The 57,398-nt window shown below is 73.0% G+C and carries 48 protein-coding genes and 1 pseudogene (1 of these 49 running past the window's edge); 30 read left to right on the plus strand and 19 right to left on the minus strand.

Translation table 11 applies throughout. From position 1 onward, the window contains the following. Positions 1–752 precede the first annotated feature (752 nt). The 3 genes from ACVUH9_RS20145 to ACVUH9_RS20155 are packed head-to-tail and all read left to right on the plus strand — an operon-like array spanning position 753 to position 3,348. Positions 753–1,805: a methionine ABC transporter ATP-binding protein gene (locus tag ACVUH9_RS20145; RefSeq protein ID WP_475760234.1), complete on the plus strand. Its 1,053-nt coding sequence runs from the start codon at positions 753–755 to the stop codon at positions 1,803–1,805. Further along, on the plus strand, positions 1,802–2,482 hold the full coding sequence (locus ACVUH9_RS20150; RefSeq protein WP_475760236.1) for a methionine ABC transporter permease: 681 nt from the start codon (positions 1,802–1,804) through the stop codon (positions 2,480–2,482). The genes ACVUH9_RS20145 and ACVUH9_RS20150 overlap by 4 nt, the downstream gene beginning before the upstream one ends. A 29-nt stretch (positions 2,483–2,511) precedes the next feature. Further along, entirely contained in the window at positions 2,512–3,348 is an 837-nt protein-coding gene (locus ACVUH9_RS20155) for a MetQ/NlpA family ABC transporter substrate-binding protein (protein ID WP_475760344.1), read from the plus strand. Positions 3,349–3,573: 225 nt separating this feature from the next. On the opposite strand, the gene ACVUH9_RS20160 is transcribed toward ACVUH9_RS20155, so the two are convergent. Beyond that, the gene (locus tag ACVUH9_RS20160) at positions 3,574–5,016 is read right to left on the minus strand and encodes a sugar porter family MFS transporter (RefSeq protein WP_475760238.1); all 1,443 of its coding nucleotides are present in this window, start codon (positions 5,014–5,016) and stop codon (positions 3,574–3,576) included. A gap of 226 nt (positions 5,017–5,242) precedes the next feature. Between ACVUH9_RS20160 and ACVUH9_RS20165 the strand changes: the two genes are divergently transcribed. The 3 genes from ACVUH9_RS20165 to ACVUH9_RS20175 all read left to right on the plus strand — a co-directional run bounded on the left by ACVUH9_RS20165 (position 5,243) and on the right by ACVUH9_RS20175 (position 8,029). Then, positions 5,243–6,361, plus strand: coding sequence for an SDR family oxidoreductase (locus ACVUH9_RS20165; protein ID WP_475760240.1), 1,119 nt, complete (start codon positions 5,243–5,245; stop codon positions 6,359–6,361). Between the two features lie 49 nt (positions 6,362–6,410). Then, complete coding sequence (locus ACVUH9_RS20170; protein WP_475760242.1) at positions 6,411–6,941, plus strand: hypothetical protein; 531 nt, start codon at positions 6,411–6,413, stop codon at positions 6,939–6,941. A gap of 311 nt (positions 6,942–7,252) precedes the next feature. After that, positions 7,253–8,029, plus strand: a complete 777-nt coding sequence (locus tag ACVUH9_RS20175; RefSeq protein WP_475760244.1) for a SigB/SigF/SigG family RNA polymerase sigma factor — start codon at positions 7,253–7,255, stop codon at positions 8,027–8,029. 87 nt (positions 8,030–8,116) lie between these two features. Here the strand turns inward: ACVUH9_RS20175 and ACVUH9_RS20180 are convergent, their stop codons facing one another. Then, positions 8,117–8,542, minus strand: coding sequence for a Na-translocating system protein MpsC family protein (locus tag ACVUH9_RS20180; protein WP_475760245.1), 426 nt, complete (start codon positions 8,540–8,542; stop codon positions 8,117–8,119). Between the two features lie 407 nt (positions 8,543–8,949). Here ACVUH9_RS20180 and ACVUH9_RS20185 point away from each other — a divergent pair, with 407 nt between their 5' ends. Next, on the plus strand, positions 8,950–9,948 hold the full coding sequence (locus ACVUH9_RS20185) for an MBL fold metallo-hydrolase (RefSeq protein ID WP_475760247.1): 999 nt from the start codon (positions 8,950–8,952) through the stop codon (positions 9,946–9,948). A 4-nt stretch (positions 9,949–9,952) separates the two neighbouring features. On the opposite strand, the gene cobN is transcribed toward ACVUH9_RS20185, so the two are convergent. Next, complete coding sequence (gene cobN / locus ACVUH9_RS20190) at positions 9,953–14,281, minus strand: cobaltochelatase subunit CobN (RefSeq protein ID WP_475760249.1); 4,329 nt, start codon at positions 14,279–14,281, stop codon at positions 9,953–9,955. A 302-nt stretch (positions 14,282–14,583) separates the two neighbouring features. Here cobN and ACVUH9_RS20195 point away from each other — a divergent pair, with 302 nt between their 5' ends. After that, the gene (locus ACVUH9_RS20195) at positions 14,584–16,068 is read left to right on the plus strand and encodes a lysylphosphatidylglycerol synthase transmembrane domain-containing protein (RefSeq protein WP_475760251.1); all 1,485 of its coding nucleotides are present in this window, start codon (positions 14,584–14,586) and stop codon (positions 16,066–16,068) included. Between the two features lie 42 nt (positions 16,069–16,110). Continuing rightward, positions 16,111–17,184 (plus strand): alpha/beta fold hydrolase, encoded by a 1,074-nt coding sequence (locus tag ACVUH9_RS20200; RefSeq protein ID WP_475760253.1) that lies wholly within the window; start codon positions 16,111–16,113, stop codon positions 17,182–17,184. An 87-nt stretch (positions 17,185–17,271) separates the two neighbouring features. Here ACVUH9_RS20200 and ACVUH9_RS20205 read toward each other — a convergent pair whose 3' ends face one another. Beyond that, positions 17,272–18,027, minus strand: coding sequence for a TetR/AcrR family transcriptional regulator (locus ACVUH9_RS20205; protein ID WP_475760255.1), 756 nt, complete (start codon positions 18,025–18,027; stop codon positions 17,272–17,274). A 147-nt stretch (positions 18,028–18,174) separates the two neighbouring features. Between ACVUH9_RS20205 and ACVUH9_RS20210 the strand changes: the two genes are divergently transcribed. Continuing rightward, entirely contained in the window at positions 18,175–20,082 is a 1,908-nt protein-coding gene (locus ACVUH9_RS20210; protein WP_475760257.1) for a hypothetical protein, read from the plus strand. Then, complete coding sequence (locus tag ACVUH9_RS20215) at positions 20,079–20,243, plus strand: hypothetical protein (RefSeq protein WP_475760259.1); 165 nt, start codon at positions 20,079–20,081, stop codon at positions 20,241–20,243. Before ACVUH9_RS20210 ends, ACVUH9_RS20215 begins: the two co-directional genes overlap by 4 nt. 6 nt (positions 20,244–20,249) lie before the next feature. Here the strand turns inward: ACVUH9_RS20215 and ACVUH9_RS20220 are convergent, their stop codons facing one another. Genes ACVUH9_RS20220 through ACVUH9_RS20230 form a run of 3 tightly spaced genes read right to left on the minus strand, consistent with a single transcriptional unit; the run spans position 20,250 to position 22,804 of the window. Then, positions 20,250–21,629, minus strand: a complete 1,380-nt coding sequence (locus ACVUH9_RS20220; protein ID WP_475760261.1) for a HAMP domain-containing sensor histidine kinase — start codon at positions 21,627–21,629, stop codon at positions 20,250–20,252. Between the two features lie 13 nt (positions 21,630–21,642). Continuing rightward, positions 21,643–22,341, minus strand: a complete 699-nt coding sequence (locus ACVUH9_RS20225; RefSeq protein WP_475760263.1) for a response regulator transcription factor — start codon at positions 22,339–22,341, stop codon at positions 21,643–21,645. Continuing rightward, a complete protein-coding gene (locus ACVUH9_RS20230) occupies positions 22,325–22,804 on the minus strand; it encodes a calcium-binding protein (protein ID WP_475760265.1) in 480 nt (159 codons plus the stop codon). The genes ACVUH9_RS20225 and ACVUH9_RS20230 overlap by 17 nt, the downstream gene beginning before the upstream one ends. A gap of 177 nt (positions 22,805–22,981) precedes the next feature. Between ACVUH9_RS20230 and ACVUH9_RS20235 the strand changes: the two genes are divergently transcribed. Continuing rightward, positions 22,982–23,893 carry a calcium-binding protein gene (locus ACVUH9_RS20235; protein WP_475760267.1) on the plus strand — a complete coding sequence of 304 codons (912 nt, stop codon included), beginning with the start codon at positions 22,982–22,984 and terminating at the stop codon, positions 23,891–23,893. Between the two features lie 168 nt (positions 23,894–24,061). Here ACVUH9_RS20235 and ACVUH9_RS20240 read toward each other — a convergent pair whose 3' ends face one another. Together ACVUH9_RS20240 and ACVUH9_RS20245 are read right to left on the minus strand one after the other, a co-directional pair. Continuing rightward, positions 24,062–24,415, minus strand: a complete 354-nt coding sequence (locus ACVUH9_RS20240) for an arsenate reductase family protein (RefSeq protein WP_475760269.1) — start codon at positions 24,413–24,415, stop codon at positions 24,062–24,064. Between the two features lie 65 nt (positions 24,416–24,480). Then, complete coding sequence (locus ACVUH9_RS20245; RefSeq protein ID WP_475760271.1) at positions 24,481–25,293, minus strand: crotonase/enoyl-CoA hydratase family protein; 813 nt, start codon at positions 25,291–25,293, stop codon at positions 24,481–24,483. Between the two features lie 243 nt (positions 25,294–25,536). Here ACVUH9_RS20245 and ACVUH9_RS20250 point away from each other — a divergent pair, with 243 nt between their 5' ends. Beyond that, complete coding sequence (locus ACVUH9_RS20250) at positions 25,537–25,788, plus strand: type II toxin-antitoxin system Phd/YefM family antitoxin (protein WP_475760273.1); 252 nt, start codon at positions 25,537–25,539, stop codon at positions 25,786–25,788. Next, on the plus strand, positions 25,785–26,174 hold the full coding sequence (locus tag ACVUH9_RS20255; RefSeq protein ID WP_475760275.1) for a type II toxin-antitoxin system VapC family toxin: 390 nt from the start codon (positions 25,785–25,787) through the stop codon (positions 26,172–26,174). Before ACVUH9_RS20250 ends, ACVUH9_RS20255 begins: the two co-directional genes overlap by 4 nt. Before the next feature lie 27 nt (positions 26,175–26,201). On the opposite strand, the gene ACVUH9_RS20260 is transcribed toward ACVUH9_RS20255, so the two are convergent. Continuing rightward, positions 26,202–26,867, minus strand: coding sequence for a SanA/YdcF family protein (locus ACVUH9_RS20260; RefSeq protein ID WP_475760278.1), 666 nt, complete (start codon positions 26,865–26,867; stop codon positions 26,202–26,204). 320 nt (positions 26,868–27,187) lie between these two features. Between ACVUH9_RS20260 and ACVUH9_RS20265 the strand changes: the two genes are divergently transcribed. From ACVUH9_RS20265 to ACVUH9_RS20280, 4 genes are all read left to right on the plus strand, one after another. Continuing rightward, positions 27,188–28,822 carry a VanW family protein gene (locus ACVUH9_RS20265; protein WP_475760345.1) on the plus strand — a complete coding sequence of 545 codons (1,635 nt, stop codon included), beginning with the start codon at positions 27,188–27,190 and terminating at the stop codon, positions 28,820–28,822. 120 nt (positions 28,823–28,942) lie between these two features. Beyond that, positions 28,943–29,374 carry a cupin domain-containing protein gene (locus tag ACVUH9_RS20270; RefSeq protein WP_475760280.1) on the plus strand — a complete coding sequence of 144 codons (432 nt, stop codon included), beginning with the start codon at positions 28,943–28,945 and terminating at the stop codon, positions 29,372–29,374. Positions 29,375–29,534: 160 nt separating this feature from the next. Continuing rightward, entirely contained in the window at positions 29,535–30,017 is a 483-nt protein-coding gene (locus ACVUH9_RS20275) for a hypothetical protein (protein ID WP_475760281.1), read from the plus strand. Positions 30,018–30,102: 85 nt separating this feature from the next. Next, complete coding sequence (locus ACVUH9_RS20280) at positions 30,103–30,309, plus strand: DUF6458 family protein (protein ID WP_475760283.1); 207 nt, start codon at positions 30,103–30,105, stop codon at positions 30,307–30,309. 310 nt (positions 30,310–30,619) lie between these two features. On the opposite strand, the pseudogene ACVUH9_RS20285 reads toward ACVUH9_RS20280, so the two are convergent. After that, positions 30,620–30,817: pseudogene (locus ACVUH9_RS20285) on the minus strand (translational GTPase TypA); the annotation flags it as partial. A gap of 29 nt (positions 30,818–30,846) precedes the next feature. On the opposite strand from ACVUH9_RS20285, the gene ACVUH9_RS20290 reads away from it, so the two are divergent. Continuing rightward, positions 30,847–34,788, plus strand: coding sequence for an NACHT domain-containing protein (locus ACVUH9_RS20290; RefSeq protein WP_475760285.1), 3,942 nt, complete (start codon positions 30,847–30,849; stop codon positions 34,786–34,788). A 119-nt stretch (positions 34,789–34,907) separates the two neighbouring features. Here the strand turns inward: ACVUH9_RS20290 and typA are convergent, their stop codons facing one another. Continuing rightward, positions 34,908–36,749: a translational GTPase TypA gene (gene typA, locus ACVUH9_RS20295; RefSeq protein WP_475760287.1), complete on the minus strand. Its 1,842-nt coding sequence runs from the start codon at positions 36,747–36,749 to the stop codon at positions 34,908–34,910. A gap of 209 nt (positions 36,750–36,958) precedes the next feature. Between typA and ACVUH9_RS20300 the strand changes: the two genes are divergently transcribed. The 8 genes from ACVUH9_RS20300 (at position 36,959) to ACVUH9_RS20335 (ending at position 45,788) form a co-directional block, all read left to right on the plus strand. Next, positions 36,959–37,825, plus strand: coding sequence for a S1 family peptidase (locus ACVUH9_RS20300; protein ID WP_475760289.1), 867 nt, complete (start codon positions 36,959–36,961; stop codon positions 37,823–37,825). A gap of 40 nt (positions 37,826–37,865) precedes the next feature. Further along, positions 37,866–39,512, plus strand: coding sequence for an FMN-binding glutamate synthase family protein (locus tag ACVUH9_RS20305; protein ID WP_475760291.1), 1,647 nt, complete (start codon positions 37,866–37,868; stop codon positions 39,510–39,512). A gap of 444 nt (positions 39,513–39,956) precedes the next feature. Beyond that, on the plus strand, positions 39,957–40,373 hold the full coding sequence (locus ACVUH9_RS20310) for a MarR family transcriptional regulator (protein ID WP_475760293.1): 417 nt from the start codon (positions 39,957–39,959) through the stop codon (positions 40,371–40,373). Continuing rightward, a complete protein-coding gene (locus ACVUH9_RS20315; RefSeq protein WP_475760295.1) occupies positions 40,370–41,677 on the plus strand; it encodes an MFS transporter in 1,308 nt (435 codons plus the stop codon). Before ACVUH9_RS20310 ends, ACVUH9_RS20315 begins: the two co-directional genes overlap by 4 nt. Before the next feature lie 118 nt (positions 41,678–41,795). Then, the gene (locus tag ACVUH9_RS20320) at positions 41,796–42,266 is read left to right on the plus strand and encodes a GNAT family N-acetyltransferase (protein ID WP_475760297.1); all 471 of its coding nucleotides are present in this window, start codon (positions 41,796–41,798) and stop codon (positions 42,264–42,266) included. 206 nt (positions 42,267–42,472) lie between these two features. Continuing rightward, positions 42,473–42,928: an RNA polymerase sigma factor gene (locus ACVUH9_RS20325; protein ID WP_475760299.1), complete on the plus strand. Its 456-nt coding sequence runs from the start codon at positions 42,473–42,475 to the stop codon at positions 42,926–42,928. Further along, positions 42,925–43,956 carry a hypothetical protein gene (locus tag ACVUH9_RS20330; protein WP_475760302.1) on the plus strand — a complete coding sequence of 344 codons (1,032 nt, stop codon included), beginning with the start codon at positions 42,925–42,927 and terminating at the stop codon, positions 43,954–43,956. Before ACVUH9_RS20325 ends, ACVUH9_RS20330 begins: the two co-directional genes overlap by 4 nt. A gap of 209 nt (positions 43,957–44,165) precedes the next feature. Beyond that, positions 44,166–45,788: a M1 family metallopeptidase gene (locus ACVUH9_RS20335; RefSeq protein WP_475760304.1), complete on the plus strand. Its 1,623-nt coding sequence runs from the start codon at positions 44,166–44,168 to the stop codon at positions 45,786–45,788. Between the two features lie 95 nt (positions 45,789–45,883). On the opposite strand, the gene ACVUH9_RS20340 is transcribed toward ACVUH9_RS20335, so the two are convergent. The 7 genes from ACVUH9_RS20340 to ACVUH9_RS20370 form a co-directional block, all read right to left on the minus strand. After that, the gene (locus tag ACVUH9_RS20340) at positions 45,884–47,374 is read right to left on the minus strand and encodes a TrkH family potassium uptake protein (protein ID WP_475760305.1); all 1,491 of its coding nucleotides are present in this window, start codon (positions 47,372–47,374) and stop codon (positions 45,884–45,886) included. Beyond that, entirely contained in the window at positions 47,371–48,711 is a 1,341-nt protein-coding gene (gene trkA, locus ACVUH9_RS20345; protein WP_475760307.1) for a Trk system potassium transporter TrkA, read from the minus strand. Before trkA ends, ACVUH9_RS20340 begins: the two co-directional genes overlap by 4 nt. 225 nt (positions 48,712–48,936) lie before the next feature. Beyond that, positions 48,937–50,730 (minus strand): nitrilase-related carbon-nitrogen hydrolase, encoded by a 1,794-nt coding sequence (locus tag ACVUH9_RS20350; protein ID WP_475760309.1) that lies wholly within the window; start codon positions 50,728–50,730, stop codon positions 48,937–48,939. Between the two features lie 171 nt (positions 50,731–50,901). Further along, positions 50,902–52,482, minus strand: coding sequence for a cobyric acid synthase (locus tag ACVUH9_RS20355; protein ID WP_475760347.1), 1,581 nt, complete (start codon positions 52,480–52,482; stop codon positions 50,902–50,904). A 407-nt stretch (positions 52,483–52,889) separates the two neighbouring features. Beyond that, on the minus strand, positions 52,890–53,873 hold the full coding sequence (locus tag ACVUH9_RS20360; RefSeq protein WP_475760311.1) for a cobalamin biosynthesis protein: 984 nt from the start codon (positions 53,871–53,873) through the stop codon (positions 52,890–52,892). After that, entirely contained in the window at positions 53,870–54,592 is a 723-nt protein-coding gene (locus ACVUH9_RS20365) for a histidine phosphatase family protein (protein WP_475760313.1), read from the minus strand. The genes ACVUH9_RS20360 and ACVUH9_RS20365 overlap by 4 nt, the downstream gene beginning before the upstream one ends. Next, positions 54,589–55,257: a TetR/AcrR family transcriptional regulator gene (locus ACVUH9_RS20370; RefSeq protein WP_475760315.1), complete on the minus strand. Its 669-nt coding sequence runs from the start codon at positions 55,255–55,257 to the stop codon at positions 54,589–54,591. Before ACVUH9_RS20370 ends, ACVUH9_RS20365 begins: the two co-directional genes overlap by 4 nt. A gap of 70 nt (positions 55,258–55,327) precedes the next feature. On the opposite strand from ACVUH9_RS20370, the gene ACVUH9_RS20375 reads away from it, so the two are divergent. The 3 genes in view from ACVUH9_RS20375 to ACVUH9_RS20385 are tightly spaced (at most 44 nt apart) and all read left to right on the plus strand, a layout consistent with a single transcriptional unit that may run on beyond the window. Then, complete coding sequence (locus ACVUH9_RS20375) at positions 55,328–56,845, plus strand: FAD-binding oxidoreductase (RefSeq protein ID WP_475760317.1); 1,518 nt, start codon at positions 55,328–55,330, stop codon at positions 56,843–56,845. 44 nt (positions 56,846–56,889) lie between these two features. Continuing rightward, positions 56,890–57,162: a type II toxin-antitoxin system Phd/YefM family antitoxin gene (locus ACVUH9_RS20380; protein ID WP_475760319.1), complete on the plus strand. Its 273-nt coding sequence runs from the start codon at positions 56,890–56,892 to the stop codon at positions 57,160–57,162. Further along, on the plus strand, positions 57,159–57,398 hold the 5' portion of the coding sequence (locus ACVUH9_RS20385; protein ID WP_475760321.1) for a type II toxin-antitoxin system VapC family toxin. It continues 192 nt past the right edge of the window; the window shows 240 of its 432 coding nt (coding positions 1–240); the start codon lies at positions 57,159–57,161; its stop codon lies off the right edge, out of view. Before ACVUH9_RS20380 ends, ACVUH9_RS20385 begins: the two co-directional genes overlap by 4 nt.

Consider the following 57,398-nt stretch of genomic DNA (forward strand, 5'->3'; position numbering starts at 1 on the left):
CAAACCGAACTACCGCCGGTCGGAACCGATGCGGCCCAGACGGGGCGGGGCGGGGGCGGCCCGGTCCGGGCCGGGGCGGGGCGGGGCGGGGCGGGGGTCGGGTGCGGGCCGGGTGCGGCGGCGGGTGCTGGGTGCCGGGTGCGGCAGCGGGCGGCTCGGGGCGGGGCGGGGCTCTGGGGTCATCTTGCGTCGCCCGGGACTTCTGGGGTCGTTTCGCGTCGCTATTCGACGCAAGATGACCCCAGGTGGGACGCCCGACGCAAGATGACCCCGGAAGACGGAACGGTCGCCCCGTGCCGCCTCCGACTCCCGCCGCCTCCGACTCCCGCCGCCTCCGACCCTCGTCCCGCCTCCGACCCTCGTCCCGCCTCCGACCCTCGTCCGCCTCCGGCCCCCGGCCCCGCCTCCGCCCCCCGCCTCGCCTCCGACCCTCGCCTCCGACCCTCGCCTCCGACCCCCGGCCCCGCCTCCGACCCCGACCCCCGCCTCCGACCCCGACCCCCGTCTCCGACCCGGCCCCGCCTCCGACCCCCGGCCCCGCCTCCGACCCGCCGCACCTCTCCGCGGTAGGTCGACCGCCCCGCGCCCCCTACGAGTCGCCCCGAGCCCCGCAATCCCCCTTGGAAGCGAGCGATAGCGCCCGTGTGCGCTTAATCACCATATTCCAGTCGGAATTAGGGCATTATGGTCTGTTCCGCGTCGTCCCGACCGCCTGCGACCGCAGGCCGGGGCGCCGAGGACGAGTCAGAACCGTGATCCAGATCGACGCGCTCACCAAGACGTTCCGCCGCAACGGCAACGACGCCGTCGTGCTCGACGACGTGTCGCTGCGCGTGGACGCCGGCCGGATCGCCGGGGTGATCGGGCCGTCCGGGGCGGGCAAGAGCACGCTCGCCCGCTGCATCAACCTGCTGGAGCGGCCGACCAGCGGGACGGTCACCGTCGCCGGGCAGGAGCTGACCGCGCTCGGCGAGCGCGAGCTCCAGTCCGCTCGTCGCCGGATCGGCACGATCTTTCAGTCGGCGAGCCTGCTCAGCGCCCGGACCGTCAGCGCCAACGTCGCGTTGCCGCTGGAGCTGGCCGGGGTCGGCCGGCAGCAGCGGCGGGCCCGGGTCGCCGAGCTGGTCGAGCGGGTCGGGCTCGGCGACCACGCCACCGCCTACCCGGCCCAGCTCTCCGGCGGCCAGCGTCAGCGGGTCGGGATCGCTCGCGCGCTGGCGCTGCGGCCCGACGTGCTGCTCTCCGACGAGGCGACCTCCGGCCTCGACCCGGACACGACCGGCTCGATCCTCGCGCTGCTGCGCGGGCTGCGCGACGACCTCGGCCTGACGATCCTGCTGATCACCCACGAGATGGACGTCGTCCGCGACATCTGCGACCAGGTGACGCTGCTGCGCGACGGGCGGGTGGCCGAGTCCGGGACGGTCGTCGACCTCGTGACCGACCCCGGATCGGCCCTCGGCCGCGGCCTGGTGCCGGTCCGCCCCGCGGCCGCCGCCGGCCCCGGGCGGCGGGTCTGGCGCGTGACCTACGCCGGCCGCGCGATCGACCCGGGCTGGATCGGGGCGCTGGAGCGCGAGCTCGGCGCGCCGGTCGAGCTGGTCGGGGCCGCGGTCGAGGCGATCGACGGTCGGCCCGCCGGGCACGTGACGATCGCCGTCGAGGCGGCGACCACCGACCTCGCGGTGCGGCTGGCGCCCCGCGGGCTGCACGCGCAGCCGATCGGCGGTCGGATCGACGACGCCACCCCGCCGCCGGAGCTCGCCGAGCTGCTGACCGCCCCGATCGTCACGGAGGACGCATGAGCCTGCCGCTCGCCGAGAGCACGCCCTGGGGCGAGCTCTGGCCGCTGATCCAGCCCGCCCTCGGCGAGACGCTCCAGATGGTGGTGCTCGCGACCGCGATCACCGGCGTGCTCGGCGTCGCCCTCGGCGTCCTGCTCCACGTCACCGGCCGCGACGGCCTGCGCCCGCAGCGGGCGGTCAGCGCCGTCCTCGGCCTGATCGTCGGCGTCGGCCGCTCGGTGCCGTTCATCGTCCTGCTGGCGGCGATCATCCCCTTCACCCGGCTGGTCAACGGCTCGTCGCTGGGGACCGGGGCGGTGGTCGTGCCGCTGGTGGTGGCGATGGTCCCGTTCTACGCCCGCGTCGTCGAGCAGACCCTGCGGGAGGTCCCGCGCGAGCTGGTCGAGATGGCCCGGGCCGTCGGCGCGTCGCGCTTCCAGACCGTCCGCAAGGTGCTCCTGCGCGAGGCCGCGCCCGGCCTCGTCGGCGGCCTCACGATCACGCTCGTCGCGATCGTCGGCTTCTCGGCGATGGGCGGCGCCGTCGGCGGTGGTGGCCTCGGCGCGCTCGCGATCGATTACGGCTACACCCGCTTCGACGGCAACGTGATGATCGCCACCGTCGTCCTGCTGGTGCTGATCGTCCAGCTCTTCCAACTGCTCGGCGACCTCGTGGTCCGCCGCATCTCGCACCGTTGATCCCCCAAGGAGCATTCCCCGTGCACGTACTGCGACCCCGCTCGATCGTGGCCCTCGGCGCCGCGCTGACCCTCTCGCTGGGGATCACGGCCTGCGGCAGCTCCGGCGACGACGCGAGCAACGCCTCGTCGGCCGACGCGCCGCTGAAGGTCGGCGCCAGCCCGGTCCCGCACGCCGAGATCCTCGACTTCGTCAAGAAGGACCTGGCCCCCAAGGCCGGCCTGCAGCTCGACGTCGTCAGCTACGACGACTACATCCAGCCGAACGTGGCGCTCGAGGAAGGCAAGCTCGACGCCAACTACTTCCAGACCGTCCCGTACCTCGAGGCGCAGAAGCAGGACAACCCGTCGTACGACGACCTCGTCTCGCTGCGGCCGGTCCATCTCGAGCCGCTCGGCATCTACTCGAAGAAGGTCTCGGACCTGAAGGCGACGCCGAAGGGCGCGACGGTCACGCTGTCGAACGATCCGGCCAACGAGGCCCGTGGCCTGCGGCTGCTGCAGCAGGCGGGCCTGGTCACGCTGAAGCCGGACGCGCCGGCCAACGCGACCCCGAAGGATCTCGCCGAGAACCCGAAGGACCTCCAGTTCAAGACGATCGCCCCGGCCAACCTGCCGCGGACGCTCGACGACACCGACCTCTCGGTGATCAACGGCAACTACGCGATCGAGGCCAAGCTGACCCCGGCCAAGGACGCGCTGCTGCTGGAGACGCCGAAGGGCAACCCGAACGCGAACCTGGTCGTGGTCCAGCAGGACCGGCGCAGCGACCCGCGGATCGTGAAGCTCGAGCAGCTCCTGCACTCGCCCGAGGTCAAGAGGTTCATCGAGCAGAAGTACCAGGGGTCCGTGATCCCGAGCTTCTAACGAGCATCTGGGCGCGCGGTTGCGTCTGAGGTGGTCGTAGGCCGGCCGACACCGTGCGGTTGCGTCTGAGGTGGTCGTAGGCCGGCCGACACCGTGCGGTTGCGTCTGAGGTGGTCGTAGGCCGAGCAGGTCGCTTCGCGTGGGTCCGAGAGCTGGCCGCTAGGCCTGCCGAGGTCCACGCGGGCCGAGATGCGACGGCATACGGCCGCCCCAGACCAACCGCAGCTACATGTCTTCGAGCTCGCGTCCCTTGGTCTCCTTGACCGCCTTCCAGACGAAGATGATCGAGAGGAACGCGAAGCCGGTGTAGAGGCCGTAGGCCAGCGCCAGCGAGACCGACGAGAGCGATGGGAACGTGGTCGTGATCGCGAAGTTGGCGATCCACTGGGCCGAGGCGGCCACGGCCAGCGCGGTCGCCCGGATCCGGTTGTTGAACATCTCGCCGAGCAGGACCCAGACCGCCGGCCCCCACGAGGTCGCGAACGAGACCACGAAGAGGTTGGCCGCGATCAGCGCCGCGACGCCGGCGGCCCCGTCCAGCGAGGGTTCGCCGTCGACGATCGGGGCGGTCCCGAACAGGATCGCCAGCGCGCCGAGGGTGATGAACATCCCGATCGAGCCGCCCAGCAGCAGCGGCTTGCGGCCGACCTTGTCGACCAGCGCGATCGCGACCAGCGTCGAGACGATGTTGACCACCGAGGTGATCACGCTCGTGACCATCGAGCTCGACTCGCTGAAGCCGACGCTCTGCCACAGCTGCGACGAGTAGTAGAAGATCACGTTGATCCCGACCGCCTGCTGGAAGACCGACAGCAGGATGCCGACCCAGACGATCGGCATCAGCCCGAACGTCGGGCCGCGCAGGTCGCGCACGCGGATCTGCCCCTCGCCCTTGAGCGTGCGCAGGATCTCGCGGATCCGGCTGTCGGGGTCGCCGCCGACGAACCGCTGGAGCACGGTCCGGGCCTCCTTCTCCCGGTGGTGGGCGACGAGGTAGCGCGGCGACTCGGGGATCTGCAGTGCGAGCACGCCGTAGAGCAGCGCCGGGACGGTCGCCGCGGCGAACATCCAGCGCCACGCCTCGAGCCCGAGCCAGAGGTCGTTGCTCGCCTCGCCGCCGGCCGCCTGGGCCAGGAAGTAGTCCGACAGCAGCGCGACGAAGATCCCGACGACGATCGCCAGCTGCTGGAGCGAGCCGAGCCTGCCGCGCAGGTTCGCGGGGGCGATCTCGGCGATGTAGGCCGGGGCGATCACCGACGCCGAGCCGATCGCGGCACCGCCGAGCAGGCGCCAGAACGCCAGGTCGATCCAGGAGAACGCGAGCATCGACCCGATCGAGCTGACGATGAAGACGCCCGAGGTCAGGACCATCACCCGGATCCGCCCGTAGCGGTCGGCGATCCGGCCGGCGTACCAGGCGCCGACCGCCGCGCCGAGCAGGGCGATCGCGACGACGAATCCCTGGACGAACGAGTTGAGCTCGAAGTGGTCCTTGATCGCCGACGTCGCGCCGTTGATCACCGAGCTGTCGAAGCCGAACAGGAAGCCGCCGAGCGCGGCCACCCCCGCGGTCAGGATCACCCGTGAGACGTGGAGCTCGTCGTCCTCCTCCGGCCCCGGGCCTGGTCTGGCGGGGTCGTCTCGGTCGCCGGGGGAGGGGCGAGGCATGCCGGCGATCGTACGCCCTACGCGGGGCGGCGCGGGAACGATTCGCCGCGCCGCTCCGGGGGTCCTCGGCCGCCCGCGGAGCGGCTTCCGTCCGGGTGCGCGCGGGACGGTCGCCGCGGTCTTCGGCGGGCGATCGCGAGTCCCCGTCGAGGGTTTGACCTACTCGCGAGTAGCACCAGTGCCAATGGGGTGGCACTGCTTCCTACTGACCAGTAGGCTGGCGCTCATGTCGAAGACAGTGACGGGCAAGGTCGTTCTCATCACCGGGGCCGCACGCGGGATCGGGGCCGAGACCGCGCGGGTGTTCGCGCGCCGCGGCGCCCGGCTGTCGCTGGTGGGGATGGAGCCCGAGCGGCTGGCGGCCCTGGCCACCGAGCTGCAGACGCTCAGCCCGACCCGCGCCGAGCACGTCTGGTTCGAGGCCGACGTGACCGACCAGGCCGCGGTCGACGCCGCCGTCGCCGGGACCGTCGCCAAGCTCGGCGGGATCGACGTCGTCGTCGCCAACGCCGGGGTCGCCAACAACGGCACGGTCGCGGTCAACCCGCCCGACGCGCTGGTGCGGACGGTCGACGTCAACCTCAACGGCGTGATCCGGACGGTCAGCTCGGCGCTGCCGCACGTGACCGAGCGCAAGGGCTACGTGCTCGTCGTCGCCTCGCTGGCCGCCTTCACCGTGATGCCGGGGATGGCCGCCTACTGCGCCTCGAAGGCCGGGGCCGAGCAGTTCGCCAACGCGCTCCGGCTGGAGGTCGCCCACAAGGGCGTCCGGGTCGGCAGCGCGCACCCGTCGTGGATCGACACCGACATGGTGCGGAACATGAGCGAGGACCTCGGGACGTTCCGCGAGGCCCGCGCCAAGCTGCCCGGGCCGCTCGGCTCGACGACCTCGGTCGAGGCCTGCGCCGAGGCGTTCGCCGACGGCATCGCCCGCCGCAAGCGCCGGATCTACGTGCCCCGCTCGCTGGCGATCTTCCAGGCGCTGCGGACGATCATCATCAGCCCGGTCGCCGACATCGGCCTCAAGCGCGAGGCCAAGAAGATGGTCCCGAAGCTCGAGGCCGAGGTCCGCGCCGTCGGCCGCTCGTTCGGTGCCAGCACCGTCGCGTCGGGCGGCGACGAGCGCGTCGTCGTCGCGCAGGCGGCGGCCAAGCGGCCGGCCGCTCCGGCAGCCCCAGCTGCGGAGGCGCCGAAGGCCGAGGCGAAGCCGGCCGCCGCGGCCAAGGCACCGAAGGCGGAGGCGAAGCCCGCGGCCCCGGCCAAGGCCGGCCCCAAGCCCGGCAAGCCGTCGGGTGACGCCAAGTCCGCCGAGCCGGCGGGGGAGAAGGCGTCGAGCTCCGCTTGACGCGATGACCACGGTGGGGCAGGCTCCCCGCTCTCGGATGCGCGTTCCCTTGCCCACCCTCCCGCAGCTCCCTCAGCTTCAGCTGCTTCCCCGCGTCGAGGCTGCCCTCGACGCGGTGGTCGCGCTCGAACGGGCGCTGCGCTCGCTCCCGACGGAGATCGTGCTGCTCCGCCAGGAGATCGCGATCCTGAGCGACGTCCGCGACGACATGCGCGGGATGCGGACCGACATCCGTGACGTGATCGGGTCGGTCGACCGGCTGCGGGCCGAGATCGGCCTGCTCCCGCCCGACGTCCAGCACCTACGGGGGACCGTCGACGAGATGTACGCGGCGGTCGGTCGGCTGGAGGACCAGGTCGACATCATGGGCGGGTCGCTCGACACCGTCGACCGGATCGCGGCGCGGGTCGTCCACCCGCTTCGCCGCCGGACCCGGACCCGCTCCGGCGGGGCCGACCCGGTGCTGCCGGAGGACGCAGTCGCCGACGGCGCCGAGGACGTCGGCCGGCCTCCGCGGGCGGTCGATCCGCCCCCCGGCACGGGCCCGGGGAACCCGTTCAACTCCGAGGTCGATCCCTGAGCGAGCGGGTCCCCGTCGGCGTCCGGCGGGACACGTCCCGGGGACGAGGGGCCGGTGCAGGACCGGGTGGGGCGCGGTCCGACACGACCTGACACGAGCGGGTGGGCCTGTTAGGGTCGAGGTGGTTGTGCCGGTCGTCGCAGTGCGGCGCCGACAACGCTCTTCCTTCGAAGGTTGAGCGCTGGAGACGAATGCGCGTGGGCTCTGCTCACGGCAGCCGGCATGCGAAACAGCAGGTGCACCGTGCACGAGGATGCCTCCGCGTCCACAGCACGCGCGCCGGAACGTCATTCCCACGGGAAGGCACCTCCATGCTGGAAGACCCCATTCGCCGCGAGCAGACGGACCTCCGCCTGCTGCGCCGGTATCACGAGCACAACGACGTCGACGCACGTGAGCAGATGGTGCGTCGCGGTCTGCCGCTCGTCCGCTCGCTGGCCCGCCCCTACAGCGGTCGCGGCGAGCAGTTCGACGACCTCGTCCAGGTCGGATCGGTCGGCCTCGTCAAGGCGATCGACCGCTTCGATCCCGACACCGGTACTCGCTTCGTGGCCTTCGCGGCCCCAACGATCACCGGTGAGATCAAGCGGCACTTCCGCGACCACTGCTGGATGGTCCACGTGCCGCGCTCGGTCCAGGAGCTGGACGTGAAGGTCAACCGCGCGGCCGAGCAGATGGCCGCGGTCAGTGGCCGAACGCCGACGATCACTGAGATCTCGGTGCGCCTGAAGGAGCCGGTCGAACGGGTCGCGGACGCGATCCAGGGTGGCCAGGGCTACCGCTCGCTGTCGCTGGACCACCCGGCGGGCGAGACTCGTGAGACGCTCGAGACGCTCGGTGAGGAGGACGCCGCGTTCGCGACCGTCGAACGCCGCCAGCTGATCCTCGACGCGTGCCGGGCGCTCGACGAGCGCGAGCGCGAGATCGTCCTGCTGCGGTACTTCGACGGCCTGCTCCAGCGGGAGATCGCCGAGCGGATCGGCGTCTCGCAGATGCAGGTCTCGCGGATCCTGACCCGCGCGCTGGAGCGGATGCGCGAGTACCTGATCGTGCGCGACGCCGAAGAGGTCGCCCGGCTGGCGGCCTGATCGCGGCCGGCCTCGCGCCGACCCTGGCCCCGGGTCCGTCTTCGCGACGGGGCCGAGGCCAAGGCCGGTTGGCCGGTCGAGGGACTCCTAGAGCTGGCCGTTGCCCAGCTGGTCGGGACCGGTCGGATCGGCCGGGCCCGGGGGGACGTCGTCGAGCAGGAAGATCTCCGCCGACGCGTCCGCCTTGGTGTCGATGCCGCTGATGAAGGCCCGCACGCGGCGGCCGGTGGCCTCCTCGACCGGGCGCTTGAGGTCGTCCTCGGTGGCGTACTGGAAGAACAGCCGTACGTCGCGCAGTCGCTGGTACTCCCCGAGCTCGACGAGCTTGCGCTCGGCCGGGGTCTGGGTGTCCTCGAGCACGCAGACGACGGTGTCGGGGCCGGCGAAGAACGTGCGGACCTTGGTCGGGCCACGACCGAACTGGGTCTTGTAGATCTGCGCCATCGCGTTCGAGATGTACTGCAGCGGGCTCTCGTGGCTCGATGATGCGGTGTCGGCGTTGGACGAATTCACGGACGCTCTGGTCGTTGGCATGGAAGGGGGTCGATGCTCGCGTGAGCGGCGCTGAACCACGCCTCAGGCACGGCCCATCATTGTGGCGACTCGGTCGACCCCACGCAACGTCTCCCGGGCAGTGACGAACGGCACGTGAACGTCGATAGATGCGGGGCGACCCGGGTAGTGGAGGCCTGGGTGAGCGGCCAGCGTCGCCGTCACGGCGTTGGCCGACACCCGCTGCACCCCGACCCGGGGGTTGCCGTGCCCAGAACGCGCGGCGACCGCCCCGGGGCGGCGGGCTCGAGCCCGGGTGAGGCCCGGCCGCCGCCGACCCGGAGGCGGCCGGCGGGCCGCTCGCCGACACGTCTCGTGGCCGGTCTCGGGCGACCAGACGGACGATCGCCTCTGCGATCATCGGGGCGGTGAGCACCACCGCCGATCCCGCGACCGTCGAGGAGGTCGCCCCCGGGGTCACGCGGATCGCGCTGCCGGTGCCGACCCTGCTCGACGGGGTCAACGTGCACCTCGTTCGCGGGGCCGGGCCGACCACGCTCGTCGACGCCGGGATCCCGTTGCCGGCAACGCTCGACGCGCTCCAGGTCGCGCTGACCGGCCTCGGGGTCGCGATCGAGGACGTCGAGCAGATCCTGCTGACGCACCACCACTTCGATCACGTCGGCCTGGCGACGGAGATCGCCGCGCTCTCGGGGGCGACGATCGCGGCGTTGCCGGCGGTCGCGGACGTGATCGCCGACCCGCTGGCCCACTTCGTCCGCGAGCTGGAGTGGGCGGAGCGGCACGCGGCCCGCCACGGGGCGCCGGACGAGCTGCTGGACGGCACCCGCCGCTCGCAGCCGCTGATGCGCCGCGTCCTCGCGGGGGAGGTCGGCCACCCGCTGGAGGACGGTGACGTGCTCGACGCGGGAGACCTGCGCCTGACGGTCCGGCACCGTCCCGGGCACAGCCCGACCGACACGATCTTCGAGGACGGCCGGCAGGGCCTGGCCTTCGTCGGCGACCACCTCTGGCACGCGGCGCCGGTGACGCCGGTGCTCGGGGCGGGCTTCGCCCCGGAGGCGCGGCCAGCGGGCGACTACCTGGCGGGCCTCGAGCGGACCCGTCACAGCCCGGCGGCGCGGTTGATGACCGGGCACGGCCGGCCGGTCGAGGACGCACCGCTGCTGGTCGAGGAGCGGCTGCGGGCGCTCGGCCGGCGGGTCGAGCGGGTTCGCGGCGCCCTCACCGACGAGCCGGCGACGACCTGGGAGGTCGGCCTCCGGATCTGGCGTGGCGGGGGCTCGGCCGCCCACGGCCTCTCGCGGCTGTCGGCGCTGCTCGCGGCGCTGGAGCTGCTCGAGGACGAGGGTGCCGTCGAGCAGGCCGGCGCGCCCGACGGCCTCCGCTGGCGCGCCGCGTCCTGACCGCTCAGGCCTGGCCGGCCTCCTCGACCTCGCCCTCGACCTCGAGCAGGACGTCGCGCAGCTGCTCCAGCTGCTCCTCGCTGGGGGCCTCCCAGAGCCCGCGGTCGGCGGCCTCCAGCAGCCGCTCGGCGATCTGCCGCAGCGCCCACGGGCTCGACTTGGTCAGGAACGCGTGCACGTCGGGGTCCTCGACGTAGCGCTCGGTGACCTTCTCGTACATCCAGTCCTCGACCACGCCGGCGGTCGCGTCGTACCCGAACAGGTAGTCGACGGTCACCGACAGCTCCATCGCGCCCTTGTAGCCGTGGCGGATCATCCCGGCGACCCAGCGCGGGTTGAGGACGCGGGAGCGGACGACCCGGCGGGCCTCCTCGGCGAGCGTGCGGGTCTCGACCGTGGTCGGGTCGGCGGAGTCGCCGAACCAGGCCTTCGGCTCCTGGCCGGTGACGGCCTTGACCATCGCGACCATCCCGCCGTGGTACTGGAAGTACCCGTCGGAGTCGAAGATGTCGTGCTCGCGGGTGTCGAGGTTCTTGACCGCGACCTCGATCCGCCCGAACTGCTCGCGCATCGAGGCGTGCGCCTCCGCCCCGTCGAGGCCCTTGCCGTAGGCGTAGCCGCCCCAGGCCTCGTAGACCGCGGCGAGGTCGGACTGGTCGTGCCACGAACGGTTGTCGACCAGCTCCAGCAGCCCGGCCCCGTAGGTGCCCGGCTTCGAGCCGAAGATCCGGGTCGTCGCGCGGCGGCGGGCCTGGGCGGCGAGGGCGTCGGGGCCCGCGTCGCTGCCGTCGGCACTCCGCGATGCGTTTGCCACCGTAGGGGTGGACGACCGACGATCCGCCGCGCCATCGTTCGCGTCGCCGTCGTCTGCCGTTCCCGTCGCCGCCTCGCCGCCGGTGACGTCCTGCGCGAGCAGCTCGACCAGCAGCCGCTCCTCGTCCTCGCGGACGTGCTTGCGGACGAAGTTCTGCTCGTCGGGCTCGTCGAGCGCGGCGACCATCGTGACCGCGTCGTCGATCAGCGTGATCAGCTGCGGGAAGGCGTCACGGAAGAAGCCGGAGATCCGGACGGTGACGTCGATCCGCGGCCGGCCCAGCTCCTCCAGCGGGGTGACCTCGAGCGCGGTCACGCGCCGGGTCTCGCGGTGCCAGACGGGCTTGACGCCGAGCAGGGCGAAGATCTCGGCGATGTCGTCGCCGTGGGTCCGCATGTTGGCGGTGCCCCAGACCACGATCCCGATCTGCTCGGGGGCGCGGCCCTCCTCCTCGACGTGGCGGCGGACGAGGTCGTCGGCCAGCCGCTTGCCGGTGTCCCACGACAGCTCGCTCGGCAGCGCCTTCGGGTCGACCCCGTAGAAGTTGCGCCCGGTCGGCAGCACGTCGAGTCGCCCGCGCGTGGGGGAGCCCGACGGCCCCGACGGCACGTAGCGGCCGTTGAGCGCGCCGACCAGGTGGTCGATCTCCTCGGTCGAGCGACGGATCCGCGGGACGACCTCGCCGGCGGCGTAGCGGAGCACCCGCTCGGTCTCGGCGTGACCGCGGCCGAGCGTGCGCGTGGTCAGGTCCCGGATCGCGGCGGCGTCGGTCGGCCAGCCGGCCTCGCCGAGCGCCTCGATCAGGGCCCGCTGGGCGGCGTCGAGCCGGTCGACCACGTCGCCGGCGGTCGCGGCGGTCCCGGGGAAGCGCTCGACCAGCGCGGCCAGGTCCGGGTCGTCGACGGACGGCAGGGGCCGCGCCGAGGACGCGGTCCCCGACCCGGTGAGGTTGAGTGCGCGAGACGCACTCGAGCTCAACCGATCGCCGTCGCTGCCCACATCCGCGCTGCCCCCATCACCCGCGCCGTCGCCCGCAGCGCCGCGACCCAGCCGCGCCCCGCCGGCCGCGACCAGTGCGTCCTCGTCGAGCCCGAAGGCCCGCCCGACGACCACCCGCAGCCCGGGCAGATCGCCCGAGCCGAGCCGCATGATCGCGACCGCGAGCCCGCGCAGCTGCTCGTCCTCCGGCACCCGGCCGAGCACGTGCAACCCGTCGCGGACCTGGAGGTCCTTGATCGAGCAGAGGTAGGTGTCGATGTCGGAGATCAGGTGGTCGAGGTGGTCGGCCTCGGGTGCCTCCGTGACCCCGAGGTCGTGGTGGAGGTCGGCCGACTCGACGACCTCCCAGATCCGCCGCGCCAGGCCGGGCAGCTTCTCCGGGTCGAGGGCCTCGATCCGCACGTACTCGTCGAGCAGGTGCTCGAGCTCCTGGAGCTCGTCGTAGGTCTCCGCCCGCATCATCGGCGGCACGAGGTGGTCGATGATCGTCGCGTGGACCCGGCGCTTGGACTGGACGCCCTCGCCGGGGTCGTTGACCACGAACGGGTAGATCAGCGGCATCGAGCCGAGGATCACGTCGGGGTGGCAGTCGGCGGAGAGGCCGATCGACTTGCCCGGCAGCCACTCGAGCGTGCCGTGCTTGCCGAGGTGGATCATCGCGTCGGCCCGCCAGACGGCCTCGAGCCAGCGGTAGACCGCGAAGTAGTGGTGCGGGGCGGCGCGCTCGGCGTCGTGGGAGAGCGCGGCGGCGTCCTCCTCGCTGGTCGCGCGCGGCGGCTGGATCGCGACGAAGACGTCGCCCAGCTCGATCCCGGCGACGACCACGTCCCCCTCGTGGACGTACTGCGGGACGATCCCGGCGCGGCCCCCGGCAACCCACTCGCCGGCGTCCTGGCGCCCGTCGGCGAAGACGAAGCCCGGGCCGTGGTCACGCTCGACCAGGCTCCGCAGGCCCTCGGGCAGGGTCCGGAACCAGGCTCCGTACTCGGCTCCCGGCAGGCGGTAGGGGTTGGCCTCGAGCTGGTCGTCGGTCAGCAGCTCCGGATCGTGCCCGCCACGCTGGATCAACGCGTGGATCAGGGCCTCGCCGGCGGCGGTCGCCTGCTCGGCCGAGACCTCGTCGGCCTCGAGCGCGGCCTGGAGCGCGGGGACCGCGGTCGCGTCGACCCGCTGGCCGTCGGCGATCAGGGCCCGCAGCAGGACGACGGCGGAGGCGGGGGTGTCGAGCCCGACCGCGTTGCCGATCCGGGAGTGCTTGGTCGGCGAGCTGGAGAGCACGATCGCGACCCGGCGGTCGGCGGCCGCGGTCCGGCGCAGGCGGCCGTGGCGGACCGCGAGGCCGGCGACGCGGCGGGCGCGGTCCTCGTCGGCGACGTAGCGCATGATCGGCGCGCCGACGTCACGGCGGGCGGTGCCGGTGTCGGTCCTGTCGGCGGACGCGGGAGCGGCCTCCTCGCGCTCCTTGAACGAGACGACGCCGCCGAGGATCCGGCCGTCGAACTCGGGGATCGCGACCTGCATCGCGACGTCCAGCGGCGTCAGGCCGGCGGACGACGCCGCCCAGCGCTCCCGCGGCTGGGTCGCGACGGCCGCCTGGATCACGGGTACCCCGAGCGCCTCCAGCTGGGCGACGTCCCAGACCTGCCAGGCGTCGTTGGCGCCGTCGGCCGGCGCGTCCTGCTCACGCTGGTCGCCGCTGCCGGCGTCGCCCGCGGTCGATCCGCCGGAGGCGAGCACGGTCGTCAGCAGCGCGTCGACGATCGGGGCGGCGGTCGCCCCGTCGCCGTCGCGGAAGCGGTCGAGCGCGGCGATCCGGCCGTCCGGACCGGGCCGCAGCGAGGAGCACCAGACGGGCAGCGGCACGCCCCCCTCGGCGGCGACCGCGGCCGCCAGCGAGGCGACGAAGCCGGTGTTGCCGGCGGTCCGGTGGGAGCGGTAGAAGACGATCCCGACGACCGGGCGCTCGCTGATGGCGCTCCCGTCCGCCCCGTCGACGTCGCTCGCGATCCGCTCGCGGGCGGCGGCCAGCGCCTCGGCGACCGTCACGTCCCCCTGCTCCGGATCCCAGGCGCTGTGGTCGGCGAGTGCCTGCGGCGGCTCGAACCCGTCGCCGCGGACGAGCAGCGTGTCGCCGAGGAACCGCAGCAGCTGGGCGGTGTTCTCGACCCCGCCGTGGCGGAGGTAGGCGTGGGCCTCGGCGACGACGCCGGGCGCGACGGTCGATCGCGCGGCCAGCTCGGCGTCGGGCTCGGCCTCGCCGCCGAGCGCGACCAGGGCGATCCCGTCGCGGACGCAGCGCGCGTGGAGCAGGTCGAAGCCGGCCTCCCAGGCGCGGCGGCCGCCGAGCAGGCGAACGAGCACGACCCGGGCCCCGTCGGCCAGCTCGTCGACGAGCGCGGACGGATCGGGGTGCTGAGCGGGGTTGACGCAGCGGACGACCGGGAAGTCCTCGGGCAGCAGCTCGAGGGCGGCGGCCGTGGCGAGGATCTCGGTGTCGGCGGTGGTGATGAAACGGAGCATCGCGGCTCTCCGGTTGGGTGACGCGACCGTCGAAGCCGCAGGCGGTGACGGACCTTACCGGCGCCGTGCGGCCGGCCCGTCGAGGGCGTTCGAGACACGCTCGCCGGACGCCGGCATGTCGGGCGTGCGAGGATGCGTCTGTGCAGCGGTGGCGGCACCCCGCGCCCGATCCTGATGAGCCGAACCACGGTTCGGACGATCCGGGCACCGATGCGCGGATCTCCGCGTCGAAGCCCGAACCGTTTGGTCCAGGCGCGGTCGAGCACGCCCAGACGGCGGTCGACCCGCGACGCGACGGACCCGTGGCGGCGCGCCGCCGCGACGACCAGACGGACGGTCGGGGCGACGATGCCGGTCCTGACGGTGGCCGTCCTGACGACGCCCGTCCCGACGGTGGCCGTCCCGACGACGCCCGTCCCGACGGTGCTCGTCCCGATGGGACCCGAGCTCCCGCGGGGGCACACGAGCAGACCGTCGTCGCGAACCCGGCCGACCACCTGCTCGAGGAGGGGGCCGACCGGGCCGCGGTGACGCACGGCGGCCAGGACGCGGCGGCTCACGGCCCGACCGCCGCCAAGGCCTCGGACGACCCGCGCGCCGCCGGCGACGCCGACCCGACGGTGGTCGTGCCGAGCGACCGCGCCGGTGCCGGGGACGACGATCCGACGGCGGTCACGACGCCGGCCGACCGGCCCGACACGGACGGCGCCGAAGACGGCGAGTCGGCCGACGAGGCCGAGGCGGAAGTGACGCCGTCGGCGTCCAGCGGCCTCAAGCACATCCTCCTGGGGATCGTGGGGATGGTCGTCCTGATCGTCGCGATCCGGCTCCTGGCTCCGCACGTCGGCTTCCTCGACGACACCTGGCAGAAGGTCCGCAAGGGCGATCCGGTCTGGCTCCTGCTCGGCGTGGTGCTGGAGGTCTTCTCGTTCGCCGGCTACGTCTGGGTCTTCAACGCGACGGCCGCGCGCTCCGGCCTGCGGCTGCCGCGGGTGACGAGCTGGCGGATCACGCTCGCCGGGGTCGCCGCCACCCGCCTGATCGCGACCGCCGGGGCCGGGGGGATCGCCGCCACGACCTTCGCGCTGCGTCGCCATGGCCTCGATGCCCGCGCCGCCGCCGCGACCGTCACCGCCCAGCTGGCGATCGTCTACGGCTGGTTCATCTTCCTGATCATGCTGACCGGGCTGGCGCTGTTCGTCGGCGGGCACGGGCACGCGGCGATCACGATCGTCCCGGCGGCGATCGCGGCCGGGATCCTGCTGACCGCGGCCGGCGGTCGCTCCGTCCTGCGCAAGCTGGCAACGGTCTCTGCCCAGCGCGAGGGCCGCGTGGCGGAGGCGGTCGCCGTGATCCCGGGGACGCTCGACGACGCGGTCGCGACCGTCGTCACGCTGGTCCGCGAGCGCGACAGCGCGATCATCGGCGGAGCGCTCTGGTGGCTCGCCGACGCGGGCGTCCTGTGGGCGGCCTGCCACGCCTTCGGTGCCTCGCCGAACGTGCTCGACGTGACGATGGCCTACCTGCTCGGCCAGACCGCGAACCTGCTGCCGATCCCGGGTGGGCTCGGGGTCGAGGCCGGCCTGCTCGGGATGCTGATCGCGTTCGGCGTCCCCGGCGGCGTGGCGGTGCTGGCCAGCCTCGTCCAGCGACTGATCTCGACCTGGCTGCCGGCCCTGCCCGGTGCCCTGGCGCTGGCCTCGATCGGGCGTGCCTCGCCGGATGCGGAGGTGGTCTCGGTAGACGACGACCCACCTCCTCCCGGGGCCACGGCTACTCCCGCGTAGCCTGGGGTGGCGCCGCGGCCTACGGTTGCGTAGGCTACGGCGATGGCTCGGCGACGGAACAGGACGGCAGCGGCTGCGGCGGCGCTCACGGTGGCGGCCGCCTGGGGGGCGACCTACGCCGGTGACCGGCGACGGATCGCGGCCGATCCCTGCGCCGAGGCGCTCGCGCGGGAGGTCGGTGGCCGCCCGGTCGCGGTCACCGCGGGCGACGGCACGGCGCTGCGCGTCCGGGTGCTCGGCAACGAGGATGCGCCGACCGTGGTCTTCATCCACGGCTGGACCTGCGCGCTCGAGTTCTGGAAGCTGGAGCTGCAGGCGCTCGCCGGTGAGCTGCGACTGGTCGCCTACGACCTCCGCGGCCACGGGGGCAGCGCCCCGTCGGGCGGCGGCGACTACTCGATCGACGCGTTCTCCGACGACCTCGACCGGGTGCTGCGGGCGACGGTCCCGGACGGCGAGCGGGCGATCCTGATCGGGCACTCGCTGGGGGCGATGACGATCGTCGCCTGGGCCGCGGACCACGCCGACGAGGTCACCGAGCGGGTCTCGGCGGTGGGACTCTTCAGCACCGGCGTCGGCGACCTGATCAGCTCGTCGCTGATCCTGCCCGCGCCGAGGGTTGGTCAGCGGATCCAGCAGGAGATCGGCCAGGTCTTCCTCGGGGCGAGCGTGCCGCTGCCGAAGCGGACGACGCCGATCTCCGCTCGCGTGGTCCGCTACGTCGCGCTCTGCGGCTCGGCGACCCCGGCGACCGTCGCCTTCTGCGAGCAGATGGTCCTGCGCTGCCCACGCGACGTGCGCGCGAACACCGGCAGCACCGTCAGCCGGCTCGACCTCTACGAGGGCCTGGCGGCGATCGACGTGCCGACGATCGTGCTCGTCGGACGTGGCGATCGCCTGACCCCGCCGGTCCACGCCGAGCGGATGGCCGAGCGGCTGCCGCAGCTGCTGGACCTGATCGAGCTGCCCGAGGTTGGGCACATGGCGCCGGTCGAGGCCCCGGAGCGCACGATCGACGCGATCCGTCGGCTGGCGTCGGCGGCGGCTGCTGGTGTCGGTGCTGCGGCAACGGACGAGCAGATCGCCGACCGCGGGGTCGCGGCCTCCGGCGTCTGACTGCGGGTCCGGCGAGCTGATGCAGGTTGGCGTTCCCCGGGAACGCCAACCTGCATCAGTGCCGACTCCCCCGCCGGGGACGTCCGGCTAGGCCGCGTCGTCCGGCGCGAGCCGGGCCATCTGGCCGGCGATCAGCTGGCGGACGGGATCGTCCTCCGGCAGTCGCTCGAGCGTGGCGCTGAGGCTGACCGGGTACGGCGCGGCGCGGGGGACGGTGCTCGTCAGCCAGCGCGCGAAGGCGATCAGTCGCTCCCGTGGGTACTCGTCGGGGCGCTGGAGGAGCAGACGGGCGCCCTCCTCGGCGTTGCCGATCAGCATCCGCGCGATCAGGTCGAGATCGATGTCGGTCGGGCTCTCGCGGACCACCAGGCCGACCTTCAGCAGGTCGGTCGCCAGCTGCACGATCCCCTCGCGGATCTGCTCGACCTTCGAGCGGATCTCCTCCGGCGTGCCCTCGACGGGGTGCAGGATCAGGATCCAGCGGCGGGGGTTCTTCTCGACGGCGTCGAGGAAGGTCTCGATCGCCTGGACGAGCACGTCGTCGGGATCCTGGTCGAGCCACGGCGGGCTCGGGATCGCCGCGGCGAGCTCGATCAGCGTCCGCTCCTCCTCGCGCTCGACCAGTGCGGCGAGCAGCTCGGCCCGGTTGCCGAAGAAGTCGTAGACGACCGGCTTGGTCACGCCGGCGGCGCGTGCGACCGACTCCATCGAGACCTGGTCGAACGCGCGGGCGTCGGTGATCAGCTCGAGGGTCTTGTCGAGCAGCTGCTCGCGGCGTTGCTCCGGCGGCAGGCGCGGTGCGGGCCGGCGACGACGGGAGGGGGCACTGGGCCGAGAAGGCACGTCTTCAGTGTGACACGCCCTCCAGATGCACGCAGGCCGCGACGCTTGCCTACGGAACCGTAGGTACGCTACCGTAGGTACGAACCCGTAGGAAGCGGTCCGCGCAGTCTACGCGTCGGGTCAGATTCCCCGCTGGAGACCTTCACGATGCTCTCGATCCTGGCCACAGAGGCACCAAAGGCCGCCGGTAGCGGCGCCCCGATCTGGCAGATAGCCCTGGTCGCCGGGGCCACCACGGTCACGACGCTGCTGGCGCTCTGGCTGGTCGTCGCCTTCCGCGCCGGCCGCGCGCCGCGACTCCGTCAGGCCGCGCTGCTCGTCGGCCGCGTCACCAAGGTCCCGGGCTGGGCCTCGCTGCCGGCCCTGCTCGCGCTCGTCGCGGTCGTGATCGCGCTGTTCGGCGCCGAGTGGGACATCGCCCTCCACATCGACGAGGGGCGTGACGACGGGCCGCTCGGCACCGCCGCGCACTACCCGATCCTGATCGGGCTGATGCTGTTCTTCGTCGCCGGCGTGCTCGCCGTCGGGATGGCCCCGAAGGAGGGGCCGCAGAGCAGCCGCGCCGCGATCCGGGTCAAGGGCCTCTGGCCGGTCCCGGTCAGCGCCGCGCTGATCCTCGCCGGGTCCTCGATGGCCTTCCTCGCCTTCCCGCTGGACGACCTCTGGCACCGGGTCTTCGGCCAGGACGTGACCCTCTGGGGCCCGACCCACATCATGCTGATCGCCTGCGCGATCACCGGAGCGCTCGGGATCGTGCTGCTGATGGTCGAGGGCGCCCAGGCCGCCGGGCACGACCCGCGCCACGCCCGCGGCGTGCTGCTGCGGTTCGTGCCGCTGCCGGTCCTCTTCGGCGTGATCGTGCTCTCCGGGTTCACGCTCGAGATGGACGAGTTCAACTTCGGGGTGCCGCAGTTCCGGCTCGTCTGGCACCCGGTCCTGATCGCGCTCGCCGCCTCGCTCGGGCTCGTCGTCGCCCGGCTCTGGGGCGGTCCCGGCGCGGCGCTGAAGGCGGCGGTCCTGGCCTTCCTCGCGTTCGTGCCGCTGACCCTGATCGTGCACTTCGTCTTCGGGCAGTCGTTCCACGCCCAGCCGCTCTACATCGTCGAGGCGCTCGCGATCGAGCTGCTGGCGATCCGTGGCGCGTGGCGCCGGCCGCTCCTGTTCGGCGCGGTCTCGGGCCTGCTCGCGGGCACGATCGGGTTCGCCTCCGAGTACGGCTGGACGCAGATCGCGTTCCGCCTCCCGTGGACGACCAACCTGCTCCCCGAAGGGGTCCCGCTGGCGATCGTCGCCGGGATCGCCGGCGGCGTGCTCGGCGCGCTGCTGGCCGAGGCGATCACCGGTCGTCTGCGCCCGGGCCGCAAGCCGGTCGCGATCGCCGTCGTCGCCGGCGTGGTCCTGATCGCGGTCGGCCTGCGGGCGCTCGACCACCAGGTCCCGGAGGGGGCGACGGCGACGATCACCGTCACCGACGTCCGCAACGAGGACACGCCCGGCAAGGGGCGGGTCGAGGCGACGGGCAACGTCCAGGTCCGCTTCAACGGCACCGACGTGACCAAGGACGCCGACTGGGTCCGCGCGATGGGCTGGCAGGGCCACGGCGCCTTCAGCAACGTCTTCGAGCGACAGGCCGACGGCTCCTGGCGGTCGACGGAGCGGGTCCCGCTCGGCGGGCGCTGGCGGACGATCCTCAGCATCAACGGCCGTGGCACCGTGCTCGGCGTGCCGATCTACATGCCGGCCGATCCGCCGGTCGACTTCGCCGGCTACCCGCTGAGGACCGAGATCACCCGCGACGTCGTCACGCTCGAGTCGCTGGCCCAGATCGAGCGCAAGGCGGACGCCCCGGCCTGGGCCTGGAAGCCGGCGACGCTGGCGGTGCTCCTGATCAACCTGCTGCTGCTGATCGGCCTCGGCGCCACGGCCTACCGGATCGGGCGCGCCGCGCCGGGCGCGGAGGGCGCTGCGGCGAACGGCGGGGACCAGGCGGCCCCGACCGCCGGAGACGGCCCCGGCGGCCCGCCGACCCGCGAGCCCGAGCCGGTGAGCTCGTGATCACGATCCTGGCCCACCACCTCAGCGGGCCGATCGCCGCGGCGTTCGCGCTGCCGCCGCTGCTGGTCGTCGGCGGGGTCGTGCTGTGGGTCCGCCGGCGGGAGCCCAGCGACGACGTCGAGTTCGATTGGGCGGATGAGCAGGAGCCGGCCGAGCGCTGAGCGCGGCTACGCCGGCGGGCCGGGAGCCGGCGGCGGGAAGCGGACGGTGACCCGCGCGCCACCGAGGTCGGCGTCGCCGATCGACGCGCTGGCCCCGTGGTGGCGGGCCTGCTGGGCGACCAGCGCGAGGCCCAGGCCCGAGCCGGGCCGGTCGGTTCCGGCGGCGCGGACGAAGGGCTCGAAGAGCCGTTCGCGGTCGGGCTCGGCGATCCCCGGGCCGTCGTCGTCGACCTCCAGCCGGACGCCGTCCGGGACCGCGATGACCGTGACCCGCACCGTCCCGCGGGGGCGGCCGTGGCGGGCACCGTTCTCGACCAGGTTGTCGACCAGCATCCGCAGCCCGGGCTCCCAGCCCGACACGGGGACCGGACCTCGCGGCAGCCGGGCGATCAGCTCGACGTCCGGATGCCGCAGGGCGGCGGCCTGGACGCTGTCGGCGACCGTCACGGCGAGGTCCACGATCGCGTGCTCGGCGGGGATCGCGTCTCCACGCGCCAGCGCCTGGAGCCCGTCGAGCAGGTCGACCAGCCGCCGCTGCTCGGCGAGCGCGTCGTCGACGACCAGCGACCGCGTCTCCGGATCGACGTCCGGATGGCGGGCGATCGTAGAGAGCGCGGCCTGCACGCTGGTGAGCGGGGTCCGCAGCTCGTGGCCGACGTCGGCGGCGAACCGCCGCGTCGCCTCCAGCGCCCGGCGACGCTCGTCGGCCGACCGGCCGAGCCGCTCGAGCATCGCGTTGAAGGTGCCGGCGAGCGAGCGGATCTCGGTCGGCCCGGCGACCGGCACCCGCCGGCGGAGGTCGCCGTCGCCCTCGATGCTGGCGGCCGTCGCCCGCAGCCGCCGCAGCGGCCGGAGCACCAGCTCGGCCGCGAGCGAGGTCCCGATCGCCGTCAGCAGCAGCATCGCGAGGCCGATCAGCAGCAGCCGTCGCCGCAACCGGGCCTGGTGGGCCTCGACCTGGGCCAGGCTGGTCGAGGCCTCGAGCCGGGCGAGCCCGCCGAGGCTGTCGTCGCGGAGCGTCTTGGTGAAGACGCGCAGCTCACGGCCGTCGACGGTGCGGGTCGAGAACCCCAGCGGGGCACGCCCCGCGGAGATCGGGACCCCGGCGCGGAGCAGCGTCGTCCGGCCGATCGAGACCCGTAGCGAGCTGCCGGTCGCCCGCAGGACCTGGTCGAGTCGCTCGTCCGCCTGCGGCAGCTCCTGCTCGACGGCCGCGAGCGCGGTGGTGTCGGACAGCTCCACCGTCCGCCGGAGTCGGTCGTCGACCGCACGGCGCTCGGAGCGGTCGGCGTCGCCGGCGACGTAGAGGCCGGCCCCGGTCAGGACCACGGCCAGGACGGTGACCACGCCGACGGTCAGCCGGCTGCGGAGGCTGCGGAGGAGCACGGGCGGCGTCGACTCAGGTCCGCAGGACGAAGCCGACGCCGCGGACGGTGTGCAGGACGCGCGGCTCGCCGTCGGCCTCGAGCTTGCGCCGGAGGTAGCCGACGAAGACGTCGGCGATGTTGGTGCCGGGATCGAAGCTGTAGCCCCAGACCTGCTCGTGGAGGGTGGCTCGGTCGAGGACCTCGTCGGGATGGCGGAGGAACAGTTGCAGGAGCTCGAACTCGCGCCCAGTCAGGCCGAGGTCGCGGCCCGCCCGCCGCGCGACGTGGGCGACGGGGTCGAGCTCGACGTCGCTGACGGCCAGCCGTCGCCGCTCGACCGGTGCCCGCCGCCGCAGCAGCGCGTTCAGCCGGGCGACGACCTCCTCGAGCGCGAACGGCTTGACCACGTAGTCGTCGGCGCCGGCCTCGAGGCCCCGGACGCGGTCGTCGACCTCGTCGCGGGCCGAGAGCACGCAGACGGGAACGTCGTCGCCGGCCTTGCGCAGGCGCCGGAGGACCTCCAGGCCGTCGAGGTCGGGCATCGTCAGGTCGAGCAGGACCGCCGCTGGTCGCTGGCGGGCGAGCGCCTCGAGCGCGGCCCGTCCCCCGGAGGCGGGGACGACCGAGAAGCCCTCGAGCTCGAGGCCGACGGTGACGATCCGTCGGATCGTCGCGTCGTCGTCGACGAGCAGCACGACCGGGCGGCCACCGCCGCTACCGGCGCGTGACACGCTCGCAGTCCCGATCGATCGAGTCGCCGGCGTCGGCGGTCACGCGGTCGTGTCCGCGCCCGCAGGTGATGCTGTCGTGGGTCCGGTCGGCGGCCTGGATCACGTCGTTGCCGTCGCCGCCGGCGATCGTGTCGCTGCCCGGGCCGCCGTTGATCCGGTCGTTGCCGGCGCCCCCGAGCAGGGTGTCGTTGCCGGGTCCGCCGTCGACGCGGTCGTTGCCGCTGTCGCCGGCGACGACATCGTCGCCCGCCCCACCCGAGAGCCGGTCGTTGCCGCCGCGGCCGTAGATCACGTCGTTGCCGCGGCCGCCGGAGAGCCGGTCGTTGCCGGCGGTTCCGGTCAACGTGAGGTTGCCCTTCGGCGCCCGCCCCCGGGACGCCTCGACCGGCGCGGCGGCCGCGACCAGGAGCAGCAGGGCGGCGAGCAGTGCCAGCGGTCGGAGACGTGCGGGGAGACCGGCCACGGTGCCATCCTCGCACGCGCGGACCGGTCCGTCGGCCGTGGTCTCACGTAGCCCTCACGAAGCGTGAGGAGACCGTGAGAGTCACCCCACCGGACGCCGCGGGTCGGCGATAACCGAGGCGGCCCCGCGTTCGACCGAGCGGCGGGCCAGACCCGACGTTCGACCGAGGACTCCCGCATGAAGCTCGCCACCCGACGCCGACGCGTCACCGCCCTCATCGCCGTGACCGCGATCGCAGCGGTCCCAGCGACGGCACTCGCCGCCGACCTCCAGGGAGGACCCGGCAACGAGCGCCTCGTCGGGACCAGCGGCGCCGACCTGATCGACGGCAACGCCGGCAACGACCGGATCCTCGGCCGCGCGGGGGACGACGTCCTGATCGGCGGCTTCGGCAACGACCGGATCGACGGCGGGCCCGGCAACGACCGGATCCAGGGCCTCCAGGGCAACGACCGCCTCCACGGCGGGCTCGGCGACGACTGGATCGTCGGCGACGCCAACGGCACCGGCGACCGGACCTCGTTCGACCGGATCTCGGGCGGTGCCGGCAACGACACGCTCGCGGGCGGCGACTCCCGCGACCGGATCGACGGCGGCAGCGGCAACGACAACTCCTCCGGGCAGAACGGCGACGACCGGATGTCGGGCGGCAACGGCGACGACGTCCAGGACGGCGGCCCCGGCAACGACACGATCTACGCCAACCCGGGCGTCGACGTCAGTACCGGCGGCGACGGCAACGACACGCTCTGGGCGCTGGCCGGCAGCGACGTCCGGCCCGGGCCGAACGGCGAGGTCGACGAGGTCGGCGACACGCTCGACGGCGGTCGCGGCAACGACCGCTTCCGGACCCGCGACGGCGAGGTCGACCGGATCACCTGCGGGGACGGGGACGATCGCGCGTTCCTCGATCCCGTCGACGTGATCGTCGACGCGACGGCGGCGAACCCCAACGGCTCGTGCGAGCGCGTCGAGCGCCGGGCGCCGGGGGCGAAGCAGGACGACGGGGGCTCCGCGCGCGAGCGCCACGAGCCGTCGCACGGCAAGCCGGACGCGAAGGGCCCGAAGGGGCCGAAGGGCCGCGCCTGAGGGGGTGAGCGGAGCGTGCGGCCCGGCCGCACGCCCCGCCGTCGGCCGGGCCGAGCGGCGTGCCCACGACGTCGGATTCCGCACCGTCCTGCCTCGATCCCCCACGTTCGGGGGCGGGACGGTGCGGGCTCGGACGCCGCGGCGGACGCTCGCGTCGCCTCGGGCGGCTCAGTCGTCGAGCAGCTCGAAGACCCGATCGATCGGGCGGGCGAGCACCGCGCGGTCGCCGCGGACGACGATCGGCCGCTCCAGCAGCTGCGGGTGCTCGACCATCAGGGCGATCAGCCGGTCCGGATCGGTGTCGGGCCCGAGGCCCAGCTCGTCGACCTGGACCCCGCGGCGGCGCAGCAGCTCGTGCGGGGCGGCCCCGGTCTTCTCCAGCAGTCCGCGCAGCTCCTGCTCGGTCAGGCCGGTCACGTGGTAGTCGATTCGGTCGAAGTCGACGCCGCGCGCCTGCAGCAGCTTGACCAGCTTGCGGCAGGTCGTGCAGCTCGGCTTCTCGTAGACGGTGATGTCGCTCATGCGGTGGGGCTCCTCGGACGCGTCGCGGTCTGCGGCGCGTGGTCCATCAAGGGTGGCGCGATCGCTCAGGCCGCGGGCTCCGGGTCGACGAACTCGCCCGGCTGCTTCGTGAACACGGCGGTCGCCGCGGCCATCTGGTTCGGGGAGCCGAGCAGCGCGACCTGGAGCTCGGTCTCGAGCACCAGGCTGGCGGCGTCGTCGAGCCGCCAGGCCTCGTCGAGCAGGCGCTTGCCGGCCCGGATCGCGTCGGGCGAACGGCCGGCGATCGCGGTCGCCAGCTCGTGGGCGGCGGCGTAGGGGTCCTCGGCGACGCGCGTCGCGAGGCCGAGGCGGACGGCCTCCTCGCCCGAGACGACCCGGCCGGTGTAGGTGAGCTCCTTGGCCACGTCCTGGCGGACGAGCTGGGGCAGGCTGACGGTCAGGCCCATGTCGGGCACGAGGCCCCACTTGATCTCCATCACCGAGAGCCTGGCGTCGGCGGTCGTGATCCGGATGTCGGCGCCGAGGGCGATCTGGAGCCCGCCGCCGAAGCAGTTGCCGTGGATCGCGGCGATCACCGGCACGGCGAGGCCCCGCCAGTCGACCGAGACGGCCTGGGCGAGGTTGCCCAGCTCGCCCTCGGGCCGCTCGATCAGCTCCTGCATCCCGATCGGGCTGTCCTCCGAGAAGAAGCTCTGGATGTCGAGGCCGGCGCTGAAGCTCGGACCCTCGCCCGAGAGCACGACGGCGCGGACCCCGGGTGTGGTCCGGAGGCTGCGCGCCGCGTCCCGCAGCTGCAGGAACATCGCCCCGTCGAGACCGTTGTGCTTGTCGCCCCGCACCATCCGGACGTCCGCGACGTGGTCGTTGATCTCGATCGTCACCCGTGACTCGGCCATGCGGGCATCTTCGCGGGTTCGTGACGCCGGCGTCATCCAGGTTGCGGGCTGGCGGCGCCGGTGGCGCTGGTCCCGGCACCGTCGGGATCCGGGACGAGCGTCGCCGGCGCGCAGGATCGGTGCTGCATCGGTGCGGAATTGGCACGTTTCGGACGCCCCGTGGCACGTGATCGGCCGTACGCTCGATGCATGCCGCTTCTCAGCCCGGTTCCCGCATATGACCATGGTATGGTGACCATGGTCATGAGCGAACGGACGATCACCGCCACCCAGTTCAAGGCGCGCTGCCTGGCGCTGCTCGACGAGGTCGCCGCGACCGGCGCCCCGCTGGTGATCACGAAGCACGGGCGCCCGGTCGCGCGGCTGGTCGCCCCGGCGGAGGCGGCGCCGCTGCGGGGCAGCGTCAGCTTCCTCGTCCCCGACGACGAGCTTCTCGCGCCGGCCTTCCCGGGCTGGGATCCGGAGCTGCCCGAGAGCGGGCCGTCGGTCTCGTGATCCTGCTCGACACCCACGCCTGGCTGTGGTGGGTCAGCGCTCCCGAGCGGCTCTCGGCCAGGGCCCGGAACGCGATCGAGCGTGCGGACGTCGTCGGGGTCTGCGCGGCGAGCGCCTTCGAGCTGGCCTACCTCGTGCAGCGGGGGCGGGTCGCGCTCGACCGCGGCGTCGACCGCTGGGTGACCGACAGCCTGGGGTTGGAGCGCATCGAGAGCGTGCCCGTCGGCACGGACGTCGCGGTGCGCGCCGGCCTGCTCGAGCTGGAGCGGTTCCCGGGGGATCCGCTCGACCGGCTGATCTACGCCGCCGCGATCGAGCGTGGGGCACGGTTGGTCACCGCCGACCGGCGGATCGGCGACTACGACCCGGCGCGGACCGTCTGGTGACGGCGGACTCGTGGTCGCAGCGGGCGGCTACGGCGTCCAGCTGTCGCGACCGTCGCCGCTGATCGGGTGGCGGGGGCCGATCGGGACCCGCTCGTCGCTGACGACGCTGCCCACGGCCTTGACCCGGGCGAACGCCTCGCGCACCTGGCTGATCTTGCGCTGGGTCCCGTACCCGTGGAGGTCGCTCGTGACTCCCTGGACGTCGAGGCCGGCGGCGCGCCCGAGGTAGAGCGCCCGGGCCATGTGGAACCCCTGGGTGACGACGATCGCGCGGCGGACGCCGAACTGCTTCCGGGCCCGGACCATCGTCGCGCGGGTGTTGGTGCCGCCGTAGTCGGTGAAGATCGCCTCCCCGGGGACTCCCGCCCGCAGCAGCGCCCGCCGCATCGTGTCGGGCTGGTCCTGGTCGCCGTCACGGATGCCGGAGACGAGGATGCGGATCACCTTCTTGGCCTGCCAGAGCTGGACCGCCCGCCGGACCCGGTCGGCGAGCATCGCGCTCATCGTGCCGTCCGCCTCGACGTAGGCGCCGAGCACGATCGCAACCGGCGCGGGCTCGATCTCGCGGACCTTGCCGGTCGCGTCGTTGCCGCGCCAGAGCACGTAGGCGTTGAGACCGGCCACCACGAGCAGCGCGAGGAGGATCAGACGACCGATCCAGCGACACGGTCGCGACCCGCAGAGGAGGCACATCGGGGCCACGCTACCTCGTCGCCGCCGCGGTGGCCGTCGTGGCCGTCGCCGCAATCTCGCCTGCAACTGTGACGAGGGTGGCGCGGGAAGCGTCGCGTCGTGGCTACCGTCCATAGGACCCGATGTCAGAGCCCCGTCCCCCGCGGCCGCCCCGCCCGTCCCTGTCCCGATCCTCCGCTTCACGTCCCGAGACCGCTCGCGACCGTCGCACGGGCGCTGGGCCCCCGCCGCCCCCGCCGGGTCCGCGACGGCGTCCCGCCCCGCGACGGCTGCCGGCCGCTCCCGGGACGCTCGTCGGCCTCGGGATCGCCGCGTTGCTCGTGGTCCTGGTGGCGGTGGCGCTGGTCGTCCGCACGACCCACGACGGCAAGGCCCTGCCCGGCACCCGCGTCGCCGGCGTCGAGCTCGGCGGCACGACCCAGGACGAGGCCGCCGGCCGGCTGCGCCCGGTCCTGACCGCCGATCGCACCCTGCTCCTGCGCTCCGACGACCGCCTGATGCGGGTCCGGCTGGCCGACGCCGGCTACTCGGTCGACCTCGCCGGGACCGCGTCCGACGCGGTCGAGGCGGGGCGCGGCGGCTTCCTCTGGGGCCTTCCGTCGACCCTCGGCGGGCTCGTCTCCGCGCGCGACGTGCCGATCCGGACCACCGTCAAGACCAAGAAGCTGAACGCGGCCCTCGCCCGGGTCGCCGCCAAGGTCGACGACGACCCCTACCCCGGGGCCCTGAAGATCGACCCCGCGACCCGCGAGGTCACCGCCACGACCTCGCGTCCCGGTCGGGCCGTCGATCGCGAGCAGCTGGCCAAGCGGATCCGGCGCGAGGTGCTCGCCGGACGCCGCGGGCCGATCGAGGTCCCGCTGCGGAAGGTCGCGGCGGTCCCTCGTGAGCGGCTCGACGAGCTGGTTGCCCAGACCGAGGAGTACCTGCGGACCCCGCTGCGCCTGACCGGAGCCGGCGCGCCGCTCGAGCTGTCCCCGAAGGAGGTCGCCGGCCTGATTGCCCTCGAGGGCCGTCAGGGCGGCCGTCAGGCCCGGCTCGGGGTCGACGACGAGCGCCTGAAGGGCGTGCTCGATCGCGTCGCGGCGCGGGGCGAGCGCCCCGCGCGCAACGCCCGGATCAGCGCTCCCGCCCAGGGGGCGAGCCTGACCGACAAGGGCGACATCAGCTGGTCCCCGAAGGCGGCCGACGTCAGCGTCCGCCGCGGCACGGTCGGCCGGGCCGTGCGCCGGGACGCGCTCGCGGCCGCGATCGGCAAGGCGGTCCGGGAGGGCAAGCACGTCGTGCGGGTCCCGACGACCGAGACCCAGCCGTCGGTCAGCTCGGCTACGGCCCGCAAGATCGACCAGCTGATCGGCACCTTCACGACCCCGTACGTCGCCGGGCAGCCGCGGGTGACCAACATCCAGCGGATGGCGCGGACGGTCGACGAGACGGTCGTCCCGGTCGGCGGCAGGTTCTCGCTGAACGGGATCACCGGCGAGCGGACGAAGGCCAAGGGCTACGTCGAGGCCCCCTTCATCGCCGGCAACAAGATCGAGCCCTCGGTCGGTGGCGGCGTCTCGCAGTTCGCGACCACGATGTACAACGCGGCCTACTTCGCCGGGCTCCAGATCGACGCGTTCCGGCCGCACAGCCTCTACATCGATCGCTACCCGCCGGGCCGCGAGTCGACCCTGAACTTCCCCGACATCGACATGGCCTGGACCAACGACACCGGCGCGCCGGTCCTGGTCCGCGCCAGCTACGACGACGCCGGGGTCACCGTCACGCTCTACGGCGACAACGGCGGCCGCAAGGTCCAGTCGAAGGCCGGGGACCGCGAGTCGGTCGACGGCGGCAACTTCCAGATCACCGTGACCCGCAAGGTCACGTACAAGGACGGCCGCAAGGTCGAGCAGCCGGTCACGACCCGGTACGAGAACGAGGTCACCGAGGACGAGCCGCAGGAGTAGCGGCGGCCCGGGGGTGGCTCGCGGCCGCGTCCGTCCGGCGAGACCGGGGCGCGGTCCCCGGCGAGGAGGCGGAGAGCGCGGCCGTCCGGGGCGCCGCGACCCGGACGCTAGGGTCGGAGCATGAGCGACCAGATCGGTACCGCCAAGCTCGAGGCCAGCGCTCCGGAGCGGTTCGTGCGCCTGCGCAAGCCGCTGGGCGTGACCAGCTTCGGGATCAACCAGATGGTCCTCGAGCCGGGGCAGCGGATGCGGATCCACCGCCACGAGCAGCAGGAGGAGGTCTATCTCGTCCTGAGCGGGCGGCTGACCCTGGTCGTGGAGGGCGAGGAGCACGAGCTGGGGCCGGACGAGCTGGTCCGGGTCGGCCCGCAGGTCCGCCGGCAGCTGGTCAACCGCGGGCCGGAGCGGCTGTCGCTGCTGGCGCTCGGCGGCTCCGGCGATCACGAGCCCCGCGACGCCGAGGCGTTCAGCGGCTGGGACGGCGAGCCGCAGCCGGTCGGCGAGGTGCCGCTGCCGGACGACCTGCCCGCCGAGGAGCGGCGCGGCGGCTGAGGCGCGGGCGCGGTTCGCGGACGGTCGTCATCGGCGCGGCGGCGGAGGCCGCCCGGGCCCGAGCGGGGACGAGCCGGGCGGTCTGGCGGGGCGCCGCGATGAGTCCGTGTCGCGGGCACCGTCTGAGCAGCACCGGCGAACGCGACGAGGGACGATGACGATGGACGACGACCGACGGACCGCGCAGCTCGAGCGCCTCGAGCCCTTCCTGGGCGAGTGGCGGATCGACGCCCCGGCCTTCCCGCTCCCCGCGGAGCTGGCCGCGCAGGCGCGGTCGAGCTTCACCTGGGCGCTCGGCGGGGCCTTCCTGCTCCAGCGCTCGTCGATCCCGGTCCCCGAGGCGCCCGACGGGCACTCGCTGATCGCCCCGACCGACGACGGCTACCTCCAGCACTACTTCGACTCGCGCGGGGTCGTCCGGCTCTACGCGATGCGCTTCGACGGCCGCGACTGGAACCTCGAGCGTCACGCGCCCGACTTCTCGCCGCTGCCCTTCCACCAGCGCTGGACCGGGCGGTTCAGTGAGGACGGACGGGTGATCGAGGGTCGTTGGGAGACGTCGCCGGACGGTCGCGCCTGGGCGCTCGACTTCGAGCTGGCCTACCTCCGGCTCGACGAGCCGGGGGCGGCCGACGAGCGCTGACGGGGGCGGCGGCGACCGCACGGGCGCCGAGCCGCCCGCTCAGCATCTAGGCAGCGTCGGGCGAACGTGCAAGGGTAGGGGCACCGTGACCATCGGAAGCAGCCTGTTCCTGATCGCCCTCGGCGCGATCCTCAAGTTCGCCGTCACCGCCAGCGTGGCGGGCGTCGACCTGCAGGTCGTCGGGGTGATCCTGATGATCATCGGGATCGTCGGCCTGGTCCTCGGCGTCCTGCTCGTGATGCGGGGTCGCCCGGCCGGACCGCCGCCGCCCCCGCCGCCCGCCGGCTACTGAAAGGCAGGTCCCGCCCGACAGCGTCACGCGGATGGCCTCGGCCGGCCGGCCGACGCCGAACGCGGCGGGAGCGCCGCGAGCGACTACCGACCGGCGACGAACGACTGCGGAGATCCGGACATGAGGGAGCGGCTCGAGTGCGGTCCGGGCAGGACGACGAGGACGTGGCGTGGGGCGGATGCCCAGGAGGAAGGCGACGTCGTCGTGACGCTGGTCAAGGACGCGACTACGGGCTCTCGCGGCCTGAAGATGTGGAGCGGCTGCGCAAGGCGCTCCACGAGCTGCGAGCTCCGGTCGTTCGCGGCTGAGATCCCGTCGCTGTGCGGACGAGCACGCGCGGCTTGCCGACAGTCATCTCGAAGCCCTCGCGGCGAATGTTCTCCACGAGCACGGCCAGCTGCAGCTCGCCGCGGCCGTGGACCTCCCAGGTGTCGGGGCGCTCGGTCGGCTCGACCTTGAGCGAGACGTTGCCGATCAGCTCCTGCTGGAGACGGGCCTCAAGTTTCCGTTTCGCCCTCGTCCGCATATGCTTGGTCGGTGGACTACAACCTGACAGGTCTCGGGACGAGAACCTTCGAGCATCTTGCGCAAGCATTGTTTCTGCGTGAATTCGGAACAGGGGCTCTGGTCTTTGGAGACGGTGCTGATGGTGGGCGCGAGGCGTCATTCGAAGGTGGTAGCAACTACGATGATGGGTCGGGGGTGTGGAACGGCTACATAGTGGCGCAGGCCAAATTCCGTCAACGTGAATCGGGGGCGCGGAGCGATAAGGACTGGTTCTTGGACCAGCTCAAAGCCGAGCTTGAAGAGTTCACGAAACAAGGCGCCAAGCGGCGCTTGCCCGAGTACTACCTCGTCGTGACCAATGTTGCTCTTTCCGGTAACGCGGGCACCGGAGGGAAGGACGCTGCGCTCAGAGTCATACGGCAGACTGGTGTTGGCCGTAAAGGCGTCGACATATGGGACTACAGCAAGTTGCGCTCGCTGCTCGATGCGTCCGAGGACGTTCGGCGAAACTTCGCCGCGTTCATCTCAAGCAGCGATGTCTTGAATGCGGCGCTCGAAGGAGTCGCCGGTTACCGGCCTGATTTTTCGGCCGTAATGACTCGATTTCTTCAGCTCGACTTGCTCGCCGCCCAATACGCGAAGCTCGAGCAGGGTGGACACAGCCCGGACGATCGCATCCCCATTGCGCCGGTTTTCGTCGATCTTCCGCTCAAGACGGATCGGCGCGGGGCTTCGGACGACGAACGATTCATCGCTAAGGTCTATGGCGTCGCGTCGCGTGTCCTTCGACCATCCGCGCAGTCTGTTGACCACAAGGACCGCGCGCCTGGCCGCATCGTGCTCATCGGCGGACCGGGGCAAGGCAAGACCACGCTAGGTCAGTACGCGTGTCAGCTTTTCCGTGCTTCGATTCTGTTGACGCGGCCGCCAGAATCAGTGGATCCCGAGTCGCTCGCGTTGGCAGAGGCCGTGCAGCGGGCGGCCGAAGCTGACTCGTACGGTCTACCCGCGGTGCATCGGTTCCCGGTGCATGTTCCCCTTAGTGAGTTCGCCTCGGCGCTCGCCGAAGCTGCCGAAGTGACCTCGGTACTCACTTTTCTGCGTGCGCGGATCGCGCTGCGGACAGATACGCACCTCGAACTCGAGATGCTGCGTAGTTGGTTGCGGGACTATCCCTGGCTCATCGTGCTCGATGGGCTCGATGAAGTCCCAACCTCTAGCAATCGTGGTCAGGTCGTAGACGCAATCAGGCAGTTCATGATTGAGGTGGCAGAGGCTGATGCTGATGTGTTTGTCATCGCGACGACCAGACCTCAAGGCTACGATGACGAGTTTAATCCGAGCATCTACACGCACCTCCGTCTTGACGAGCTGTCTCGTGCCGGTGCCCTGGAATACGCCGAACGCCTGGTGCGGGTGCGGTTCGGTGAGGAGCCCGATCGAGTGGACCGCGTGCTCCGGAAGCTCTCGGAGGCGGCTGCCGCGGAAGCGACCCTAAAGCTGATGACGTCGCCGCTGCAGGTGACGATCATGGCGATTCTCGTAGATCGTCGAGGGACGCCGCCGCGAGAGAGGTGGAGTCTCTTCTCCGAGTATTACAATGTGATTTTCTATCGTGAGCTAGAGAGGGACTTGCCGAGCAGTACCGTCGTGCGAGAGCAGGCGAGCAACGTCCATGTCATCCACCGGACCGTCGGTCTTCTCTTGCACGTTGATAGCGACACGGTCACATCGACGCAGGCGAAGATGAGCCTTGAGCAGTTCTCGTCTGTGGTGAGCGATCGCCTCGAGATGGAAGGCTACGTCGGTCCTGCGCTCACGCTACTCACGGCGCAGATCGTCGAGGCCGCAGCGCTCCGATTGGTATTTTTGGTCGGGGTGGAGCAGGGCTTGGTGGGATTCGAGATTCGTTCGCTCCAAGAGTTTATGGCCGGCGAAGCTCTTATGGCGGGGACCGAGCTAGCTGTTCAAGAGCGGCTTAGGGCTATCGCTCCGCTGCCGAGCTGGCGGAACGTCTTTCTGTTCGCGGCGGGCAAGTGCTTCACCGAGCGTCAGGAGTTGAGAGACACGATCTATACGATCTGCTGCGAGCTCGACGATGGTGACGATTCGACGCTCCGTCTAACAGCAGCGGGAAGTCGACTCGCACTTGACCTGTTGGAGGAAGGGACCGTCAACGGGCATCCGAGGTACAGGCGAAGCCTGCTTAGAAGAGCGTTCGTTCAGATGGACGGACGACTAAGTGTGAGTGAGGCTGCCGAGACGGGTCAAAGGCTGGCGCTTTTGTACGACGAAGCCGTCGACGACGTCTACCGGGAAGAGTTGAGGGAGACGACACTCGACCCGGCCGGTGTATCCGACCGAGGCCTAGTGTTGGGCTGCTTGGCTGGGTTCGGCGTGCCGTGGGCGGTTGACGCCGCAAGAATGGCCTCGTCCGAGGTGTTGCTTTCGCTGTTTAAACGACTTCCCGAAGCGCCGGTCGACCCCGAGATGGTCGCACGGCTTCACGCTGCGATCGAGTCTTGCGACCTTGAGACCGCGATGGAGTTGCACAACGAGCTGCGTTCGCTCGCAGACGACGGGCTGGCCGAACCATGGGTTGACGCGATCGTAGAGGCTCAGGCACGCAATGCTGACGCCGACCATCGAATCGAGATCGGTCACAGCGGTCGGAGGATGGTGATGGTCGGCGTCCGCGGCGTGGACAGTCTTACGGCTGGAGCCTTCGAGCCGCTTGAGGTGCTCAATGCCCCCCACCCGTCGTGGGAGCCGCTGCAACGGCTCGCGGCGTACGCGGCGGAGCCGTCACCGGCAACCGTTGGTGCAGTGCTCCGATCCATCGCACGAACCTCGCCCGCGACCGTTCCGGTAAGGCCTAGAGGTCGTCACAACGATGACCGTGATTCCGGTTTTCTGCGTTGGCCCTGGCCCATCACGACACTCCTGGTCGCAGCTGTAGATGCTCAGCATCTCGAGATTCTGGCCGCCGAAGTCGAGGCTGGTGCTCACGGCGACGCCTCCCTCTGGCGCGCGAATGAAGAGCGATGGGCGCGGGAGCACTCTAGTTTCAGAGACTTCCTAGCCGTGCCGTGGCTCCGAACAGCCCCTGAAAGGCGGCTTCCGCCGATCCATGCGGTGTATGAACAGTTCGCGGCGCTAAGCGCTGGTAAAGAAGTCGACCTTTCGGTGGTGGCCGTCGCCAACGAACTTGTTGCGTGTAGTGACCCCGTCGCACGAGAGGCAGCGTCGCTGATCCTCTATTGGCTTACCCTTCAAGACCGCGTTCATCGCATCGAGGCGATCGAGTTGGTCGGCGATTGCTCGATTGCGGACATGTGTCGGCTCGTGGGCAGTGATGCCGTGGGGCTCGGTGGGTTTCATGCCCTCGAACTGATACTGGCCGACGAAGACCTCTCAGAGACAGATGCAGCTGCTATTGCTGCTCTGGGAGGGGCATATGACATCGACACGCGAGCAGGATGGGGCGCCGGTCCTCGGCTAGGGCGGCTCGTGGAAGCCGCAACGGCTCAGCGTGAGCGTGCTGGAGAGCCTTTCGCGCATTGGCTGCGACTGCTCATGGCGGTCGGGCAGAGCCCCGAATGGAAGGTGGATCCGAATTCTCTCGTGCGATGCGGCGATTGTGAGGACTCGGAGCTCGTGTTGGCATTCGCTCTTGTGTTCGGGGCGGATCGAGATGCCACCGCTGCGATTAATCGCCTAGCGTTGGCCTGTGAGGGACGGCCTGAAGTTGCTCAGATGGTTGCTTTGGACACAACACGGATTGGATCACCTCGGGCGGAGGAAGGGATTCTCCAAGTTTTGGTGGAAGCGACCAACGACCCGGAAGTCCGGGACGTTTGGAGAGATTCACTGGCCGACCTGGTTTCTCGCCGCCGAAGCCCACTCGACGACCAGACGCGCTGGGCTGACTTCGGTCTCCGGCCCCCGCCGTACTGGAACGAAGCGACCTGAACGTAGCTCCGGCGTCTCGGCACGCTCGGCACATTCTTGGTCGCCCAGTTGCGCGGCCGGGCGCCCCCGCCGACGCCCCCAAGTAGGGGCCGTCGGCCGGGAAGCGTCGCCAGCGGCCCCTACTTGGGGGCGTCGCCGCGCTTCTTCTGCTTGGCGGCCTTCTGGCGCTCGCTGGTGTTGAGGATGTTCTTGCGCAGGCGGACGCTCTTCGGCGTCACCTCGACGCACTCGTCGTCGGCGATGAACTCGAGCGCCTGGTCGAGCGTCATCTCGCGCGGCGGCACGATCTTGACGAGCTCCTCCGACGTGGCGGAGCGGATGTTGGTGACCTTGCGCTCGCGCACGGCGTTGACGTCGAGGTCCTCGGCGCGCTTGTTCTCGCCGATCACGGAGCCCTCGTAGACCTCGTCGCCGACCGAGACGAACAGCGTGCCGCGGTCCTGCATCGAGATCACGGCGTAGCCGGTGATCTTGCCGGTGCGGTCGTTGACCATCGAGCCGGCCTGGCGGGAGCGGATCTCGCCGGCCCACGCCGCCCAGCCGTCGAAGATCGAGTGCATCATGCCCGCGCCGCGGGTCGTCGTCAGGAACTCGGTCCGGACGCCGATCAGGCCACGGGCGGGGATCCGGAAGTCCATCCGGATCCAGCCGGTGCCGTGCCCGGTCATCCCGAGCAGCTGGCCCTTGCGCTCGGCCATCAGCTGCGTGATCGCGCCGAGGTGCTCCTCGGGCGTGTCGATCGTGACCGCTTCCTGCGGCTCCTCGCGCTTGCCGTCCTCGGTCGTGCGGACCAGCACGCGCGGCTTGCCGACGGTCATCTCGAAGCCCTCGCGGCGCATGTTCTCCACGAGCACCGCCAGCTGCAGCTCACCACGACCGTGGACCTCCCACGTGTCGGGGCGCTCGGTCGGCTCGACCTTCAGCGAGACGTTGCCGATCAGCTCCTGCTGGAGGCGGGCCTCGATCATGCGGGCGGTCAGCTTGTCGCCCTCGCGACCGGCCATCGGCGACGTGTTGACGCCGATCGTCATCGCCAGCGACGGCTCGTCGACCGTGATCGGGGGCAGCGGGCGCGGGTCGTCGACGTCGGTCAGCGTGTCGCCGAGCTCGATGTCGGGGAAGCCGGCGATCGCGGCGATCTCGCCCGGGCCGATCTCGTCGGCGGGGACGCGCTCGAGGCCCTGGGTCTTGAACAGGTCGCCGACCTTGGCCTTGACCTGGGTGCCGTCGCGCTTGATCCAGGTGACCTGGTCGCCGCGGCGGAGGGTGCCGTGCTTGATCTTGCTGATCCCGAGCCGGCCGAGGTACGGCGAGGCGTCGAGGTTGCCGATCTGCGCCTGCAGCGGGTGGTCGGGGTCGTAGACCGGGGCGGGGACGCCCTCGAGGATGCCGTCGAGCAGCTCGCTGAGGTCGTCGCCGAGCTCGTCGGGCTTGATCCCCGCGCGGCCGTCGCGGCCGATCGCGTAGTAGACCGGGAACTCGAGCTGGTGGTCCTGGGCGTCGAGGTCGAGGAACAGCTCCTCGACGGCGCTGACGACGTCCTCGATCTGGGCGTCCGGGCGGTCGATCTTGTTGACGACCAGGATCACCGGCAGATCGGCCTCGAGTGCCTTGCGGAGCACGAAGCGCGTCTGGGGCAGCGGGCCCTCGGCCGCGTCGACCAGCAGCACGACGCCGTCGACGAGGGCCAGACCGCGCTCGACCTCGCCGCCGAAGTCGGCGTGGCCGGGGGTGTCGACGATCGTGACCGTGGTGTCCTTGTACTGGATCACGGTGTGCTTGGCGAGGATCGTGATCCCGCGCTCGCGCTCCTGATCGTTGGAGTCCATGATCCGATCGGCGTCCTCGCCACGGTGCAGGGCCCCGGACTGACGCAGCATTGCGTCGACCAGGGTGGTCTTCCCGTGGTCGACGTGAGCAACGATGGCTACGGTACGAAGGTCTTGGCGCGCGGCGGGCATTCGACGAGGAAGGATAGAGGTCGAAGCCCGTACACCCCCTTGACAGTCGGCGACAATGGGGATATAGCGCCATTGGGGCGTCGCGCCGGCCCGTCCCGGAGGGGCCTGAGCGGGGCCCGTCGACCGAATCCCGGCGGGTCGGTCGTGGCGCAACGGCGCTCATCCGGAGGTGCGGCTCCGGGCGCCGCGCGACGGGCTAGGCTCGGGGCATGCGGGTGGTCCTCCACCAGTCGGCCCGACTGGTCGTCGCGGCCCTCCTGGCGTCGCTGCTCTCGACCGCGTCGGCCGGTGCGGTCGTCGGTGGCGACCGCGTCGAGCGGGCCGACTACCCGGCCGTCGTCGCGCTCGCCCGAGCGTGCACCGCGACCCTGGTCAAGCCCGACCGGCTGCTGACCGCCGGGCACTGCATCGGCTACGTCGTCCCCGGCCGGACGGTCGTACGGATCGGCGATCCGCACGACCACTACGTCGCCACCCGGGTCGCCCGCCACCCGCACTTCCGCTACCAGCTGCCGGAGTACCCGGCCGAGCCGTTCCACGACGTCGCGATCGTCGAGCTCGACCGCCCGGTCCGCGGCGTCACGCCGATGATCGTCTCCGGTCAGGTCGTGCGGTCGGGGACGCGGGTCGAGGTCGTCGGCTACGGCACCGGCGACCCGGAACGGCCCGATCGCTACGGCGTGCTGCGCCGGGCCGAGCTGGTCGTCCGCGCCCCGGAGGTCTGCCGGCGGGCGCTCGAGCGGGCGCTCCAGGGCCAGGGAGCGCAGCTCCACTCCGCGGAGATGCTCTGCACCCAGGACCCCGACGGTCGCGCGCCGTACGCGTCGGGCTGCAACGGGGACAGCGGCGGGCCGCTGCTGCGGAAGACGTCGCGGGGGCAGGTCGTCGTCGGCGTCGACTCGTGGGGCGTGGCCTGCGGGGCGAAGGACGGCGATCCCGAGGTCTTCGCCCGCATGTCGCGCGAGCGGTCGTTCGTGATGGCCGCGCACCCCGCGTGGCAGGACGAGCAGATCCGCGAGCCGTGGGACGGGCCCGTGGCCCGCGCCGGCGGCGGTTCCGGCGGCAGCGGACCGTAGCGTAGGGCTCGTCCTGCCGTTCCGACCGAGGTGTCCGTCGATGCTCCGCTTCCTTCCTGCCGCGGCGGTCGCCGTGCTCGCCGTCGTCACCACCGCGCTCGCCCTGCTCGTCGGCGCCGGCTGGTGGTGGGCGGCGGTGCCGCTGCTGCTCTTGACGGGCGTCTCCGCCTACGACCTGCTCCAGGCGCGCCACGTCGTCCTCCGCACCTATCCGCTGACGGGCCACGGGCGCTGGATCGCGGAGAGCCTGCGGCCGGAGCTCCAGCAGTACTTCGTCGAGAGCGACACCGACGGGCGCCCGTTCGATCGCGACACCCGCTCGATCATCTACGAGCGGGCGAAGGGGCTGGAGGCCGAGTCGCCGTTCGGGACCGAGTTCGACCTCGACGTGGTCGATCGCGAGTACCTGGTCCACTCGATGGCGCCGCTGCCGACCCCGTCGGCCGACGGTCCCCAGCCGCGTGTCCTGATCGGTGGCCCCGACTGCACGCAGCCGTACGAGATGGCGCTCCTGAACGTCTCGGCGATGAGCTTCGGGGCGCTCTCGAGGAACGCGATCCTGGCCCTCAACCGCGGCGCCCGGATCGGCGGCTTCGCCCACGACACCGGCGAGGGTGGGCTCAGCCGCTACCACCTCGAGCACGAGGGCGACGTCGTCTGGGAGATCGGCACCGGCTACTTCGGCTGCCGGACGCCCGACGGCGACTTCGATCCCGACCGGTTCGCCGAGCAGGCCGCGCGGCCCCAGGTCAAGATGACCTCGCTGAAGATCTCGCAGGGGGCCAAGCCGGGGATCGGCGGGGTCCTGCCGGGCAGCAAGGTGACGGCGGAGATCGCCGCCGCACGCGAGGTCCCCGAGGGCGTCACCTGCCTCTCGCCGCCCGGCCACCGGGTCTACTCGACGCCGACCGAGCTGGTCGAGTTCCTCGGGCGGATGCGCGAGCTGTCCGGGGGCAAGCCCGCCGGCTTCAAGTTCTGCGTCGGCTCGCGGGTCCAGTTCCTCGCCGTCTGCAAGGCGATGCTGGAGACCGGGATCAGCCCCGACTTCATCATCGTCGACGGCAGCGAGGGCGGGACCGGGGCGGCCCCGCTGGAGTTCGAGGACCACGTTGGCCTGACCCTCACCGAGGGACTGCTGTTCGTGCACGACGCGCTCGTCGGCTGCGGGCTCCGCGACCGGATCAAGATCGGGGCCAGCGGCAAGATCGGGACCGGCGCCGACATCGTCAAGCGGATCATCCAGGGCGCCGACTACGCCAACGCGGCGCGGCCGATGATGTTCGCGCTCGGCTGCATCCAGGCCGAGCGCTGCCACACCAACACCTGCCCGTCGGGGGTGGCCACGCAGGATCCGAAGCGCTACCGCTCGCTGGTCGTCGACGACAAGGCCCCGCGGGTCGCCCGCTTCCAGCACGCCACCGTCCACAGCGCCCAGCGACTGATGGCGGCGATGGGCGTGCACGACCCGGCCGACCTGCGGCGCTCGCAGCTGCGGCGGAGGATCGGCTCGGCGTGGTCGGCGAACTACGGCGAGATCCACGACTGGCTCGCTCCCGGGCAGCTGCTGAGCGACCCGCCGGAGCGCTGGCGGGAGTGGTGGGCGGCGGCCGACGCCGCGCGCTTCGAGGTCGACCTCGCCTCACTTCCCGGCTCGACCAACGGCGCGCGGGACCGCCGCTCGGCCTGAGGCCCGGCCTGGGCGAGGCGGGCGGGGCCCGCGGGGCCCGCGGGGCCTGAGCAAGGGGAAGGCCTGGGCGGCGCGGCGGGCGGGGTGTGCGGGCAGGGCCGGGCGTGGGCGCGGGGCGGGCGGGGTGTGCGGGCAGGGCCGGGCGTGGGCGCGGGGCGGGCGGGGTGTGCGGGCAGGGCCGGGCGTGGGCGCGGGGCAGGTGGAGTCATTTGGCGTCGGTCGCTCCGAGCGGGGTCACGATGCGTCGCTATCCGACGCAAGATGACCCCGGTCCGGGAGCGCGACGCAAGATGACTCCGGTGCGGGCGCGCCCTCGGTTCCTCCGTTCCTCCGTCCTCCGCTGCCCGCTGCACGAGCCGGCGTGACGAACGCCCCAGGACCGCCGAAACTGGTTTGCTAAGGTAATTACTAGTGGAAACTAGTTTGCCTGCCTCGATCACGGACGTGGCCGCGCACCTGCGGCTGTCGATCACCCGTGCGGCACGACGGCTGCGGCAGGAGGCGAGCGGTGGCCTCGGGCCCTCGCTCGGCGCCGCCCTGGCCACGATCGACCGCTTCGGGCCGCTGACCCCGAGCGAGGTCGCGACCCGCGAGGGGATCCAGCGACCGTCCGTCACGCGGATGGTCGCCCGGCTCGAGGAGCAGGGGCTGGTGGCCCGAGAGGCCGACCCGGACGACCGGCGCTCGTTCCGGGTCCATGCGACCGCCGCCGGCAGCGCGCACCTCCGCGAGGTCCGCTCCCGCAAGGACGCCTACCTCGCCCGCCGGCTCGCCGAGCTGACGGCCGAGGAGCGGGCGGTGCTCGATCGCGCCTCGCTGATCCTCGAGCGCCTCGTCGAGCCGGAGGGCCCCCGCGATTGACCCGTACCCTGAGCCGCACCTTCGACTCGCTGCACGTCCCCAACTACCGGCGCTACTTCGCCGGCCAGGTGGTGTCCGTCAGCGGGAACTGGATCCAGAACGTCGCCTCGATGTGGCTGATGGTCAAGCTGACCGGCGACGGGCTCGCCGTCGGCCTGACCGCCGCGCTCCAGTTCCTCCCGCTGATGCTGTTCGGCGCGTGGGGTGGCCTGCTGGCCGACCGCGTCGACAAGCGCAAGCTCCTGATCTGCACCCAGATGGCGCTGATGCTGCCGGCCGTGGTGCTCGCCGTGACCACGTTCGCCGGCGTCGTCACGCCGATGATCGTCTACGCGATGGTCTTCCTGCGCGGGGCGGCGATGGCGATCGACAACCCCGCACGTCAGGCGCTTCCGATCGAGCTGGTCGGGCCGGAGCGGGTGGTCAACGCGGTCGCGCTCAACAGCGTCGTGATCCAGATGTCGCGGATCATCGGCCCGGGGGTCGCCGGGCTGCTGATCGCGGTCGTCGGGATCGCCTGGTGCTTCGTGGTCGACGCGTTCTCGTTCCTGGCGATGATCGTCGCGCTCTGGCGGCTCGATCCCGAGCAGATGGGTGAGGCACCGCGCGCCGCCCGCCAGAAGGGGGCGCTGCGCGAGGGCGTCCGCTACGTGCGGAACGCTCCGGTCCTGCTGATCCCGCTGGCGATGATGGCCGTGATCGGGCTGCTGTCGTTCAACTTCCAGATCGTGCTGCCGCTGATGGCGCACGACACCTGGCAGGGCACCGCGACGACCTTCACCCTGTTGACGATGACGATGGCCGTCGGCTCGGTGATCGGGGCGCTGGTGGCCAGCCACCGGACCGAGATCACGCCGCGACTGCTGGTCGGTGCGGCGGGGCTGTTCGGGATCTTCCAGACGTTGGCGGCGGTCGCCCCGAGCCTGCCGCTCCAGCTGCTGCCGCTGGTCTTCCTGGGGATGGCCTCGGTGACCTTCTCGGCCGGCGTCAACTCGACGCTCCAGCTGCAGGTCGACCCGGCGATGCGGGGGCGCGTGATGGCGCTCTACTCGCTGGTCTTCCTCGGTTCGACCCCGATCGGCGCGCCGCTGGTGGGCTGGATCGCGAGCGTCGCCGGACCGCGGGTCGGGATGGCGATCGGGGGCCTCGCGGCGCTCACCGCGGCGGCCGGAGCGGCCTACTTCTACCGGCGCCAGGCGACGGCTCGCGAGGTCGACGCGGGTGGGGTCGCGGAACGCGGCACGGCCTCGCGTCGGGCGGCACTGGCCCGCACGGGCGAGATCCGGGTCGCGGCGCGCGGCTGATCGTCGGGGAGGGGCGCGGCGCGTCCGGGCTCGACCCGTGTGGGGCCGGCATCCCGTCCTAGTGATGGCTTGATCACTTAATCCCCATTCGGGCTCCGAACCCGCCAGACTCCCGGGCATGTCGTCCTTCTCGATCGCCCCTGTCACCGAGTCCGACCTCGACGAGCTGCTCCTACTCGTCGAGGCCTACTGCGCCTTCTACGAGCAGACCGAGCAGATCCCGCCGGCCGCGCCCGACGCCCTCCGCGCGCTCAGCCTGGCGCTGCTCGCCGACCCCCAGCGCGAGGGGATCCAGCTGCTCGCCCGCGACGCCGACGGCGGACCGATCGGCTTCGCGACGATCTACTGGACCTGGGACACGCTCGGCGCCGCCCGCAACGCGGTGATGTACGACCTCTTCGTCACGCCCGAAGCACGCGGCCTGGGGCTCGCCGACGGCCTGATCGGCGCCTGCCGCGACGCGGCCCGCGAGCACGGCGCGGCCGCCCTCAGCTGGACGACGGCTCCGGGCAACGCCCGCGCCCAGGCCGTCTACGACCGGGTCGGCGGCGACCGCTCGACCTGGGTCCACTACGACCTGAGCGTCTGAGCCCCGGCGGGTGTGACCCTGGCACGCTTCCCGAGGCATGATGCGGTCCGCCCTCCGACGCCCGGCCGGGGGTGCTTCCGGCGCGATGCCACAAAAGCGGGCCCTCGACGTATCTAAGGGGGTATGACCACCAACCAGGGCTCCGGACCGTGACCGCAGCGAGTGCAGCGACCTCCGCTGTGGAGAGGGCCCGCCCCGACGACGAGGTGGAGCGCGTCCTGGGCATCGCCTACCGGTACGCGCTGGGCGTCCTGCGGGACCGCGAAGCGGCGGCCGACGTCGCGCAGGACGTCACCGTCCGCGTCGTGACCGGGCGCGGCAGCCTCCGGGACCCCGACGCCCTCGAGGCGTGGGTCCGGACCATCGCGGTCCGCGCCGCGATCCGCGAGGCCGAGAAGAGTCGACGGCGACGGTTCGCTGAACGCGAGCACGGTGCCCGCGAGGTCCGGCCCGCAGAGCCACCGGAGGGCATTGGCCATGCGATCGCGCTGCTCGACGGGCTGCCACCGCGCCAGAAGGCGGCGCTGACGCTCCGCTACGTGCACGACGTCCCGGACGACGAGATCAGCCGCATCCTGCGCTGCCGTCCGGCGACGGTCCGTTCCCTGCTCTCGCGCGGCCGCGACGCCGTGCGCACGCGACTGAACGAGGACGACCGATGACCACCACGCAGAACGCGCCCGATGACCAGGACGTCCGCGACGCCCTCAGCGCGATCCGCGGCGCCACCCCCGAGGCGCGCGACCTGTCCGCCCTGCGTCGCCGGCTCGCAACCTCTCCGCCGCCGCGTCGCGCTCGCCGTCGGACGCTCGGCGTGATCGCCACCGCTACGGCCGTGGTCGCCGTCGGCATCGCCCTGATGCCCGCCACCGATGATCCGGACCCGCGCTCGTCGGCCGCGCTCGATGCGCTCCGAACGCCCAGCGCGCTGGCGTCCGAGGTCCCGCCGGTCCGGGACGGGCCGTATCGCTACGCGAAGGTCCGGACGCGCTACACGCACGTCGCGACGCGCGGCGATCGGACCGCGACGCTGCGGTCGGAGGAGACGTCCGAATCGTGGGTGAGCGGGGGCTGGAAGGGAAGGCAGAGCACGGTCTACGGTGCCTCGAGCGTGTCCGGCGACCCCGATCTGGGGGTCCATGGGTTCGCCCGGGCCCCGCGCGAGGGCAGCCGTTCGGACGGTCCGTACCTCTCCCCCGACGGGCCGCTGGAGACGCTCGATCCTGCCGACCTCCCGGTCGGGCGCGACGCGATCGGCCAGGCGCTCCGCGACGGCGTGCGCAGCAACCGCTGGGCCGAAGGGCTCCGCCGGGGCGTGCCGTTCCACTTCGAGGGCTCGACGGACTCGTTCGTGGCGTACTCGATCATCAACCTGCTCGTCGACGCGCGGCTCACCGCCGATCAGCGCGCCGCGTTCCTCGACGTCCTGCGGACCGACCGCAACGCCCGCTCGGGCGGTGTCGGTACCGACAGCGACGGTCGGCCGGGCCAGGTCATCGACCTGGACTTCACGGGCAAGCAGGCGCTCCTGGGGGTGAAGAGCCTGCGGGTCATCTTCGATCCGCAGAGCGACGAGATCCTCGAGTGGTCGGCGATCCCGCCCCCGCCCACGGACGACCAGCCGAGCACGGCGAACACCGAGACGGTGCTCAGGTCGGCGTACGTGGCCTCGACGCGCGCTCGGCCGTAGAGGACCGACGACCTGCCGACCGCGTGTCGGGCCTCCCTCGCGAACGGCCTCGGTGACCGCGGGATCGCGGGCGGGGTGGTCGTCGAACGGCTCGAGCCCGGGCGTCCCGGCCCCGACGACGACCACGCGGCTCGCGTCCTCTCCACGACCCGTCCCCGTAGTCCCTACCTCAACCCCCCTCGGAGGGCACCATGTTCCACCACTCAGTGATGCGCGTGAGATCCGCGTCGAGACCCGTCCTGCTGCGGAAGCTCCGCATCGTCCCGGTCATCGTGGCGGCGGGCGTCGTGCTCGGCGCTCCCGCCGGGAGCCTCGCGTCCGCCTCGCCCGGGTTTACCCCCGGAGCCCGGTCGCTCGGCGACTCGCTGTTCCCGACGATCGGCAACGGCGGCTACGACGTCCGGCACTACGACCTCGATCTCGACTACGCGGTCGCCAGCAAGCGGCTCGAGGGGACGGCGACCATCGATGCCGTCGCCACCCAGGGCCTTTCCCGCTTCAGCTTCGACCTGACGGCCTGGAACGTCGTCCGCCGGGTGACCGTCGACGGCCGGCCGGCGAGGTTCGCCGTCGACGCCAAGCGCTCCAAGCTCACGATCACGCCGCCGCGCGGGATCCGCGACGGTCGCCGGTTTCGGACGATCGTGCGCTACGGAGGAATCCAGCGGCCGGTCCCGGGGGCGACCCGCCTGAGGGACGAGGGATGGATCCCCAACGCGAAGACCGGCGCGGTCGTCGTCGGTCAGCCGATCGGTGCGATGGGCTGGTACCCCAACAACAACGTCCCGGCCGACAAGGCGACCTACGCCATCCGCATCACCGTGCCCCGCGGCTGGAAGGCGCTGGCCACCGGCGTCCTGACCTCCCGACGCCACGCGGGCGGGGCCAAGAGCGCCACGAGCACGTATGTCTGGACCGAGACCGCCCCGACCTCGACCTACCTCGTGTCGGTCTCGGTGGGCAAGTTCGACGTCAACTCGCTGAACCCGGCCAAGCCGAAGAGGACCAAGCCCGCCGCGGGGAGCAGGAACAAGCCGCTGCCGTTCTACACCGCGATCACCTCGGCGCTGCCCGCCAGGGGAAGGACCGCGTCGGCTGCCACCCTCGGCCGCTCGTCCGAGATCATCGACTTCCTCTCCTCCTTCTACGGGAAGCGCTACCCGTTCACGTCGCTGGGCGGCATCGTGACCCTCCAGTCGTTCGGCCTCGACCTCGAGACCCAGGGCAAGCCGACCTACGCCATCACCAAGCTCGACCGCAAGAGCGGGCCGTGGATCGAGACCGTCGCGCATGAGCTCGCGCACCAGTTCTTCGGCAACCTGGTGACGCCCGCCCGGTGGCGCGACCTCTGGCTCAGCGAGGGCATGGCCGTCTTCTCCACCTGGGTGTGGTCGTCCACCGGCAGCTTCTTCCCCGTCGCTCCGCGCGACCAGTACCTCGACGTCTACGCCAACCCCGAGTACGCGATCTCGTGGCGCGTGCCGCCCGCCAACCCGGCGCGGCCGAAGGACCTCTTCGACCAGGACGGCATCTACCGCCGTGCGCCGGCCACGATCGAGGCGATCCGGGAGATCCTCGGCAACGACACGACGTTCAAGGCGATGATGCGCCGCTGGCTGACCGACCACGCCTACGGCAACGCCACGACCGAGCAGTTCGTCGCCCTGGTCAAGAGGACGGACCCGGCGCGCAAGGCGCGCTGGACGGAGTTCTTCCGTCAGTGGCTGTACACCAGCTACCCGACCCCGGCGCCCGGCCGTGGCCGGCCGCCGGTCGAGAAGCCGCAGATCCACGTCGACAACTTCGACAGCTACGTGCTGCCGGGCGGGTAGCCCTCACCGGCCGGTCGGTCCCAGAGCACCGGGACCGTGCGCACGATCCTCCGAAGGGTCGCGCGCTGAGCGTGGAGCCTCGCGGCCGTCTCGGGTCAGCGCGCCCGCCAGAGCCCGCGCGTGAAGAGCGCCAGGATCGTGAACAGCTCAAGACGGCCGAGCAGCATCAGGAAGCTCAGCCCGAGCAGCCCCGAGTCGGGGACCCCGGCGTAGGACTCGGTGCCGCCGAGCTCCCCGAGCGCCGGGCCGACGTTGAAGAGGCAGGCGACCGAGGCGGAGAACGCCGAGAGCAGATCGAAGCCGCACCCGGCCAGCAAGGCGGTCCCGCCGGTCAGGGCGACCAGCGCGACGGCCAGGAACCCGAACGCGGCCCGGACGGTGTCGTCGGAGACCGGCTTGCGCCCGACCCGCACGACGACGATCCGCTGCGGCGAGATCTGGCGCTGGATCTCGGCCCGGACCCCGCCGAACAGGACCAGCCAGCGGCGGACCTTGAAGCCACCCGTCGTCGACCCGACCATCGCCCCGGACGCCGACGCGATCAGCACCAGCAGCCGTGCCTCCTCGCCCCAGCGGTCGGGGTCGGCGGTGGTGAAGCCGGTGCCGGTGGTGATCGAGGCCGCGGTGAAGATCCCGTCGAGCACGTTGCCCGGGGCCTCGCTGCCGCTCGCACCGAGCACCAGCAGCAGCCCGATCCCGAGGACGAAGAGCACGTACGCGCGCAGCTCGGCCGCGTGCTGTCCGAGCCCACGCCGCAGCACCAGCCGCCACCAGACGACGTAGCTGACCCCGGAGGCGAGCATCAGCGCGGTCAGCGCGACCTCGACCGGGGGCGAGTCGAAGGCGCCGGCCGACGCGGTCCGGGTCGAGAACCCACCCGTCGAGACCACCGACATCGCGTGGTTGACCGCCTCCCACGGCGAGAGCCCGACGGCGAGCAGCACGATCAGGGCGATCGCGGTGCCGGTCAGGTAGAGCTGGGCCGTGATCCGGGCGGTGTCGCGCATCTGCGGCGCGACGGTCTCCTCGACCGCCCGGCTCGTCTCGCCCAGCAGGACCCGGCGGGCCGCGCCACCGGCCGCCGGCGCGATCGCCACGAGCAGGACGACGATGCCGATGCCGCCGATCCAGTGGCTCAGCGAGCGCCAGAGCAGGACCGCGTGGGGCAGCCCGTCGACGTCGAAGATCGCGGTCGCGCCGGTCGTGGTGATCCCACTGGTGCCCTCGAAGATCGCGTCGGCGAGCCGCGGCGTCGCCCCGCTCAGCAGCAGCGGCACCCCGGCGAAGAGGCTGGTCGCGACCCACGTCAGGCCGGCCGCCATCAGGCCGTCGCGGCCGGTCGGGCTCGGCATCGGCCGCCCCACCCACGAGCGCCGCAGCAGCAGCGCCAGCACGGTCGCGAGCACGGCGGTCGCGCCGTAGGCACCGATCGCGCGCCCGTCGGAGACGACCGCCACGATCGTGCAGACGGTCGCGGCGACGGCCATCGCGAGCGCGCCGGCGGTCAGGGCGCGGCGGGTCAGCGGACCGAAGCGCGCGCCGATCGGCCGTGATCGGCCGCCCCGACGGCCCTGTCGGACCCTCACGCGCCCAGCACCGATCCGAGCTTGGTCGCGCCGCTCCCGGCGGCCAGGATCAGGGCGATGTCGCCGGCCTGGTAGCGGTCGACCTGGCCCGGGTAGCGGACGTCGCCGTCGCGGACGATCGCGGTCAGGCTCGTGTCGTGCGGGAGCGAGGCGGCGATCGGACGGTCCCGTAGCGGGCTGGTCTCGCCGATCCGGTACTCGAGCGCCTCGAGCCCGTCGACGATCAGGGTGCTCTTCTGGGCGCCGGTCCCGCGCGAGGTCCGCAACAGCCGCTCGGCCGCCGCCAGCCGGGGGGCGACCGTGCCGTCGACGCCGAGCGCCTCGGCCAGCGGCGCGAACTCCTCGCGTGAGAGGACCGCCAGCACCAGGCTGATGTCGAGCCGGTCGGCGTGGGTGCAGGCCAGCAGGGTCGAGCGGTCGTCGCCGGCGCAGCTGACGAACGCGTCGCAGCTGTCGACGCCGGCCTCGCGCAGGGCGTCCTCGGACGCGCCCTCCTCCCACAGCACCTCGATCGAGCGGGCCTCGAGCTGCTCGGCCGCCTCGCGCGCGGTGTGCTCGTCCGGCTCCAGGACGATCACCTCGCGGCCGTGCGCGGCGAGCCGGGCGGCGAGGGCCACGCCGATCTGGCCGGCCCCGAAGATCGCGACCCGGTGGACCTGGCGGGCGTTGGGGTCGATCTCGCGGCAGGCCTCCTTGAGCTGCTCGCGCGGGCAGGCGACGATCAGGTGGTCGCCGGGCAGCGGGGTCGTGTCGCGGGTGGCGAGGTGGACGCGGCCGTCGCGCAGCAGCGCCGCGATCTTCGAGTTGGTGGCGTGGGGGCGGGTGACGATCGAGCGGCGCGCGGCCGGCGAGCCGTCGGTGACGATGCACTCGGCGAGCGCCAGGCGCTCGTCGGCGAAGGTCTCGACGCGCACGGCGCCGCGTACCCGCAGGGCCGACTCGAGGTCGCCGACCGCGGCCAGCTCCGGGCTGACCAGCAGGTCGATCCCGAGCGTGCCGGCGACGGTGTCCTCACCGGGCGCGTAGTAGTCGGCGTCGCGGACCCGGGCCATCGTGCGCGGGGCGCCCTGCTCACGCGCCAGCAGGCAGGCGAGCAGGTTGGTCGCGTCGCTGGCGGTCACCGCGACGAACAGGTCGGCCTCGCCGGCCCGGTGCTCGGCGAGGTCGCGGGGGCTGTTGGCGTCCGCGCGCTCGCAGCGGACGTCGGCGCCGGAACGGGCGCGGCGGACCAGCAGATCGCGGTCCTGGTCGAGCACGATCACCTCGTGACCCTCCCGGGCGAGGCGACTGGCGAGGTACCAGCCGACCTCACCTGCTCCCACGATCAGCGCGCGCATCGACCGAACCATGCCGGATCGGGGGGACGGCGGGGGCCTGACGGTCCAGTCGGGGCGGTTCCGGCCCTGTCTCAGGATGATCGGGGCCTGGACCTGGCCGTCGACGCATCGCACGACCACCACCCGGATCCTCAGTCAGACGACCGGTCTGGCTCGCGGAGCCCGTGCGGCGCCCTGCTCGGTCGACGACCACCCCCAGGTCCCCACTGATCCTGAGGCAGGCGCTCAGAACCAGCCGCGCTGCCACACGACCGGCATCCGGCGGTCGTCGCTGAGTGCGCGGCCCGACATCCGCGGGGCCAGCGGGAGCATCCGGCGATCGGCCTCGGCGCGGTCGATCCGGTCGCAGAGCGCCTGCACCAGCTCGGGATCGAGGCCCTCCCGCTCGACGATCGCGCGGGGCGGGTGGTTGGCGTCGATGTAGCCCTCGACGACCCGGTCCAGCAGCGCGCACGGCTCGCGCAGCGGACGCGGCCCGCCGATCGTCTCGGCCGCCCGCTCGACGATCTCCCCGGGCACGGTCGCCGGCGGGGCGTCGCGCTCGACCAGCCAGTGGGCGATCCGCACCAGCCAGCCGCGGGTCAGGTCGCCGAGCGGGGCGAAGCCTCCCGCCAGCTCGTGGGGCCAGCCGCCGCCGAGCGCCCGCATCGTGCGGTCGGCGGAGGACAGCAGCAGCGCTTCGTGGCCGTCGGCGACCAGCTCCAGCGCCAGCAGCGTCGCGCGGCTGGAGACGAGCCGGACGGCGGGATCCTCGTCGGGGACCACCAGCTCCGGCTCGGCGTCGGGATCGGGCGGGGCGGCAGCCTCGGTCGGCTCGAAGACCGGGTCCTGCTCCGGCGGCGGGACGTGGACCGGCGGCAGCGCGACCGGTGGGTCGGCGAAGGCACCGGCCTCGATCACCGTCCGCGCCCAGGCCCGGCGGTCGTCGTCGTCCGCGACCCCGGCCGGGAGCGCGTCGACGAGCACGACCCGCTCGGGACCGAGCGCCTCCGCCGCGGCGAGCGCGGTCAGGCCGGCCCCGAGCGTGCCGTCGAGGCCGACCAGCACCCGCTCGATCCCGAGCCCGGCGGTGAAGTCGCGGAGGGCGACCCGCACGCCCCGCCAGCGGTGGTCCTCGGCGCCCGGCCAGGGGGCGATCCCGTGGACGTTGCCGCGCTTGGGCGTGGCGGCCTGGGCGGGGTCGGCGCTGACCGCCAACGGCAGCACGCGGACGGGTCCGGCGGCGGGCCGCGTGGCGGCCCGCCGGTGCGGCTCGGCGCGGGCGGAGCGGCGCGACCACGAGAGGTCGATGTCGCAGATCACCAGCGCCTCCTCCATCGCCGGGCCGCGGGCGACCAGCATCCCGGCGTGGTCGACGAGGTGGCTGCCGCCGTCGAAGACGAGGTGGTCCTGGCCCCCGACGAGGTTGACGTAGGCGACCGGCACGGTGTGCTCGAGCGCGCGGGTGATCGTCGTCGCCTCCCGCCGTCGCTGCATCCCGGGGGAGTAGGGGGAGGCGTTGAGGGCGACGAGCAGGTCGACGCCGGCCGCCGCGCAGGCCGCGGCCGGCTCCGGCTCCCAGAGGTCGGCGCAGATCATCACCCCGACCCGCGCGTTCGGCAGCTCGGCGACGAACGAGTGGGCGGCGGGCACGAAGTAGCGGCCCTCGTCGAAGACGGCGTAGGTCGGCAGGTGCTGCTTGTCGGCCCAGCCCGCGACCTGCCCGCGGGTGAGCACGGCGGCCGCGTTGTGGACGCCGCGGCGTTCCGGGGTCGGGTGCGGCGCGCCGACCAGCGTGACGAGGTCGGGCGGCAGCTGCTCGGCCAGCTCCTCGAGCGCACGCTGCGCGGCGTGGAGCATGCCCTCGTCGACGATCAGGCTCTGCGGCGGGTAGCCGCAGAGCGCCAGCTCGCCGGTGATCGCCAGCTGGCAGCCGGCGTCGGCCGCCTGCCGCAGCATCGCGGCGATCCGGTCGCGGTTGCCGGCGATGTCACCGACGACGGGGTGGAACTGCAGGAGGCCGAGGCGGAGCGCGCTCATCTCCCACACCGTAGGGGTCGGCGGGTCGCGGGTCGCTGGCTGGGGCCCGACGGCCACCCGGTCGGGGCGACGGGGTCGTCAGCGGCCCGGGGCCGGTGGGGCGTCGGCTGGGCGCGATGGGCGCGCGGGGCGGGCGTTCGGCGGGGCCCGACGGGCGTGCGAGACGGGCGTTCAGCCGGGCGGGAGCGGCCCGCAGGCGAGGGTCGGCAGTCCGACCGGGACGCCGTCCTGCAGCAGCCGCAGCAATGCGTCGGTGTCGAGGTGCTCGGCGGCGAGGTCGCCGAGCGCGTCGAGCCGCCGCTCGCGGACCTCGGCGAAGCGGGCGGTCCCGGGACGGAAGCCGCGTCCACGGCGGCGGGCGGCCCAGCCGAGCAGCGCCTGCCGGGCGTCGTCGTGCTCGAGCAGGCCGTGCCAGGAGCTGCCGAGCGTCGCGCCAGCCACGCAGCCCTCGTCGTCGGTCTGGGCCTCGTCGGTGGCGGTGGCGACGGGATCGCCGGCGAGCCAGCCGGTGCCGCCGTGACGCACGACCCGGCCGAGCCGGATCTCGTAGCCGCCGGCCGCGACGGAGCGGCCGCCGTCGGCCCTCGCCGTGGTTCCGGTCGCGCTCGCGCTGGTGCGGACGTCGTCGTCCGGGCTCCCGCCGATCTCGCCGTCGCGGTCGAGCAGCAGCCGACCGCTCCGGCGCCGGGTGATCTTCTCGGTGTGCATCGTCGTGGTGACGGGCAGCAGCCCGAGCCCGTCGACGGTGCCGGTGCCGGTCTCGATCCCGTCGTCGGCGATCGCCGCGCCGAGCATCTGGTAGCCGCCGCAGATCCCGAGGATCGGCCGGCCGGCGGCGGCCCGCTCGCGCAGGATCCGGTCGAGGCCGTGGGCGCGGAGGTCCTCGAGGTCGGCGACCGTCGCCTTGCTGCCGGGCAGGACGACCAGGTCGGCGTCGCGCAGGACGTCGGGGTCGCGGGTCAGGCGGAGCTCGACGTCGGGCTCGATCGCGAGCGCGTCGAGGTCGGTGAAGTTGCTGATCCGCCGGAGGCCGACGACCGCCACCCGCAGCGGGTCCTCGTAGGCCGCGGCACGGTCGAAGGTCCGCAGCGCGAGGCCGTCCTCGGCGTCCAGCTCGAGCCCGTCGGCCCACGGCACGACCCCGAGCACGGGCCGGCCGGTCAGCCGTTCGAGCGCGGTCACGCCCGGGTCGAGCAGCGACGGATCGCCGCGGAACTTGTTGATCACCATCCCGGCGACGTGGGCCTGGTCGGCCGGGTCGAGCAGGGCGATCGTGCCGTAGTGCGCGGCGAGCACCCCGCCGCGGTCGATGTCGCCGACGACGATCGTCGGCAGGCCGGCGTCGCGGGCCAGGCCCATGTTCACGAAGTCGCCGGCGCGGAGGTTGATCTCGGCGGGGCTGCCGGCGCCCTCGCAGATCACCGCGTCGAAGCGCCCGCGGAGGTCGGCCAGGCTCTCCAGGACTGCCGTCCGGAGGTCGTCGCGCAGCCGTCGGTAGTCGCGCGCGCCGGCCGTGCCGTAGGGGCGGCCGAGCAGGATCACCTGGCTGACGCGCTCACCGGTCGGCTTCAGGAGCACCGGGTTCATGACCGCCTCCGGCTCGATCCCGCAGGCGGCGGCCTGGACGGCCTGGGCGCGGCCGATCTCGAGCCCGTCCGGGGTGACGGCGGCGTTCAGGGCCATGTTCTGGGCCTTGAACGGGGCGACCCGGACGCCCTCGCGGTGGAGCCAGCGGCAGATCCCCGCGGTCATCAGCGACTTGCCGGCGTCGGAGGTCGTGCCCGCGACCAGCAGCGCGCCGGCGGGGGCGGACGGGTCGAGCGGGCGGGTGCGGGGGACGGGGGCCACGGCGAGGGATCCTGACGGACGGCGGGCGGGGCCGACGTGGTCGCGGTCGTCGGGCGCCTGGGCGGGGTGCAGGACGGGGGTGCCGGACGGGCTGATCCCCGGGACCGCGATGTGTTGTCCACCGTGGGGGTGGCGAACGCATCGGGAAGCGCGCGGGCCGGGATCGCCATGTCTTCCCGATGTGTTGTCCACCGTGGAGGTGGCGAACGCATCGGGAAGCGACCACCGGGGCCTGCCCGCCCTACCGCCTGGGACCTGCCACCGCGCCTCGGCCTCGGCCCACCGTCTGCCGCCCCGCCTTCCTTCCCGCTCTACCGCTGCCCGCGCCGCCGCACGGCCCGCCACCCGGCCGGTCCGGCGATCGCCGCGACGGCACAGAGCGCGGTCGAGACCGTGCCGACCCGCAGCGAGAGGCGCGCGGCGCGGTCGAGGTCCTCGTGGGTCGGCTCGTGCGCGTCGGGCCAGTCGCCCAGCAGCGGCCGATCCTCGACCCGGCCGCCGTAGACGTTGCGGCCACCGAGCCGGACGCCGAGCGCGCCGGCGAAGGCCGCCTCGACCCGGCCGGCGTTCGGACTCGGATGCTGGGCGCCGTCGCGGATCCAGGTCCGCCAGGCGCGGGCCGGCGAGCCGCCGACGGATCCCGCGACGCCGCTGGTCACGATCGCGGCCAGCCGCGCGGCCGGCCAGCCGGCCACGTCGTCGGCGCGGGCGGAGGCCCAGCCGAACCGCTCGTGGCGCGGCGAGCGGTGGCCGACCATCGCGTCCATCGTGTTGAGCGCCCGGTGGAGCGCGATCCCGGGGGCGCCGAGCAGGGCGCCCCAGACGAGCGGGGCGACGACCGCGTCGGACGTGTTCTCCGCGACCGACTCGAGCCCGGCGCGGCTGAGGCCGGCGGCATCGAGCGTGGCCGGGTCGCGGCCGACCAGGGTCGGGGCGAGGGCACGGGCGCCGGCGAGGTCGTCGGCCGCGATCCGGTCCCCGAGCGCGCGTCCGGCGCCGGCCAGCGAGCGGCCGCCGAGCGCTGCCCAGGTGACGGTCGCGGTCAGAGCGGTGCGGGCGAGCGGCCGGTCGCGCAGGGCCCGGTCGGCGACGAGCACGGGGCCGGAGCCGAGGGCGATCCCGAGGGCCAGGTAGCCGACGCCGGTGGCCCGTTCGTCGCGCCAGATCCGTCCCTCGAGCGCGGTCATCGTGCGCCCGAAGCCGGCGACCGGGTGGAACCGCCGGGGGTCGCCGAAGGCGCGGTCGGCGGCCCATCCGAGGGCGAGTCCGGCGGCCCGCGGAAGCGCGTCGGTCACGCGGTCCCCGCGGGCGGGGAGGGGAGGCTCGTGTCCGGGGTCTCCGCGGCGATGACCGCCGTCGGGGACGCGGCGCCGGCATCGCCCGCGGTGGCACCCGCCTCCGCGGTCCCGCTCGCGCTGGCCCGCGCGTCGCGCAGCTCCTGCCGCGAGGGCGTCCAGTTGGCGCGCACCAGCCGCCAGCGACCGTCGTGCGCGTGCAGCTCGGTCAGCGACCCGGGGCTGACGTCGATCCGCCACGCGGCCGAGGGCGGGGCGCCGAGTGCGACCGAGATCGCCGCCCGGATCACGCCGCCGTGGGTGACGGCGACCAGCGGCTGCTCGTCGGCGGCGCGCTCGTCCATCCACGCGCCGACCCGGAGGCAGAGCTGCTCGAGCGACTCGCCGTTCGGAGGCGCGAAGGCGGGATCGGTCATCCAGGCGACGACCGGCTCGGGATCCTCCGCGTGGAGATCGGCCAGGGTCCGTCCCGACCAGTCGCCGAAGTCGGTCTCGCGCAGGCCCGCGTCGACCGTCGGGTCGGCGTGACCGAGCGCGGCGGCGGTCTCGGCGCAGCGGCGGGCCGGAGAACGACGCAGCTGGGCCCGGCCCGGCAGGTGCGGGACCAGCGCCCGAGCCTCGGCCGTGCCGCGCGCGTCGAGCCCCTCGTCGAGGGGGAAGGCGGCCGTGCGGACGGCGGCGGTGGTGCCGTGCCGCAGGAGCAGCAGCCGGGCGGTCATCCGACGGCGCCGAGCGGCCGCGGGGCGGGGGCGAGGCCGGTCACGATCGGCAGCAGGTGCTGGCGTCCGAACTCCCGCAGGGCCGGCTCGTCGTCGACGGGGAGGACGGTCTCGGGCAGGGTCGCCAGCGAGAGCGCGAAGCGGATCAGGACCTCCGCCGTCCCGTCGACGTCGATCGGTCGCAGCCGGCCGTCGGCGGTCGCGGCCGACAGGAAGGCGGCGACGAAGGCCCGTCCGAGCCCGAGCACCGGGCCTCCGCCGACGGTCAGGCGCAGCGCGAAGTCCTCCGGCTCGGTCTGACGTAGGCGGGCGAGCAGGGGGTTGTCCCGGACGACCCCGATGCCGCGCACGAAGCCCTCGAGGAACTGCTCCTCGACGTCGGTGATCGGGGCCAGGACCGCGCCGATCACGGCCAGCTCGCGGCGGGCCTCGGCGAGCACCGCGGTCAGGACCAGGTCGTCGCGGACCGGGAACCGCCGGTAGACGGTCATCCGCCCGACCTTGGCCGCGCGGGCGATCTCGTTGACGCTGGTGCGGCGGATGCCGGAGGCCTGGAAGCGCTCGATCGCGGCGGTCAGGATCCGGTCGCGGACGGGATCGCTGCCGTCGATCGTGGGCGCCGCCAGCGCCTGGGCGATCAGGTCCTGCACCGGGGGGGTCGACACGCTTCGATCATGCCAGCCGGATCGCTCGGACGCGTGGCGTGGCGCCGGAGCGTCGGGCATGCTCGCAGCCATGACTCGACGGCTCTCGCGGCGTACGGTGATTCGAGACGGAGCGCTCGCGCTCGGGGCGGCGGCGGTCGGCGGCGGCGCCCTCGGCGGGCTGTCGTCGGCCTGGGCGGCGACCGGCTCGCGGCCGTCGGTGGCGTCGCTGCGCGAGCTGGCCCGGCAGACGAGCGGCCCGGTCGTGACCCCGGCGTCGTCGCGCTACGCGAGCGCGAGCCGGGTCGCGCAGGGAGCGGTCCGGCCACGGCCGGCGGCGATCGTCCAGGCGCGTGACGTCCGCGACGTCCAGGCGACCCTCCGCTGGGGTGCCCGCCGCGACGTCCAGATCGTCCCGCGCAGCGGCGGCCATGGGTTCCCCGGTTGGGCGGGCGGCGATCCGTCGACGGTGGTCGTCGACCTCTCGCGGCTGCGGCAGGTCGGGGTCGACGGCGACGAGGCGGTGGTCGGGGCCGGCGCGCAGCTGATCGACGTCTACGCCGGGCTCGCCGGCCGCGGCCTGACGCTGCCGGCGGGCACCTGTCCCTCGGTCGGCTTCGGCGGGCTGGTGCTCGGCGGCGGGGTCGGGCCGTCGGTGCGTGGCTTCGGCCTGACCTGCGATCGCCTGCGCTCGGCGCGGGTGGTGACCTCGAGCGGGCAGCTCAAGACGATCGATCGCCAGTCCGACGAGGAGCTGCTGTGGGCGCTGCGCGGCGGGGGCGGCGGGCAGTTCGCGGTGATGGTCGACGCGCACCTCGAGCCGGCCCGGGTCGACAAGGTCTCGTGGTTCTCGGTCTCCTGGCCGTGGGCGGCCGCCGACCAGGCGCTGGCCGCGTGGCAGACGCTGGTGCCCAATGCCGATCCGCGGCTCTCCAGCACCTTCTCGCTGCTCCAGGGCGGGGGCGCGACGGTCCGGGCGATCGGGCAGTGGCTCGGGCCGGACGTGGCCGAGCTGCAGCGCGCGATCCACCCGCTGACGGCGATCGCCGGGGCGCAGCCGTCGAGCGGGGTCGCGCCGTACCTCGACGTCCAGCGGCGTTGGGCGGGCTGCCTCGATCTACCGCTGGCGGCCTGCCACACGACCGGCAGCCGGCCGGGCGGGAAGATGCCGCGCGAGACCTGGGCGGGGACCAGCGATTACCTCGGGCGGCCGCTCGACGGGCCGGGCCGGAAGATCCTGCGGGACCGGATCGCGGCCCGCGGGAGCCAGCCGGGCGCGATCCTGCTCGACGCGCTCGGGGGTGCCGTCAACGACGCCGGTGGGCTCGGGACGAGCGGGTCGGCGTTCGCCCACCGCAAGGCGATCATCCAGATCCAGCACTACGCCCAGCCCGGCAGTGGTGGCCTCGCGAGCGCGCGCAGCTGGGTTCGCGGCAACCGCCAGGCGCTGCGTGGCCACACCACCGGCGGCGCGTACATCAACTACGCCGATCCGGGCCTCTCCGGCTATCGCTCGGCCTACTACGGCGGCAGCCTCGCGCAGCTGCGGTCGGTGCGGCGGCGGCTCGATCCGGACCGTCGCCTGCACTTCCCGCAGGACGTGGGGTGAGGGTCGGGGGGCAAGGTGGCCTCATCGGGTGCTAATGTGGCCACATGTTGCGGGAGCTGGGGATCCGGGAGCTGAAGAACACCGCCAGCGCGGTGATCGGGGAGGTCGAGGCCGGGGCGACCGTCGTCGTCACGCGCCGCGGGCATCCGGTGGCACGGGTCGTTCCGGCGTCGCACCCCGCCGCGATCCTGGGTCTGCTCGAGGACGGCGTGGCCCAGTGGAGCGGGCAGCGGCCGCGGTTGCCCGAGCCGATCGAGCTGAGCGGGACGGGGCCGACGGCTGCCGAGATCGTGATCGCCGATCGTGGTCCGCGATGAGCGTCTACGTCGACACCAGTGCGGTCGTCAAGCTGTTCGTGGCCGAGGATCACAGCGAGGCGGTGCGGGCGGCGGTGCGTGGCGCTGAAGGCGTCGTCGCCAGCCACGTGACGTTCGTCGAGGCCCACGCCGCCTTCGCCCGGATGCGGGCCGGCGGGCGCTTGGAGGGCGACCGCCACGAGCGAGTCGCCGCCGCGTTCGACGAGCTCTGGGCGGATCTGGTGGTCGTGGCGATC

Source organism: Patulibacter ginsengiterrae, assembly GCF_056269115.1.

Coding starts and splice junctions, on each gene's coding strand:
- ACVUH9_RS20150 (WP_475760236.1), top strand. CDS start 1,802: ATGAGCCTGCCGCTCGCCGAGAGCACGCCCTGGGGCGAGCTCTGGCCG.
- ACVUH9_RS20160 (WP_475760238.1), bottom strand. CDS start 5,016: ATGCCTCGCCCCTCCCCCGGCGACCGAGACGACCCCGCCAGACCAGGC.
- ACVUH9_RS20165 (WP_475760240.1), top strand. CDS start 5,243: ATGTCGAAGACAGTGACGGGCAAGGTCGTTCTCATCACCGGGGCCGCA.
- ACVUH9_RS20175 (WP_475760244.1), top strand. CDS start 7,253: ATGCTGGAAGACCCCATTCGCCGCGAGCAGACGGACCTCCGCCTGCTG.
- cobN (WP_475760249.1), bottom strand. CDS start 14,281: ATGCTCCGTTTCATCACCACCGCCGACACCGAGATCCTCGCCACGGCC.
- ACVUH9_RS20200 (WP_475760253.1), top strand. CDS start 16,111: ATGGCTCGGCGACGGAACAGGACGGCAGCGGCTGCGGCGGCGCTCACG.
- ACVUH9_RS20210 (WP_475760257.1), top strand. CDS start 18,175: ATGCTCTCGATCCTGGCCACAGAGGCACCAAAGGCCGCCGGTAGCGGC.
- ACVUH9_RS20235 (WP_475760267.1), top strand. CDS start 22,982: ATGAAGCTCGCCACCCGACGCCGACGCGTCACCGCCCTCATCGCCGTG.
- ACVUH9_RS20240 (WP_475760269.1), bottom strand. CDS start 24,415: ATGAGCGACATCACCGTCTACGAGAAGCCGAGCTGCACGACCTGCCGC.
- ACVUH9_RS20245 (WP_475760271.1), bottom strand. CDS start 25,293: ATGGCCGAGTCACGGGTGACGATCGAGATCAACGACCACGTCGCGGAC.
- ACVUH9_RS20250 (WP_475760273.1), top strand. CDS start 25,537: ATGAGCGAACGGACGATCACCGCCACCCAGTTCAAGGCGCGCTGCCTG.
- ACVUH9_RS20260 (WP_475760278.1), bottom strand. CDS start 26,867: ATGTGCCTCCTCTGCGGGTCGCGACCGTGTCGCTGGATCGGTCGTCTG.
- ACVUH9_RS20270 (WP_475760280.1), top strand. CDS start 28,943: ATGAGCGACCAGATCGGTACCGCCAAGCTCGAGGCCAGCGCTCCGGAG.
- ACVUH9_RS20275 (WP_475760281.1), top strand. CDS start 29,535: ATGGACGACGACCGACGGACCGCGCAGCTCGAGCGCCTCGAGCCCTTC.
- typA (WP_475760287.1), bottom strand. CDS start 36,749: ATGCCCGCCGCGCGCCAAGACCTTCGTACCGTAGCCATCGTTGCTCAC.
- ACVUH9_RS20300 (WP_475760289.1), top strand. CDS start 36,959: ATGCGGGTGGTCCTCCACCAGTCGGCCCGACTGGTCGTCGCGGCCCTC.
- ACVUH9_RS20305 (WP_475760291.1), top strand. CDS start 37,866: ATGCTCCGCTTCCTTCCTGCCGCGGCGGTCGCCGTGCTCGCCGTCGTC.
- ACVUH9_RS20320 (WP_475760297.1), top strand. CDS start 41,796: ATGTCGTCCTTCTCGATCGCCCCTGTCACCGAGTCCGACCTCGACGAG.
- ACVUH9_RS20330 (WP_475760302.1), top strand. CDS start 42,925: ATGACCACCACGCAGAACGCGCCCGATGACCAGGACGTCCGCGACGCC.
- ACVUH9_RS20335 (WP_475760304.1), top strand. CDS start 44,166: ATGCGCGTGAGATCCGCGTCGAGACCCGTCCTGCTGCGGAAGCTCCGC.
- trkA (WP_475760307.1), bottom strand. CDS start 48,711: ATGCGCGCGCTGATCGTGGGAGCAGGTGAGGTCGGCTGGTACCTCGCC.
- ACVUH9_RS20350 (WP_475760309.1), bottom strand. CDS start 50,730: ATGAGCGCGCTCCGCCTCGGCCTCCTGCAGTTCCACCCCGTCGTCGGT.
- ACVUH9_RS20355 (WP_475760347.1), bottom strand. CDS start 52,482: ATGACCGCGGGGATCTGCCGCTGGCTCCACCGCGAGGGCGTCCGGGTC.
- ACVUH9_RS20365 (WP_475760313.1), bottom strand. CDS start 54,592: ATGACCGCCCGGCTGCTGCTCCTGCGGCACGGCACCACCGCCGCCGTC.
- ACVUH9_RS20375 (WP_475760317.1), top strand. CDS start 55,328: ATGACTCGACGGCTCTCGCGGCGTACGGTGATTCGAGACGGAGCGCTC.
- ACVUH9_RS20380 (WP_475760319.1), top strand. CDS start 56,890: ATGTTGCGGGAGCTGGGGATCCGGGAGCTGAAGAACACCGCCAGCGCG.